General features: G+C 68.4%; 46 protein-coding genes and 2 pseudogenes (2 of these 48 only partly in view). 31 read left to right on the top strand and 17 right to left on the bottom strand.

All coding sequences use genetic code 11. The features are described 5' to 3' along the window. From DIZ26_RS31230 to DIZ26_RS31215, 4 genes are all read left to right on the top strand, one after another. Positions 1 to 471: the 3' portion of a nitroreductase family protein gene (locus tag DIZ26_RS31230; protein ID WP_112248057.1), read on the top strand. 174 nt of this gene lie to the left of the window's left edge; the window shows 471 of its 645 coding nt (coding positions 175-645); its start codon lies beyond the left edge, outside the window; its stop codon occupies positions 469 to 471. 61 nt (positions 472 to 532) lie between these two features. Then, positions 533 to 1,075 carry a CGNR zinc finger domain-containing protein gene (locus DIZ26_RS31225; RefSeq protein ID WP_112248055.1) on the top strand — a complete coding sequence of 181 codons (543 nt, stop codon included), beginning with the start codon at positions 533 to 535 and terminating at the stop codon, positions 1,073 to 1,075. Beyond that, entirely contained in the window at positions 1,072 to 1,761 is a 690-nt protein-coding gene (locus DIZ26_RS31220; RefSeq protein WP_157979865.1) for an AzlC family ABC transporter permease, read from the top strand. Before DIZ26_RS31225 ends, DIZ26_RS31220 begins: the two co-directional genes overlap by 4 nt. Further along, the gene (locus DIZ26_RS31215; protein ID WP_112248051.1) at positions 1,758 to 2,066 is read left to right on the top strand and encodes an AzlD domain-containing protein; all 309 of its coding nucleotides are present in this window, start codon (positions 1,758 to 1,760) and stop codon (positions 2,064 to 2,066) included. The genes DIZ26_RS31220 and DIZ26_RS31215 overlap by 4 nt, the downstream gene beginning before the upstream one ends. Here the strand turns inward: DIZ26_RS31215 and DIZ26_RS31210 are convergent. The 6 genes from DIZ26_RS31210 to DIZ26_RS31185 all read right to left on the bottom strand — a co-directional run bounded on the left by DIZ26_RS31210 (position 2,053) and on the right by DIZ26_RS31185 (position 6,022). Next, positions 2,053 to 2,550, bottom strand: a complete 498-nt coding sequence (locus tag DIZ26_RS31210; RefSeq protein ID WP_112248049.1) for a DNA polymerase ligase N-terminal domain-containing protein — start codon at positions 2,548 to 2,550, stop codon at positions 2,053 to 2,055. The genes DIZ26_RS31215 and DIZ26_RS31210 overlap by 14 nt on opposite strands. Before the next feature lie 89 nt (positions 2,551 to 2,639). Next, positions 2,640 to 3,467 carry a SigB/SigF/SigG family RNA polymerase sigma factor gene (locus tag DIZ26_RS31205; RefSeq protein ID WP_112248047.1) on the bottom strand — a complete coding sequence of 276 codons (828 nt, stop codon included), beginning with the start codon at positions 3,465 to 3,467 and terminating at the stop codon, positions 2,640 to 2,642. A gap of 194 nt (positions 3,468 to 3,661) precedes the next feature. Then, a complete protein-coding gene (locus DIZ26_RS31200; RefSeq protein WP_112248045.1) occupies positions 3,662 to 4,534 on the bottom strand; it encodes a LysR substrate-binding domain-containing protein in 873 nt (290 codons plus the stop codon). Between the two features lie 287 nt (positions 4,535 to 4,821). After that, entirely contained in the window at positions 4,822 to 5,094 is a 273-nt protein-coding gene (locus DIZ26_RS31195; protein WP_112248043.1) for a DUF4235 domain-containing protein, read from the bottom strand. Further along, positions 5,091 to 5,555: a DUF3618 domain-containing protein gene (locus DIZ26_RS31190; RefSeq protein ID WP_112248041.1), complete on the bottom strand. Its 465-nt coding sequence runs from the start codon at positions 5,553 to 5,555 to the stop codon at positions 5,091 to 5,093. The genes DIZ26_RS31195 and DIZ26_RS31190 overlap by 4 nt, the downstream gene beginning before the upstream one ends. After that, positions 5,552 to 6,022 (bottom strand): phage holin family protein, encoded by a 471-nt coding sequence (locus DIZ26_RS31185; RefSeq protein ID WP_112248039.1) that lies wholly within the window; start codon positions 6,020 to 6,022, stop codon positions 5,552 to 5,554. Before DIZ26_RS31185 ends, DIZ26_RS31190 begins: the two co-directional genes overlap by 4 nt. 123 nt (positions 6,023 to 6,145) lie before the next feature. On the opposite strand from DIZ26_RS31185, the gene DIZ26_RS31180 reads away from it, so the two are divergent. The 10 genes from DIZ26_RS31180 to DIZ26_RS31135 all read left to right on the top strand — a co-directional run bounded on the left by DIZ26_RS31180 (position 6,146) and on the right by DIZ26_RS31135 (position 18,325). Further along, the gene (locus tag DIZ26_RS31180; RefSeq protein WP_112248037.1) at positions 6,146 to 6,517 is read left to right on the top strand and encodes a glyoxalase superfamily protein; all 372 of its coding nucleotides are present in this window, start codon (positions 6,146 to 6,148) and stop codon (positions 6,515 to 6,517) included. 326 nt (positions 6,518 to 6,843) lie between these two features. Beyond that, positions 6,844 to 7,005, top strand: coding sequence for a hypothetical protein (locus tag DIZ26_RS31175; protein ID WP_232828728.1), 162 nt, complete (start codon positions 6,844 to 6,846; stop codon positions 7,003 to 7,005). A 719-nt stretch (positions 7,006 to 7,724) separates the two neighbouring features. After that, positions 7,725 to 10,088, top strand: coding sequence for an MDR family MFS transporter (locus DIZ26_RS31170; RefSeq protein WP_198676378.1), 2,364 nt, complete (start codon positions 7,725 to 7,727; stop codon positions 10,086 to 10,088). Between the two features lie 70 nt (positions 10,089 to 10,158). Beyond that, on the top strand, positions 10,159 to 11,469 hold the full coding sequence (locus DIZ26_RS31165; RefSeq protein WP_112248033.1) for an SWIM zinc finger family protein: 1,311 nt from the start codon (positions 10,159 to 10,161) through the stop codon (positions 11,467 to 11,469). Between the two features lie 46 nt (positions 11,470 to 11,515). Then, the gene (locus DIZ26_RS31160) at positions 11,516 to 12,895 is read left to right on the top strand and encodes a DUF5691 domain-containing protein (RefSeq protein ID WP_232828727.1); all 1,380 of its coding nucleotides are present in this window, start codon (positions 11,516 to 11,518) and stop codon (positions 12,893 to 12,895) included. After that, a complete protein-coding gene (locus DIZ26_RS31155; protein ID WP_112248029.1) occupies positions 12,892 to 13,971 on the top strand; it encodes an ATP-binding protein in 1,080 nt (359 codons plus the stop codon). The genes DIZ26_RS31160 and DIZ26_RS31155 overlap by 4 nt, the downstream gene beginning before the upstream one ends. Continuing rightward, on the top strand, positions 13,968 to 16,301 hold the full coding sequence (locus tag DIZ26_RS31150) for a DUF5682 family protein (RefSeq protein WP_232828726.1): 2,334 nt from the start codon (positions 13,968 to 13,970) through the stop codon (positions 16,299 to 16,301). Before DIZ26_RS31155 ends, DIZ26_RS31150 begins: the two co-directional genes overlap by 4 nt. Positions 16,302 to 16,306: 5 nt before the next feature. Beyond that, positions 16,307 to 17,464 (top strand): VWA domain-containing protein, encoded by a 1,158-nt coding sequence (locus DIZ26_RS31145; protein ID WP_456298639.1) that lies wholly within the window; start codon positions 16,307 to 16,309, stop codon positions 17,462 to 17,464. Positions 17,465 to 17,528: 64 nt separating this feature from the next. Beyond that, the gene (locus tag DIZ26_RS31140) at positions 17,529 to 17,963 is read left to right on the top strand and encodes a GNAT family N-acetyltransferase (protein WP_198676377.1); all 435 of its coding nucleotides are present in this window, start codon (positions 17,529 to 17,531) and stop codon (positions 17,961 to 17,963) included. 71 nt (positions 17,964 to 18,034) lie between these two features. Continuing rightward, the gene (locus DIZ26_RS31135; protein WP_112248027.1) at positions 18,035 to 18,325 is read left to right on the top strand and encodes a hypothetical protein; all 291 of its coding nucleotides are present in this window, start codon (positions 18,035 to 18,037) and stop codon (positions 18,323 to 18,325) included. A 185-nt stretch (positions 18,326 to 18,510) separates the two neighbouring features. Here DIZ26_RS31135 and DIZ26_RS31130 read toward each other — a convergent pair whose 3' ends face one another. Both DIZ26_RS31130 and DIZ26_RS31125 read right to left on the bottom strand, forming a co-directional pair. After that, complete coding sequence (locus tag DIZ26_RS31130) at positions 18,511 to 18,852, bottom strand: YciI family protein (RefSeq protein ID WP_112248024.1); 342 nt, start codon at positions 18,850 to 18,852, stop codon at positions 18,511 to 18,513. Positions 18,853 to 18,880: 28 nt separating this feature from the next. Beyond that, entirely contained in the window at positions 18,881 to 19,819 is a 939-nt protein-coding gene (locus DIZ26_RS31125; RefSeq protein ID WP_112248022.1) for an aldo/keto reductase, read from the bottom strand. Positions 19,820 to 19,924: 105 nt separating this feature from the next. Between DIZ26_RS31125 and DIZ26_RS31120 the strand changes: the two genes are divergently transcribed. Further along, positions 19,925 to 20,296 (top strand): cupin domain-containing protein, encoded by a 372-nt coding sequence (locus DIZ26_RS31120; RefSeq protein WP_112248020.1) that lies wholly within the window; start codon positions 19,925 to 19,927, stop codon positions 20,294 to 20,296. 51 nt (positions 20,297 to 20,347) lie between these two features. Here the strand turns inward: DIZ26_RS31120 and aceB are convergent, their stop codons facing one another. From aceB to DIZ26_RS31105, 3 genes are read right to left on the bottom strand one after another with little or no spacing between them, the layout of a single operon-like run. Continuing rightward, positions 20,348 to 21,949 carry a malate synthase A gene (aceB, locus tag DIZ26_RS31115; RefSeq protein WP_456298638.1) on the bottom strand — a complete coding sequence of 534 codons (1,602 nt, stop codon included), beginning with the start codon at positions 21,947 to 21,949 and terminating at the stop codon, positions 20,348 to 20,350. Positions 21,950 to 21,974: 25 nt separating this feature from the next. Next, positions 21,975 to 22,838: an LLM class F420-dependent oxidoreductase gene (locus tag DIZ26_RS31110; RefSeq protein ID WP_112248018.1), complete on the bottom strand. Its 864-nt coding sequence runs from the start codon at positions 22,836 to 22,838 to the stop codon at positions 21,975 to 21,977. Further along, a complete protein-coding gene (locus tag DIZ26_RS31105; RefSeq protein WP_232828725.1) occupies positions 22,835 to 23,392 on the bottom strand; it encodes a TetR/AcrR family transcriptional regulator in 558 nt (185 codons plus the stop codon). Before DIZ26_RS31105 ends, DIZ26_RS31110 begins: the two co-directional genes overlap by 4 nt. A gap of 226 nt (positions 23,393 to 23,618) precedes the next feature. Between DIZ26_RS31105 and DIZ26_RS31100 the strand changes: the two genes are divergently transcribed. The 3 genes from DIZ26_RS31100 (at position 23,619) to DIZ26_RS31090 (ending at position 28,107) form a co-directional block, all read left to right on the top strand. After that, positions 23,619 to 25,652 (top strand): TolB family protein, encoded by a 2,034-nt coding sequence (locus tag DIZ26_RS31100; RefSeq protein ID WP_157979864.1) that lies wholly within the window; start codon positions 23,619 to 23,621, stop codon positions 25,650 to 25,652. Positions 25,653 to 25,877: 225 nt separating this feature from the next. Further along, entirely contained in the window at positions 25,878 to 26,921 is a 1,044-nt protein-coding gene (locus DIZ26_RS31095) for a glycosyltransferase family 2 protein (protein WP_112248012.1), read from the top strand. Further along, positions 26,905 to 28,107, top strand: coding sequence for a hypothetical protein (locus DIZ26_RS31090; protein ID WP_232828732.1), 1,203 nt, complete (start codon positions 26,905 to 26,907; stop codon positions 28,105 to 28,107). Before DIZ26_RS31095 ends, DIZ26_RS31090 begins: the two co-directional genes overlap by 17 nt. Before the next feature lie 2 nt (positions 28,108 to 28,109). Here the strand turns inward: DIZ26_RS31090 and DIZ26_RS31085 are convergent, their stop codons facing one another. Continuing rightward, complete coding sequence (locus tag DIZ26_RS31085; protein WP_112248010.1) at positions 28,110 to 28,898, bottom strand: S1 family peptidase; 789 nt, start codon at positions 28,896 to 28,898, stop codon at positions 28,110 to 28,112. A 118-nt stretch (positions 28,899 to 29,016) separates the two neighbouring features. On the opposite strand from DIZ26_RS31085, the gene DIZ26_RS31080 reads away from it, so the two are divergent. Both DIZ26_RS31080 and DIZ26_RS31075 read left to right on the top strand, forming a co-directional pair. After that, positions 29,017 to 29,742 carry a GAF and ANTAR domain-containing protein gene (locus DIZ26_RS31080; protein ID WP_112248008.1) on the top strand — a complete coding sequence of 242 codons (726 nt, stop codon included), beginning with the start codon at positions 29,017 to 29,019 and terminating at the stop codon, positions 29,740 to 29,742. 94 nt (positions 29,743 to 29,836) lie between these two features. Then, the gene (locus DIZ26_RS31075; protein WP_112248006.1) at positions 29,837 to 31,849 is read left to right on the top strand and encodes a DUF1906 domain-containing protein; all 2,013 of its coding nucleotides are present in this window, start codon (positions 29,837 to 29,839) and stop codon (positions 31,847 to 31,849) included. A 21-nt stretch (positions 31,850 to 31,870) separates the two neighbouring features. Here DIZ26_RS31075 and DIZ26_RS31070 read toward each other — a convergent pair whose 3' ends face one another. Further along, positions 31,871 to 34,006 (bottom strand): bifunctional polysaccharide deacetylase/glycosyltransferase family 2 protein, encoded by a 2,136-nt coding sequence (locus DIZ26_RS31070; protein ID WP_232828724.1) that lies wholly within the window; start codon positions 34,004 to 34,006, stop codon positions 31,871 to 31,873. 81 nt (positions 34,007 to 34,087) lie between these two features. Between DIZ26_RS31070 and DIZ26_RS37620 the strand changes: the two genes are divergently transcribed. The 7 genes and pseudogenes from DIZ26_RS37620 (at position 34,088) to treZ (ending at position 51,556) form a co-directional block, all read left to right on the top strand. After that, the gene (locus DIZ26_RS37620) at positions 34,088 to 34,282 is read left to right on the top strand and encodes a hypothetical protein (protein WP_157979863.1); all 195 of its coding nucleotides are present in this window, start codon (positions 34,088 to 34,090) and stop codon (positions 34,280 to 34,282) included. A gap of 360 nt (positions 34,283 to 34,642) precedes the next feature. Continuing rightward, a pseudogene (locus DIZ26_RS31060) lies at positions 34,643 to 43,996 on the top strand (calcium-binding protein); the annotation flags it as partial. Between the two features lie 281 nt (positions 43,997 to 44,277). After that, positions 44,278 to 44,433, top strand: a pseudogene (locus DIZ26_RS38925) (hypothetical protein); the annotation flags it as partial. Between the two features lie 282 nt (positions 44,434 to 44,715). Continuing rightward, positions 44,716 to 45,156, top strand: a complete 441-nt coding sequence (locus tag DIZ26_RS38450) for a hypothetical protein (RefSeq protein ID WP_232828722.1) — start codon at positions 44,716 to 44,718, stop codon at positions 45,154 to 45,156. 112 nt (positions 45,157 to 45,268) lie between these two features. After that, positions 45,269 to 47,386, top strand: a complete 2,118-nt coding sequence (gene glgX, locus DIZ26_RS31055; RefSeq protein WP_112248002.1) for a glycogen debranching protein GlgX — start codon at positions 45,269 to 45,271, stop codon at positions 47,384 to 47,386. Continuing rightward, complete coding sequence (gene treY, locus DIZ26_RS31050) at positions 47,383 to 49,836, top strand: malto-oligosyltrehalose synthase (protein WP_112248000.1); 2,454 nt, start codon at positions 47,383 to 47,385, stop codon at positions 49,834 to 49,836. Before glgX ends, treY begins: the two co-directional genes overlap by 4 nt. A gap of 1 nt (position 49,837) precedes the next feature. After that, positions 49,838 to 51,556 (top strand): malto-oligosyltrehalose trehalohydrolase, encoded by a 1,719-nt coding sequence (gene treZ, locus DIZ26_RS31045; RefSeq protein WP_112247998.1) that lies wholly within the window; start codon positions 49,838 to 49,840, stop codon positions 51,554 to 51,556. Between the two features lie 447 nt (positions 51,557 to 52,003). On the opposite strand, the gene DIZ26_RS31035 is transcribed toward treZ, so the two are convergent. Further along, on the bottom strand, positions 52,004 to 54,058 hold the full coding sequence (locus DIZ26_RS31035) for a penicillin acylase family protein (protein ID WP_112247994.1): 2,055 nt from the start codon (positions 54,056 to 54,058) through the stop codon (positions 52,004 to 52,006). 87 nt (positions 54,059 to 54,145) lie between these two features. On the opposite strand from DIZ26_RS31035, the gene DIZ26_RS31030 reads away from it, so the two are divergent. Then, complete coding sequence (locus DIZ26_RS31030; RefSeq protein WP_232828721.1) at positions 54,146 to 54,607, top strand: GNAT family N-acetyltransferase; 462 nt, start codon at positions 54,146 to 54,148, stop codon at positions 54,605 to 54,607. Here DIZ26_RS31030 and DIZ26_RS31025 read toward each other — a convergent pair. The 3 genes from DIZ26_RS31025 to DIZ26_RS31015 form a co-directional block, all read right to left on the bottom strand. Continuing rightward, positions 54,582 to 55,223 carry a TMEM175 family protein gene (locus tag DIZ26_RS31025; protein WP_157979862.1) on the bottom strand — a complete coding sequence of 214 codons (642 nt, stop codon included), beginning with the start codon at positions 55,221 to 55,223 and terminating at the stop codon, positions 54,582 to 54,584. The genes DIZ26_RS31030 and DIZ26_RS31025 overlap by 26 nt on opposite strands. Before the next feature lie 81 nt (positions 55,224 to 55,304). After that, positions 55,305 to 55,607 (bottom strand): hypothetical protein, encoded by a 303-nt coding sequence (locus DIZ26_RS31020; RefSeq protein WP_157979861.1) that lies wholly within the window; start codon positions 55,605 to 55,607, stop codon positions 55,305 to 55,307. Between the two features lie 65 nt (positions 55,608 to 55,672). Beyond that, on the bottom strand, positions 55,673 to 56,077 hold the full coding sequence (locus DIZ26_RS31015; protein ID WP_112247988.1) for a VOC family protein: 405 nt from the start codon (positions 56,075 to 56,077) through the stop codon (positions 55,673 to 55,675). Positions 56,078 to 56,135: 58 nt separating this feature from the next. Between DIZ26_RS31015 and DIZ26_RS31010 the strand changes: the two genes are divergently transcribed. The 3 genes from DIZ26_RS31010 to DIZ26_RS31000 all read left to right on the top strand — a co-directional run. Then, on the top strand, positions 56,136 to 56,558 hold the full coding sequence (locus DIZ26_RS31010; protein WP_112247986.1) for a MarR family winged helix-turn-helix transcriptional regulator: 423 nt from the start codon (positions 56,136 to 56,138) through the stop codon (positions 56,556 to 56,558). Between the two features lie 86 nt (positions 56,559 to 56,644). Then, entirely contained in the window at positions 56,645 to 57,226 is a 582-nt protein-coding gene (locus DIZ26_RS31005) for a DUF6529 family protein (RefSeq protein WP_112247984.1), read from the top strand. Between the two features lie 26 nt (positions 57,227 to 57,252). Continuing rightward, positions 57,253 to 57,671, top strand: partial view of a Rieske (2Fe-2S) protein gene (locus DIZ26_RS31000; protein ID WP_112247982.1) — the 5' portion only. It continues 58 nt past the right edge of the window; 419 of the gene's 477 nt are visible here — the first part of the coding sequence; it begins with the start codon at positions 57,253 to 57,255; the stop codon falls past the right edge of the window.

Here is a 57,671-nt window from a genome sequence, read left to right as displayed (position 1 = left end):
GATGCCGAGAAGCGCGCCACGATCGGCGAGTACTACCGCCGGTCGGTCGCCTCGTACCTGGAGTCGGCGGGCGCGGCCGGACGCCTCTACGCCGACGACCCGGACCGCGCGACGGTACAGCAGCGAGTCGGATCGAGCGTGGCCTATCTGGGTGAGCGGATGGGCGAGGTACCTGTCCTCGTCATCCCGTGTCTGCAGGTCAAGTCTCTGGGCGCCGGCAACCAGGCGGGCATCTGGGGCTCGATCCTGCCTGCCGCTTGGAGCTACTGCCTCGCAGCGCGCGCCCGCGGCCTCGGTACGGCGTGGACCACGCTGCACCTGACGTACGAGCAGGAGATCTCCGAGTTGCTCGGACTGCCTGACGACATCCGCCAAGCGGTCCTCCTGCCTACCGCCTACTACACCGGCGACACCTTCAAGCCGGCCCCTCGCCAGCCGCTGGACGACATCCTGCACGTCGACGGCTGGTGACTCGCCGAGCGGTTGCACTAACAAGCTAAATGACTTTAGCTTGTTAGTGAGGTGATGTGTCATGGGCTACCAGCCCGAACTGATCGGCGGCCACCTGGTCGTCGACCTGGTGAACACAGTGGCTTGGCGTCTCGACGACTCGCGCCGGATCGACCGGTTGGTCACGTCGGCGGAGTTGTCGGACTGGTGCGCGGCGGTCGGCCTGAACCGGGGTACGGCGTCCCTCCAGCAGATTCGAGAAGTCCGGGAGACCGCTTATCGCGTACTGCGGTCGCTGGCGCGTGGGGAAGTTCCGACGGCCGGTGATCTGGAGGCGGTGCGCCGCCTGGTCGTCGAGGCCCTGACGGCCGCCGAGCCACCTCGTGTGGTTGGGGTGCGGTTGCTCGACTGGGAGGCGGGCGGCCTCGTGCCGACGCTCGGGTTGGCGGCCGGCAGATTGCTCGAACGGGAGGACCTCAGACGGCTGCGTGAATGCTCCGACGACGACTGCGGCTGGTTGTTCATGGACCGGAGCAAGAACGGTTCGCGGCGATGGTGCAGTTCGGCCGACTGCGGCAACCGCGCCCGCGCGAAGCGGCATTACCGGAAGGTGCGTGGCTCATGAGTCTGCGCACGGAGAAGAAGACGGCCTTCCTCGACGGGATGCGGCTCGGTATCGGCCCCGCGACGGCGGGTTTCGTGCTCGCGCTCAGCTTCGGCGCCGAAGCGCGCGCCCGGGGCTGGGGATTCGGGCTGCCGATCCTGTTCTCGATGTTCGCGTTCTCCGGATCGGCCCAGTTCACCCTGCTGTCGACGCTCGCCGGCGGCTCGGCTGTCGCGGCCGTCACCGCGGCGGTGCTCATCAACGCCCGGTACCTCGTGATGAGCCTGGCGCTGAACAACAGCCTGCAAGGCGGCCGGCTGTCTCGCGCTCTGAAAGCCCAGACGCTGGTCGACGCCTCCTTCGTCGTTGCCCACCGCAACAATGGCGAGTACGACGTGGGCCGGTTGATCGGGGCGAGCGCAACGCAATGGCTGACCTGGGTGAGCGGGACTGCCATCGGCGTACTGGTTGCACCCTCGCCGGACCTGATGCACCGGCTCGGGCTCGACGTCGCCTTCCCGGCGTTCTTCGTGATCCTGGCGCTGGACGAGTTGCGCCGATCGTCCCGGGCGCTGGTGGCCGCGGTACTGGGAGCGGCGATCGCCGCGGCGCTGCTCTTCGTCACCGCACCCGGTTATGCGCTGCTCGGCGCGACGACCGCGGCCCTCTTGGGTGTTCTGCCGGAGAAAGGTGGTGAGCAGGAATGAAGATGTGGCTTTCGGTTCTTGTGCTCACGGTGATCAGTTGGCTGATGAAGGCGAGCGCGCCGTTGGTGATCGGGAGCAAGAAGCTCCCACCGGCGGTGGTGAGGATGACCGCCTTGACGGCTCCGGTCCTGCTTGCAGGGTTGATCGTGACCGACCTCGGTGGTCCGGGCTGGCGCGAGGTGGACTGGACTGAGCTTGCCGGAGTGGGCGTGGCAGGCGGGCTCTGTCTGACCAAGGTGCCGATGCTGGTGGCGGTCGCGGGCGGCATCGCCGTCACTGCTCTGCTGCGACTCAGCTTCCAGTAGCAGCCATCTCCTCGATCGTCAGTCCGCTCAGGATCGAGCGTGGTTCGGCAACGGTGAGGTCGAGCAGAGGATCGGCATCCTCGTCACGAACCTTGACCAGCAGCCAGTCGCGCTCGGTCCGGGTGAAGGCGAAGACGCCGTTGAGTTTGACGCCCTGCAACCGGAACTTGAAGTGGCCTCGATCGATGGCCGTGGCCGGATCGACGAGGCGCTGCTTGTCCCTGGTGAGGTTCTGGTAGATGCCGGCGTCCCAGACGATCACGGCACCGCTGCCGTACTGGCTGTCGGCGATGACGCCTTCGTACTCGGCGTACTCGATCGAGTGGTCGGTGGTGAAGACGGCGAGCCGCTTGACCGACGGGTCCAGCGAAGGACCACGCGGTACGGCCCAGGACTTCAGCACACCGTCGACCTCGAGCCGGACGTCGTAATGCAGCCGCCGGGCGTCGTGCAACTGAACCACGAAGATCGGTGCCGTGGGCATCTGACTTCCCGTCCGCTGGTGGTCCGCCGTACAGACAAGTTTACGGCGGACCGCCAACGGGGGAGGCGTTCGCGGGTGATCGGAGCTGATCAGGCCGCGACAGCGGCAGGCGGCTCGATCTGGTTGCGCAGCCGGTCGAGAATGCCGCGCAGCAGCCGGGAGACCTGCATCTGGCTGACGCCGATCTCGGCGCCGATGTCGGCCTGGGTGTGTCCCTCGACGAAGCGCAGCTCGAGAATCTTGCGTTCGCGCGCGGACAGGCCGTTCAGTACCGGTTCGAGGACGGCGACCGCTTCGGTCTGCTCGAAGGCTGAATCTTCTTCGTCAGCGATCGTGTCGGCCAGGCTGGCGGTCGATTCGCCGTCCATCGGGCGGTCCAGGGAGAGGACGGAAAAGCAGCCGTCCGCGGCGATGGCGGCCTCGACGTCGCCGACCTCGACACCGATCGCCTCGGCGAGTTCCTCCAGCGTGGGATCACGCTGCAGGTCCTGAACCAGTTGCGGCCGGGCGGCCGCGATGGAGCCCTGCAGTTCCTGCAGGCGGCGCGGGATCCGGACGGTCCAGGAACAGTCCCGGAAGTACCGTTTCACCTCGCCACGGATGGTCGGTACGGCGTACGCCAGGAACGGCGTCTCCGTGTCCGGCCGGTAGCTACGGGCCGCCTTCAGCAGGCCGAGGTAGGCGACCTGGTCAAGGTCGTCGGACTCGACCCCGCGGCCGCGGAACCGGCTCGCGATGCTGTGGGCGATGCCCAGGTTGAGCTCGATCGCCTGCTCGAGCAGGGACTGACGCTCTTCTTCGTTCGTGGAGCCGGCCCGCTGGACCAACAGGGCCCGGGTGGCTCGGTCGCGGCGCTGCTTCGGATCGTTCGGTGCAGACTGCTCGTCGACGGTGGTGCTGGCAAGTGCGGTAACCATGATTCTTGACCTCGCGACAGTGAGTCACGGCGCGGCACATGTCTGGACCGCGGTCAATATCTGTGTGAGTCATTCCTACCCTATAAAACCCGAAGTTATGCATCCGACCTCCGACCTTCACCAACCCGCAGGTGTCGTGACCGGACGGAAACACTGTGTGGCAAGGGGAAACTCAGCGTGAACGGCCCGGAAAACTACTCCAGGTTACGAAGCGCGGCCAGGGCGGCCGCCGGTGTGCGCGCCGAATCGCGCCAGCGCAAGGACCATCCATAAGGTGGGACACCAGCGGCCAAGGGCCGGACAACGACGCCTGCGGGGTGCGGGGTGGAGAGCAGCCCGACCGCCACACACTCGCCGGCCCGAACCAGCTCCAGCGCAGAACTCGTCCCGTCCGTGCTGGCGGGATGCCGACGCGGCGTGAATCCGGCAGTACGGCAACAGGCCAACACGAACTCGTTCCACTCCGGCGCGAAGTCGTCCCGCGGCAGGTAGTGGGTCTCACCGGTCAGCTCCCGTACGGCGACTGCTTCGGCCGAGGCGAGCGGATGATCCGCGGGCAGGGCGACGCCGAGTGCCTCGCGCCGGATCAGTCGCTGGGCCACCCCTTCGGGACAATGCGCCGTCGAGCCGCAAAGGGCCAGATCCAGTTCACCGCTGAGCAGGCGGCGCTCCTGGTCTCGCGTACCGCGGCTGCTCACTTCGAGCCGGAGCGACGGAAGGCGATCCCGCAACCTGGCCAGCACGGCACGGGGAGTCGCCAGATCGGTCTGGAGCACATCGATACGCAGTACCTGATCCCGGCCGGCCGCTGCGGTCGCGTCGGCCACCCCGGACCGGATCGCGGCGAGTGCGCCGCGCGCGTGCGGCAGGAAGGCGTCACCTGCCGCGGTCAGGCTGACTCCCCGGGGCGACCGTTCGAACAGCTGGGCCCCGAGCTGGGCCTCCAAGCGGCGGATCTGGTTGCTCAAGGCCGGTTGTGACACATAGAGCCGGCGCGCGGCCGCAGTGAAATGCAGCTCCTCCGCCATCACCAAGAAATACCGGACCAGCCGTAAATCGACGTCCATGACGCTTGTGGAACCTTCCTACCTGCAGTGACGACCAGAGAATGCGACGTTAGTGCGACTGCGTGTTGACGTCGAGACCTCAGCACACTCAACGTGATTCCTTCAACGACACTGCGTGAGGGCCACGGGGCAACCCGGGAAGGCCCGAATCCGGCGGTGGACAGGGAACAGCCCCGGTGCTGTCTGCTCAACACCGGGGCCCGGTTACCATCACCTGCTCTGACCCTGTGCCCGAAAACCCTTGTTTTATTCGGGTTTTCCTGCATTACGTGACACAGGGCACGATTTCAGTTACCCGGCCATTCGCCGGTCCAGCGTTCGAACGCCTTGGCGCCGCCGCGGTCGATCGCCGCTTTGACCACGGCGTACACGGCACCCTGCAGTGCGGCCGCGAGCAGAACTTCGCGCCACGGATATTCCGATTGCAGCGCGTCCGGGGCGTCTTCCTCATCGCTGATCCGGCGCCAGACCTGCTTGAAGACGACACCGGCGACCAATCCGCCGGCGATACCGGACAACAGGCCGAACGGGCGGTAGGCGATTTTGGCGGCCTTGGTCACTTTCCACCGCCCGCGATCCAGACGGCCGCGGCTCCGGCCACGACGCCGCTGATCGCCGCGGTGATGCCCGGATGCTGCTTGGTGAGGCTCGGTACCTGCTTGGCCCGCTCCCCAGTGGTCCCAGCAACCGAAGCGGCCCGCTGACCCGCCGTACCGGTAACTTCCGCCGCGCGGTGGCCGGCTGTACCGGCGACTGCTGCGACTCGCTGGCGCGCAGTACCAGCGACTGCGGCGGCTCGCTGGCTGGCTGTGCTGGCTGCGTCGGCGGCTCGGTGACCGGCGGTGCCTGCTGCTTCGGCGGCGCGGTGGCGCGCTTGGGCAGCGGAGTCCTTGATGCGGCGCGGGACGTTGAGCTGACGGCTGAGCTCCTGCACAGTGTCGGCCAGGTGCTGCCTCGTCATTTCCAGATCCGCGCGGAGCGCCTCGGTCTCGCTCAGCTGGGTGTTCTTGGTGGTGGTCATCGAACTGCCCTACCTTCCGGCTCGTGCCCCTTCAGCGCTTCCAGGTCCTCGTGAACTCCCTCGACGGCCTGCTGCGGCACCGGCGGGGTGGCGTGGCTGACATGCCGCTTGCCAAGCAACGCGGCCACTCCGGCGATCGCGAACAGCACGAGCGCGATCAACAGCGCCGACAACCACGCCGGTACTGCGGCCGCGAGTCCGAGGATGGCGGCCGCCACCAGCGCGCCCACGCCGTACACGGCGACCGTGCCCGCGCCACCGAACAGCCCGAGGCCGATCCCGGCTTCCTTGCCCTTGTCCTTCAGTTCGGCCTTGGCGAGCTGGAACTCATCGCGAACCAGCCGGCTCACGTCGCTGCTCAACTGAGCCACCAAGGCGCCGATGTGCTCGTCCTGACCGGTCCGGTGACCGTCGTCCCGCGCGGTCCGGTGACCGTCCTCCCGGACGGCCGATGGGTGCGTCGTCATGGTCCGTCTCCCGTTGTTGGCGTAATGGCCCGGTACCCATCGGTGTTCACACCAAGCGACCGGGCCGGCCTGACCGGTCGCGATCGGTAGATTGCAGCCAGGCGATCTCCGGGAGGGAACAAGATGGACTGGAAGCTGGAACTGGTCTCGGTACCGGTGTCCGACGTGGACCGGGCGAAGGCGTTCTACACCGAGCAGGTCGGATTCCATGCCGACCACGACCACCAGGTCAACGACGAACTGCGCTTCGTCCAGCTCACCCCGCCGGGCTCGGCCTGCTCGATCGCCATCGGCACCGGGTTGCCACAGGCGGAACCAGGCTCGGTCCGCGGCCTCCAGATCGTCGTGGCCGACGTAGCCGCCGCCCGCGCCGAACTGATCGAGCGCGGCGTCGAGGTCTCCGAAGTACAGGAGTTCCCCTGGGGCCACTTCGTCTTCTTCGCCGACCCGGACGGCAACACCTGGTCCCTCCAACAACTCCCGTCCTGGCGCTGACCTGCCAATTCTCCAGCAACCCCCAGCTGTTGACCGGTCAGGAAGTTCGGGGGGACTTGAGGTCTACTTTCAGATGAACAGTTCGAAAGTCCTTACCTGGTTGAGGATTCCATCGGTGATTCCAACGATCGGACAGTTCGGGTTACCGCTGGGTCTGAGCGGTGACCCGCTGTAAGGTGGCCTTTGGTTGAGCAGCCAGCCGGCGTTGGATGCGTCGACGACTGCGGTCCCTGCCGAGGACGAAGATGACCGATCTGCATCACCACCCCCACCGTGCTCCACGACGCCGTCAACCCGCTGCCGCCCCTGTCAAGAAGTCGAGTGCCATGCCTGTCGCCACCTCTCCAGCCAGGCCCGTCGACGTCCAGGTCCGCATCGGCGGCCGCTGGATCGCCGGCCAGGCCCTGTCCCACCGCGACGACGAAATCCTGGTCAGCCACCACGGCCACCTGGTCTGGGTAAACCAGCAATCCGTCCGCACCCCCTGACCCCTTCCACACCACACCCGCCCCACTCGCGACCCGTACGCCGTCAAGTCGCGCGCAGGCAGGATGTCCGTACGCCGCCCGCCCGCGGACAGTTCGAGGCGACCCGTCCCAACCCGGCAAGAGAGCGTCCCCACACCTGCCGCTCACGCGCTCGCTGGTGTCGCGCTGCGGCTCCGGCTCCTGGTGGGAGGGGTTCACTTCTGCTGTGGGGGTTGCCCCGTTGGTATGGCGGTGGGGTAACCCTTCGGAGCGGAGTTGAGCCCACGTGGTGGGGGCGGATGGGGAGAGTGGGGATTTGCTGGGTGGCGAGTGGCGGGTGGGGTTAGCGGGAGGGTGGGCGTCCGTGATGCTGCGTCGTGCAGAGGTCGGTGTCGGGGATGCCTGTGCTGCGGTGGTCTGGGTGCCGCTTGGGGGAGGGGCCTCGGTGGGCCCTGACAGCTCCACCGAGGCTTTTGTTGATTACTCAACAGGCTGAGATGGTACGTGGAGAACGCGTTCCGTGGCAGTGGGTGTCTCAAAAGAAAACGTCGGGCCGTATTGTTGGGTCCTGCAACCAAATGTGGTTCGGGTGAGGGCTCGTCCAGGTAGGGCGAGGTGCCGGCCGCCGTCTTCCGCCCCGGTGTGGCTCGATCAGCTGCGCCGGCCGAACGATCGCGCAGGAGAACGGACACCCGATGTCTGGCACGCAAACCTTGGTCCCGCCCGCAGCAGGAGGCCCCATGGGAGGCCCCGCAGGAGCGCCGGCCGACTCCGAGACGCCGCCGACCGGAGTACGGAGTGATGCGGAGCTGTCGCATCGGGAGATTCTTGAGATTTTGGCTGGGTTGCTGGCGGCGTTGTTTACCGCGGTGCTCAGTTCGACGATCGTCAGCAACGCTCTGCCGACGATCATCGCTGACCTCGAAGGCACCCAGACGCAGTACACGTGGGTGATCACCGCCAGCCTGCTCGCGATGACCGTGTCCACGCCGGTCTGGGGCAAGTTGTCCGACCTGATGAGCAAGAAGCTGCTCGTGCAGCTCGCGATCATCCTGTTCGTGATCGGCTCGGCCCTTGCCGGGATGGCGCACAACGTCCCGTTCCTGATCGGCGCCCGAGTACTGCAAGGACTCGCAATGGGGGGCCTGATGGCGTTGGCCCAGGCGATCATCGGCGCGGCGATCCCACCGCGCGATCGCGGCAGGTACTCCGGCTACATGGGCGCCGTCGTCGCGGTCGCGACCGTCAGTGGACCGCTGCTCGGCGGCGTCATCGTCGACACCTCATGGCTCGGCTGGCGCTGGTGCTTCTACGTCTGCGTACCGCTCGCAGTCGTCAGCCTCATCGTTCTCCAGCGCTATCTCCATCTCCCGCTGATCAAGCGCAAGGTGAAGATGGACTACGCCGGCGCCCTGCTGATCAGCGCGGCCGCGAGCCTGCCGCTGATCTGGGTCACTTTCGCCGGCGACCACTTCCCTTGGTGGTCGCGCGAGACCGCGGAATTCCTGGGTGGCACGGCTCTGCTCGCGATCCTGGCGATCGTCGCCGAGAGCAAGGCCAGCGAGCCGCTCGTACCGTTGAAGGTCGTTCGTGAACGCACCACGGCGCTGGCGATCCTGGCGAGCCTCGCGGTCGGCATCGCGATGTTCGGCAGCGCGGTCTTCCTCGGCCAGTACTTTCAGATCGCCCGCGGTTACAGCGCCACCGAGGCCGGGCTGCTGACGATCCCGATGATGTTCGGGTCGTTCGTCGGTTCGGTCGGGGCCGGGCAGCTGATCACGCGGTTCGGCAATTGGAAGCGGTACCTCGTCCTCGGCGGCCTGTTCCTTGTCGCGGGACTCGCCGTACTGGGGACGATCGACCACACCAGCCCCTACTGGTACGTCGGACTCGGGATGCTCGGGATGGGCATCGGCATGGGCATGATGATGCAGAACCTGGTCCTCGCCGTACAGAACACCGTCGACGTCAGCGAGGTCGGTGCGGCCAGCGCATCGGTCACGTTCTTCCGCAGCCTCGGTGGTGCTGTGGGCGTCTCCGTGCTCGGCGCTGTCCTCGCGACCAGGGTGACGGACCTGATCACCTCGAATCTGCGCGCTCTCGGCCCTGCCGGAGCTCAAGCCGGTCAGGCCCTCCAGAACGGTTCGGGGAAGAGCGTGCTGGATGTCGGAGCGCTCCCGCCGCAACTGGCGACCATCGTGCGGCATGCGTACGGCGATGCGACCGGGCGCATCTTCGCCATTGCGGCCGGCGCTGCCCTGGTGAGCCTGTTGGCGGTGCTGTTCATCCGCGAGGTGCCGCTGCGCCGGACTGTCGCGATGACCGACCCCACCGCGACGCCGGCTGACGTACTGCCTGAAGCGGATCTGGCAGCGGCGGCCGCGCCTGGTGCGGGAAGTCCGGGTGTCGTGCCGGTGCCCGACGACGATGCGTCGCGGGCAGCGGCGGTCGCGCTGGACGTGATCGCCTCGGCCGAGCGGACCGCATTGGAGCGCGAGCGGGAGGCGACCGAACGGGTTCATGCGGCGGCGACGGTGATCCGGCGGATGCGGACCGATGTGGCCGATCTGTTCACCCGCGTCGACCAGCAGATCGCGGAACTGGAGCAGACGCTGCCTGGAGTGGAGAGCGATCATCCGATGGCGCCGGTGCTGGACGCGCAACGCGAGCAGGGTGCGCTGGTCGGGGAGCTGCGGCGGTACGAGCTGAGCGTGCTGAGCGCGAGCCAGCGGACGGCCGATCATCTGCGCGAGACCGCTAGGGCCGAGGCCGATGAGCTGCTGGCGTCGGCTCGTCTCGAGGAGGAGGCGATCAGGCAGCGGATCGCGGAGCTACAAGCAGTCGAGGAGCGCCTACTCGGCGCGGTACGCGACGGCCTGTCCGGTACGCCGACGCCGCCCGCCGCCCCGGCAGCCCCCGCTGCACAACCCGCTGCTGCACAACCCGCTGCTGCACAACCCGCCGTGCCGCCCGCTGCTGCACAACCCGCCGCGCCGCCCGCTGCCGCACCTGCGCAGATGATCAACTCGCATCGCCCGGACGCCAATGTCGACCACGGCAACGGCTACCCCGCCCACGAGAAGGAACGCCAGGCCTTCGGGTAGTGGAGCGGCTGTCGGCGGGGGATGGCATGCTCTCGACTCACGGGTTGCTTTAGAGGCGGTTGGGGGTGTCGTGGGGCCTTGGGATGTGGAGCGGGTGCTGGCGCTTGCGCCTGATGCCGCCTCGGCCAAGGCGGGGCAGAGTCAGGCGAATCCGGCCAAGTGGTCGGAGCAGGGCAGTTCGGAGCGGGCTGTCTGGGGTTTTTGCCAGGGCAGTGGCAAGAAGCCGTACCAGACGGTCGTCGACCTGAGCGGTCCCGCTTATCGCTGCAGCTGCCCGAGCCGGAAGTTCCCCTGCAAGCACGCGCTCGGGCTGCTCCTGCAATGGTCCACGGACCTGATCGCCGCTCGAAGCGAGCCGCCATGGGTCACCGAGTGGATCGAAGAGCGCGCGAATCGGGCAGATCGTGCGGCCGAGCGCGCGGAGAAGAAGCCGGGCGAGGTGGTCGATCCACTCGCGGCGCAGCAGCGGGTGACCCGCCGGATGGAGCGCGTCGCCGGTGGGATGGCCGAGTTGCGCGGCTGGCTGGACGATCAGGTGCGGCAGGGGCTGAGCGGCTTCGAGCAGCGCGGGTACGCCGAGCTGAGCCGCCTCGCCGCGCGGATGGTGGACGCGCAGGCGCCGGGCGTTGCAGGTGCCGTACGCCGGGCAGCGGGCGTCGTCGGCCGGGGCCACGGTTGGCCGGGCGAGCTGCTGGAGGAGCTCTCGCTGATCCACCTCACGGTGTCGGCCCATGCACAACTCCCCGAACTGCCGCCGTCCCTCGCGGACACCGTGCAGTCGCGGATCGGCTGGACCGTCGAGACCGCGCGAGTGCTGGCCGAAGGCGAGAAGGTCGAGGACGACTGGCTCGTGCTCGGCCGCGTGATCGAACCCGACGACCACCTGACCGTACGGCGGGTGTGGTTGCGCGGCGCCTCGACCGGCAGACTCGCCCTGATCCTGAACTTCGCCGCAGGTGGTCGCCAACTCGACCCGCTGCCCGGTCGCCCCGGCGAACTCGTCCCCGGCGTACTGTCCTTCTACCCAGGCGTCCTGCCGATGCGCGCGCTGCTCACCCAGTCGGCTCCACGCCTGCCCGGACCGCGCCCGAACGGCTTCACCGCGAAACAAGCCTTGGCCTCGTACGTCGAATCGCTCGCGGCCGACCCGTGGAACGAACGTTGGCCGTTGGTGCTGGCCGATGTGCGCCCAGCGCGCAACGGCGACGGCTGGGCCCTGGTCGACGAGACCGGTGGGCTGGAACTCCTGCCTGGCGTGGATCCCTGGAAGCTGCTCGCGGTCTCAGCGGGCGACCCGATCACCGTTGCCGGCGAGTGGAATCGCGCAGGATTCAAACCGATGACCTGCTGGCACGCCGACCGCCCGGTGGTGGTCTCGTGACACGGGCGTCAAGGTTGGTGCAATTGTGAGGGGCTGGGACGGGTTGGTGAGTTCGGCGTTGCTCGGGACGGAGCGGCGGCCGGCGCATTTCGACGAGTTGCCGGGGCCGATCCGGGAGCAGCTCGGAGACGGTGGACTGCTGGATGCCGCGGCGCTCGCGACCGTCTACAAACGCGCAGGACGGAAGCCGCTCGAAGGCTTGGAGTCGTTGCCCAAAGCAACCGGTGAGGACAAGCCCTTGCCGCGCCGGGCCGCCATCCGACGGCTGGCCGCGATGCTCGGTGGGTTCCAGACGGCAGCGCTCGGAGAATGGTTGCGCGCCGCCGACACCCGCGGCTGGGGTGTGCCGCCCGAGCACCTGCCCGCCTTGGCCGACTACGCCCGCGGGCGCTCGGAGTACAGGCCGTTGGTGGTCAAGGCGGCCGGACGGCGGGCGAGTTGGTTGGCCGACCTCAATCCTGAATGGCGGTTCCTCCACGAAGCGGTTGCTGATAGCAACAATGTGGAGATCTGGACGCATGGCAACGCGATCCAGCGCCGGAGCTGGTTCCGCGAGTTGCGCCGACGGGATCCGGTGGCCGCAGTGCACGCCCTTCGCGAGGTCTGGCCCACCGAAGTCGCGCCGACCAGAGTCGAGTTCCTCACTCTCCTGGGCAACGAGTTGTCCCTTGCAGACGAGGAGTTTCTCGAGGCGGCCCTTGACGACCGGTCGAAGGAGGTACGCCGAGCCGCGGCCACTTTGCTCGCGCGGCTGCCTGGTTCGCAGTACGGCGTACGCATGGCGGCGCGGGTGAGGTCGCACCTCATGGTCAGCCAAGGCGTTCTCGCGGTGACCTTGCCGTCGCGGGTCGATGCGGCGATGCAGCGGGATGGGATCGATCCGCAGCCGCAGGAGGGGATCGGCAAGCGGGCTTGGTGGTTGCGGCAGATCCTTGCCGCGGCGCCCCTGGCGGCCTCCGAGCCGGGATATCTGCAGTTGACGGTCGAGGGATGCGCTCCCGAAGTACTGCAGGTGGGATGGTCCGAAGCGGCTGTGCGCGAGCGGAACGTCGAGTGGGCTCGTGCGTTGCTGCAAACCAAGGTTGCGACGGGCAACAGGATTGCCGAGTTGCTGCGGGTGCTCCCTGACGACGAATGGGTGCCCGCCCTCGAAGTACTGCGTGCCCAGGTCGACCTTGCCGAGCTGGTCGGCGGGTTGCCGGTGCCGTGGCCTCCGGCGCTCGGTCAAATGGTGCTCGACCTGCTTGCGAAGGTGGGAACAGGTCGCAAGTGGGCGCGCCTGGCGAGTATCGCGGCCCGCGCCGTACCGCCCGAAGTACTGAACCATCCGATCACTCGCGAGCCGACCGGTGAGGAAGACACCTGGCGGCTGCGTCTCGTCGAGACCCTGATCTTCCGCCGGGAAATGTACGAGGAGCTGTCATGACTGAAGTACTGCGGCCGCATGCCGAGGACGAGTACGCCGACGAGCTGGCCGCGCTGATCGCCTCGGACGACCGGCCCCGGCCGCCGGCCTGGCGGATGTCCCCGGCCGCCGTGGTGACCTATCTGCTCGGCGGGAAGGCCGGCGAGGTCGAGATCACGCCGAAGTACGTCGGTCCGCGGCGGCTGGTCGAGGTCGCGGTGGCGACGCTGGCGACGGATCGCGCGCTGCTGCTGCTCGGCGTACCGGGAACGGCGAAGACCTGGGTGAGCGAGCATCTGGCTGCGGCGATCAGTGGCGACTCCACCCTGCTGGTGCAGGGAACGGCGGGCACGGCCGAGGAGGCGATCCGGTACGGCTGGAACTACGCGCAACTGATTGCCCAGGGCCCCAGTGAGGCCGCACTCGTGCCGAGTCCCGTGCACCGGGCGATGGCGGACGCGAAGATCGCCCGGATCGAAGAGCTGACCCGGATGCCGTCGGACGTTCAGGATGCACTGATCACGATTCTGTCGGAGAAGACGCTGCCGATCGCGGAACTGGGGACGGAAGTCCAAGCCCGTAAGGGTTTCAACGTCATCGCGACGGCGAACGACCGGGACAAGGGCATCAACGAGTTGTCGAGTGCGTTGCGGCGGCGGTTCAACACGGTGGTGCTGCCGTTGCCCGACTCGGCTGAGGACGAGGTGGAGATCGTCTCCCGGCGTGTCTCGCAGCTGGGTTCGTCGCTCGAGCTGCCGCAGCCTGACGACGCCCTCGCCGAGATCCGCCGGGTGGTGACGGTGTTCCGGGAGCTGCGCGCCGGGCGGACGGAGGACGGTCGTACTGCGGTGAAGTCGCCCTCCGGAACGCTTTCGACCGCCGAGGCGATCAGCGTGGTGACAGGTGGACTTGCGCTTGCTGCGCACTTCGGTGACGGGGTGCTGCGCTCGTACGACGTGGCCGGCGGCATCCTCGGCGCGGTCGTGAAGGATCCGTCAGCGGACCGGGTGGTCTGGTCGGAGTACCTGGAGACGGTGGTGCGTGAGCGGGAAGGCTGGTCCGACTTCTACCGGGCCTGCCGGGACATCAGCGGATGACCACGACCGACCCCGACACCGACCCCCGCACCGAACCCACCGGCGAGGGTGCCGGCGGGTGCGGCGCCGGGGCCGCGCTCGAGTCCGGCGCGGGGGCCGCGCTCGAGTCCGGCGCCGAGGTTGCGCTCGAGTCCGGCGCCGGGGCTCGGGGGCCGGTTCGGTTGTTCGGGATCAGGCATCATGGGCCGGGGTCGGCGCGGGCGTTGGCGACCGCGCTCGCGGAGTTGCGGCCCGACATCGTGCTGATCGAGGGGCCGCCCGAGGCCGACAAGATCGTCGAGTTGGCGGGCGACGAGGAGATGGTGCCGCCGGTCGCGCTGCTGGCGTATGCGGTGGACGATTCGACGCGGGCCGCGTTCTGGCCGTTCGCGGTGTTCAGCCCGGAATGGCAGGCGATCCGGTACGCGCTGGCGGCCGGCGTACCGGTTCGGTTCTGCGATCTTCCGGCTGCGCATCAGTTCGCGTCGTCCGGGTCGGAGGGCCGCCGCGGGTTGTCGATCGATCCGCTCGCGACGCTGGCCGAGGCGGGTGGGTACGACGATCCCGAGCGCTGGTGGGACGACGTCATCGAGCACCGGCGCGACGGCGCCGAGCCGTTCACCGTGATCGCCGAGGCGATGGGCGAGTTGCGCATCGGCGAGGAGGCGACCGGCCGCGAGGCGCAACGCGAGGCCTACATGCGTACGGTGATCCGGAAGGCCTTGAAGGAAGGCTTCGAACGGATCGCCGTGGTCTGCGGCGCGTGGCACGTGCCTGCTCTGCAAATGCCGTTGCCGCCGGCAACTCATGATGCGCGAATCCTGAAAGGCCTACCGAAACGCAAGGTCGCGTGTACGTGGGTGCCGTGGACCCACGGCCGGCTCGCGACGGCCAGCGGGTACGGCGCGGGAGTCACCTCGCCGGGCTGGTATCACCATCTGTTCACCGCGCCCGACCAGATCACCACCCGCTGGCTCTCGAAGGTCGCCCAGGTACTGCGTGCCGAGGACCTGCCGGTGTCCAGCGCGCACGTGATCGAGGCCGTCCGGCTGGCCGAGACGCTGGCAGCTCTGCGTGAGCGACCGCTGGCGGGATTGAGCGAAGTCACAGAGGCGACGCGCGCGGTGATGTGCGGCGGAAACGACGTACTGCTTGACCTCGTGACCCGTGAAGCCGTGGTCGGCGAGCTGCTGGGCGTCGTACCGGCTGCTACTCCGCAAGCGCCGGTCGCGGCGGATCTGGCCGCGCAGGCGCGACGGTTGCGGCTGAAGCGGGATGCCGTGGAGCGGGTGGTCGAGCTCGATCTGCGGAAGCCGAACGATCTGGAGAAGTCGCGGTTGCTGCATCGGCTGCGGATCCTGGGCATCGACTGGGGTGTGCCCACGGCGGACGAGCGACGCAACCAGGGCACGTTCCGCGAGACGTGGACGTTGAGTTGGGATCCCGGGCTGGAGGTGGATCTCGTGGCCGCGGGCGCGCACGGTACGACGGTGCTCGGCGCGGCGACCACGACGATGCTGCGGGTTGCCGACGAATCGTCAACGCTCGCCGCGGTGACGGCGGCCTTGGAGCGGTCGTTGCTCGCGGATCTCGCTGATGCTCTGCCAGCGTTGCTGGCCGGGGTGGATACGAGGGCGGCCAAGGACGCCGACGTGGGGCACCTGATGGCGGCGCTGCCCGCGTTGGTCCGCTCCGCGCGGTACGGCGATGTGCGGGGGAGCGACACCGGCGGGCTCGGATCGGTCGCGAGCCGGATGGTTTCGCGAGTGTGCGCGGGGCTGGCGCGAACCGTGCACGGCCTTGATCCCGAGGCTGCGGCGAAGGTGCTGGAGTTGATCGACGGCGTGCAGGACGCGACGGCGTTGCTGCCGGCGGAGGTCCGCGGCGAGTGGCTGGCGACGCTGGAAGGGCTGAGCGATCGGCCGTCGGTGCCGCCGCTGATCGCCGGGCGGCTGACCCGGTTGATGCTCGACACGTCCCGGCTGGAATCGCAGGAGGTCGGGCTCCGGCTCGGCCGCGTGCTGACGTCCGGTACGCCGACCGGGGATGCGGCCGGCTATATCGAAGGGTTTCTCGCCGGCGGTGGGTTGCTGTTGATCCACGACGAACACCTGCTGGCGTTGGTGGATTCGTGGCTGGCGGAGATCCGCGACGACGACTTCGTCGAGGTGCTGCCGTTGTTGCGCCGGACGTTCGGCACCTTCGCGCCACCGGAGCGGCGCTCGATCGGCGCCCGCGCCGCGCGGATCGGGCCTGCTGGTCGCGTCCGTGTAGTTGCTGAGGACAACGACCTGGACGAGGAGCTGGCCGCCTCCGTGCTGCCGGCCGTCGCCCGCTTGCTGGGGGTGTGATCGCCGTGGAGATCGAAGACGAACGGATGCGGCGCTGGCGGCTCGTGCTCGGCAGCGAAGCCGAACCAGAGACTGGTACGACGTTGTCGGCCGCCGACAAGTCGGTGGACGCCGCCCTCGCCGCCTTGTACGACGCGGAGCCGGGTGAGACCGGATCTCGCCGGTCGGCCGGCCTCGGTTCGTCGGCACCTCGGGTCGCGCGGTGGCTGGGCGACATCCGCGGGTACTTCCCGAGCACCGTCGTCCAGGTGATGCAGCGCGACGCGGTCGAGCGGCTCGGGATCACCCGGCTGCTGATGGAACCCGAACTCCTCGGTGCCGTGGAGCCCGACGTCCACCTGGTCACCACCTTGCTGGCACTGAACGAAGTGATGCCCGAGGAGACCAAGCAGACCGCGCGCGAGGTGGTGGGCCGGGTCGTCGCCGAACTCGAGCAACGCCTCGCCGAGCGAACGCGGGCGGCCGTCACCGGTGCCCTCGACCGCGCCGGCCGGACCGGACGGCCGCGGCACTCCGACATCGACTGGGACCGGACGATCCGAGCCAATCTCAAGCACTTCTCGCCGTCGCTCGGGACGATCGTTCCGGACCGGCTGGTCGGCTATGCGCGGCGCAACCACAGCGTCCAGCGCGACATCGTGCTGGCGATCGACCAGTCCGGGTCGATGGCCGAATCGGTCGTCTACGCGAGCCTGTTCGGCGCCGTACTGGGCTCGATGCGCGCGTTGCGGACCAGCCTCGTCGTCTTCGACACGGCCGTGGTCGATCTGACCGACCAGCTGGACGACCCGGTCGACGTGCTCTTCGGGACCCAACTCGGCGGCGGGACCGACATCAACCGCGCCTTGGCGTACTGCGAGGGCTTGATCGCGCGGCCGGCCGAGACGGTCCTGGTGCTGATCAGCGACCTGTACGAAGGCGGCGTACGGGAGGAACTGTTGCGCCGGGCCCGCTCGCTGGTGGAGTCCGGCGTACAGGTGATCGCGCTGCTCGCACTCGCCGACTCGGGCGCTCCGTCGTACGACGGGGACAACGCGGCGGCACTCACCGACCTGGGCATCCCCACCTTCGCGTGCACCCCGGACCTCTTCCCCGACCTGATGGCCGCGGCGATCCGCCACGAAGACATCACCTCTTGGGCTGCCGTGAACCTCGCGGAGTAGGGGTCGCAAAATCGATGGCGACGCCGGTTCGGGTGTGGTGCTCTGTTGGTGAGAAGGGGGCATCGTGAAGGTTTCGGAGATCGCGGCCGCGGAGTTCGGGCGGGCGCTGGAGGTGTGGGAGGCCTCCGTGCGGGCGACCCACGACTTCGTCAGTGCGGCGGACATCGAGTTCTTCCGGCCGATGGTGCTGGCCGAGTTCGGACAGATCCAGCACCTGGCCGGATTACGGGACGACGACGATCGGCTGGTCGGCTTCGTCGGGGTCGCCGATGCCAAGGTCGAGATGCTGTTCCTCGATCCGGAGGTTCGCGGCCAGGGTGGCGGCAAGCTGTTGCTCGACCATGCCGTCCGGGTCTTCGGCGGGACCTCGCTGGACGTCAACGAGCAGAACCAGCAGGCGGTCGGCTTCTACCTGCACCAGGGTTTCCGGATCACCGGCCGCTCACCACTCGACGGCTTGGGCAAGCCCTACCCGCTGCTTCATCTGGCGCTGCCCTGACTAGCTGGTTGCGCTCACCCGTTATAGTCATTTCTGGTGACTATCACATTGACTGACTATGTGAGGTTGAGATGAGCACGATCGAGCTGACCAGGTTCAAGGTGGCGGAGGAGAAGACCGCTGAGCTGCTCGCGGCGCGGCCGGAGATGCTGGCCGATTTCGCGGCGGACCGGAAAGGGTTCCTCGGCGCGCGGCTGATCCAGCTGCCCGGTGGCGAATGGCTCGACGTCGTCGACTGGGCGACGCCGGAGGACTACGCCGCCAGTCGCGGCAAAGGTGCGAACCTGCCCGGCATCGCCCGCTTCTTCGCCGCCATCGACGAACTGATCACCGCCGAAGAAGGCACCACCGAAGACAGTTGATCGCTCACGAGACGGGCGCGTGTGCACCGCGGAGGCGGCCACTCGGCGAGCGTGATCGGCGAGCGCGGGTGGGTTGAGGGTGATCAGCAGGCCCGGGCGGGTCGAGGGTGATCAGCAAGCGCGGGCGGGTCGAGGGTGATCAGCAGGCGCGGGCGGTTCGTGGGTGATCGGCGAGTGCGGGCGGGTCAGCCGGCTAGTTCGAGGATGTCTATTTCGGTGCCGGGGTCGGCTTCGGCGAAGCGGAGGGCCCAGCGGACGGCTTCGTCCAACGAGTCGACCCGGATGATCGAGACGCCGGCGACCAGTTCCTTGGTCTCCGTGAACGGTCCGTCGACGACGCGCGGACTACCGCCCGGGAACGCGATCCGGGCACCGCGCGAGCTCGGCATCAGCCCTTCCGCGACCAGCAGTACGCCGGCTTGCCGCATCTCCTCCAGCACCGCGTCGGCCCGCGCCAGCACATCGGCCTCGGGCGGCAGACCCGCCTCGAGCTTGTCGTTCGTCTTGTGCAGGAGCATGTACCGCATGGATCGACCGTAGCCACTCCGGCACCGACTAACCAGTCGCGGCACGCACGGCAATCAGCTGTTCCCGCTCCAGCGCCTCCCAGAACCCCGACGGAATCTTGAACTCGAGCAACTGGGCCACCTCGGTGATCTCCCGCGGACTCCGCGCCCCGACGACAACGGCCGGCACGGCCGGATGAGCCAACGGAAACTGAACGGCCGCGGCGAGCAACGGTACGCCGTACCGTCGGCAAAGCGCGCGCAGTCGCTCGACGCGGGGCGCCAGGGCGGGCGGAGGATTCACGAGCGCGCCGCCTTGGAAGACGCCGGCGGCGAGGACCGGGATGCCGAGGTCGCGGCACAGCGGCAGGAGGTCGTCGGCGCCGGACTGGTCGAGCAGTGTGTAGCGGCCGGCGAGCAGGATGCAGTCGGGTCCGCGGCCGGTCTCTCGTACGAAGCGGGCCGCGACATCCGCGTGGTTCACGCCGAGTGAGAGCGCCTTGATCGTGCCGCGGTCGCGGAGCTCGGTGAGTGCTCGGTAGGCCTCCGTGGACGCGGTGGCGAAGTCGAGCTCGGGGTCATGGATGTGCAGGACGTCGATCCGGTCGATGCCCATCCGGCTCAGGCTCTCCTCGAACGACCGCAGCACCGCGGCGTACGAGTAGTCCAGGCGCGGACCGAGACCGGGTGGTGGTTCGGCCCAGATCGGCTGGATGTCGGGGCCGCCCGGCTCGATCAGGCGGCCGACCTTGCTGCAGAGGACGAACTCGGACCGCGGGCGGCCGCGGAGAGCGAGGCCGGCCCGCTGCTCGGCGAGCCCGTACCCGTAGACCGGGGCGGTGTCGAAGAGCCGGATGCCGAGTTCCCAGGCGCAATCGATGGTCGCGATCGCCTGCCGCTCCGGCACCGCCGCGAACATCCCACCGAGCGAAGCCAGCCCCAACCCCAACCGGCTGACCCGCAATCCCGTCCGCCCAACCTCCACCATCTCCACGCCAGCACGCTAGATCTGTCCACCGACACTTTTCGGCTGCCTGCCCCGCCGGTGCGCGCCTGAGTGCAGTCGGTGAGGAGAAGGGCGCACACTGGGGGAATGAGTGAGCCTGTTCGTGTGATTCGCGAGGTGGAGCTGGTCGCATCGGATCCGACCAGCGGGATGCTGCGGAAGAAGGCGTTCGAGCTGCCGATCCTGTGGGCGGGGAGGGTCGAGACCCAGCCGGGCGCGATCTCGGGGTGGCACCATCACGACCGCAACGAGACGAGCCTGTACGTCGTGTCGGGCATTCTCCGGCTGGAGTTCGACGGCGGCGAGGAGTACTTGGACGCCGTCGCCGGCGACTTCATCCACGTACCGGCCTTCACCATCCATCGCGAGAGCAACCCCGGCGACGAGCCCTCCGTCGCCGTGATCGCCCGGGCCGGCGGCGGCATCCCCACCGTCAACGTCGAGAACTTCCCCCGCTGACCCAGCCGGCGTTGCTCTGGCCGGACCGGGCGCCACTGGCCGGGCCGGCGGTTAGGGGAAACGTTCGTAGGCGGGGAGGGTGAGGAAGTCGGGATAGTCGTCCGCAAGCGCCACTTCTAGGAAGGTTTCGCGGGCGGCGGTGAAGCGGGCGGGGTCGTCGCCGAGCTTGGCGATCTCCTCGTCGGCGATCTGGGTGACCAGGTCGGCGGTGACGACGGAGCCGGTGTCGAGCGTGACCTTGTTGTGCCGCCACTGCCAGATCTGCGAGCGGGAGATCTCCGCGGTGGCGGCGTCCTCCATCAGGTTGAAGATACCGACCGCGCCGGTGCCGTCGAGCCACGCCGCGAGGTACTGGATCGCCACGCTGACATTGCTTCGCAGCCCGGCCTCGGTGACCTCGCCAGGAGTCGAACCGACGTCCAGCAGTTGCTCGGCGGTGACGTGGACGTCCTCGCGAAGCTTGCCGAGCTGGTTCGGTTCGGAGCCGAGCACCTCGTCGAAGACGGCGCGACAAGTCTCGACCATGCCCGGGTGCGCCACCCACGAACCGTCGAATCCGTCGCCTGCCTCACGGCGCTTGTCGGCCTCCACCTTGGCGAAGGCCTGCTCGTTCACAGCCGGGTCCTTGCTCGGGATGAATGCCGCCATCCCGCCGATCGCGTGCGCCCCGCGCTTGTGGCAAGTTCGGACCAGCAGCTCGGTGTAGGCGCGCATGAACGGCACAGTCATGGTCACCGAGTTCCGATCGGGCAACTGGTACTGCGTGCCGCGGGTCCGGTATGTCTTGATCACGCTGAACATGAAGTCCCAGCGACCCGCGTTGAGCCCGGCGGAGTGCTCGCGAAGCTCGTACAGGATCTCTTCCATCTCGAACGCAGCCGGGTACGTCTCGATCAGGACGGTCGCCCGGATCGTGCCGCGCGGCATCCCGAGGAACTCCTGCGCCGCGACGAACACGTCGTTCCAGAGTCGCGCTTCGAGATGCGACTCCATCTTCGGCAGGTAGAAGTACGGGCCGAGGCCCCGGTCGAGCTGGAGCTGCCCGCAGGCGACGAGGTACAGCGCGAAGTCGACCAGGGAGCCTGACGTCCGCTGGCCGTCGACCAGCAGGTGCTTCTCCGGCAGGTGCCAGCCGCGCGGTCGGACGACGATCGTGGCGAGCTCGTCGTCGGGCCGCAGTTCGTACGACTTGCCCGCATCGGTGCTGAAGTCGATCTTGCGGGTCACCGCGTCGAGCAGGTTGAGCTGGCCGCCGATGACGTTCTCCCACAGCGGCGTGTTCGCGTCCTCCTGGTCGGCGAGCCAGACCTTCGCGCCGGCGTTGAGCGCGTTGATCGTCATCTTCCGGTCGGTCGGCCCGGTGATCTCGACCCGCCGGTCCACCAGCCCCGGCGCCGGCGGCGCGACCCGCCAATCGGGGTCGTCGCGCACTGCCGCGGTCTCGGGGAGGAAACCGAGCGTTTCCCCGGCGGCGATCGCGGCGACGCGCTCCCGGCGCTTCTCGAGCAGTTCCAGCCGCCGGCCGTCGAACTCCCGGTGCAGCCGCTCGATCAGCTCCAGCGCCTGCTCGGTCAAGATCTCGTCGTACCGCTCCAGCATCGGCCCGGCAATCTCGATCGCCACCTGGTCCTCCATCCGCGCGTAGTCGTCCACGCCACGCTACCCGCCACCCTGGTGCTCAGTCGGCCTGGAGGAGTGGGAGGACGTCGCGGAGTACGGCGGCGTGGTCTCCGGGGCTTTTCAGGCCCATGCCCATCGTGTTGATGCCGAGGTGGGTGGCGCCGAGCGAGCGCCAGCCTTCGGCGTACGACGCCCAGTCCTGCTCCGGGACGCGGCCGAGCGACAGGCGGGCCTCGAAGCCGATCTCGGCCGGATCGCGGCCCGCGGCGGCGGCGTACGCGCGGACGCATTCCAGTTGTTCGCGGGCCTCGTCGTCGGGTGCGTTCTGCGGCAGCCAGCCGTCGCCGATCTCGCCCGTCCGACGCAGGACGGCCTCGGCGGAGCCGCCGAACCAGATCGGGATCCGTCGCCCCGGCAGCGGATTGAGGCCCGTCTCCTCGATCTGGTGGAACGCGCCGTCGTACGAGATCACCGGCTCGGCCCAGAGCTTCCGAAGTACGTCGACCTGCTCGGTCAGCCGCTCGCCGCGCTGCGCGAACCGGACCCCCAGCGCCTGGTACTCGACCTGGTTCCAGCCGATCCCGACGCCGAGCCGAAGGCGGCCGCCGCTGAGTACGTCCACCTCGGCGGCCTGCTTCGCGACCAGCGCCGTCTGGCGTTGCGGGAGCACGAGTACGCCGGTCACCAGTTCGACCGTCGACGTGATCGCGGCCAGGTAGCCGAAGAGGACGAAAACCTCATGAAACAAGGACTTGTCGGTGTATCCGGTCCAGCCCGGCCGATGCTCGGGACTCGCGCCGAGCACGTGGTCGTAGGCGAGGATGTGGTTGTAGCCGGCGCTCTCGACGGTCTCGGCCCAGTGCCGGACGACCGCCGGATCCGCGCCGATCTCGAGCTGGGGGAGAATCGCGCCGATCTTCATTTCGCTCCCAGGAGGTCGATGAGTCCTTCGATCGCTTGGTCGAACGGTTCCTGCGAGTTCGCCGCGCGGGCGAGTACATAACCACCCTGCAGTACTGCGGCGATCGTGGCCGCCGTCTTCGCCGGGTCGAGGGTGGCCGGATACTCGTCGTTCTGCTTGCCCTCGGCAATGATCTCGGTCAGCCGCGAACGGACCCACTCGAACGTCTCGCCGACCGGCGCCCGGAGTACAGGATCCGCCATCACGTCGGGGTCGGAGGTGAGCCGGCCCATCCGGCAGCCTTTGAGTACGTCGCGATCGCGGCGGAGATACCGGGTGATCCGCTCGGTCGCGCTACCGCCACCGGCGAACTGCTCCTCGGCGGCGCCCCGAAGCTCAGCCCCCGACCGCTCGATCGCCGCCTTCGCGAGCTCCGCCTTCCCGCTGAAGTGGTGATACATACTCCCCTGCCCGGCATCAGCAGCCACCTGAATCGCCTTCGGACTGGTCCCGACGTACCCACGCTCCCAGAGCAATTCCTGCGCACTACGAATCAACCGCTCAACGGTCTCCACCCGCCCACTGTACCCACCTGTAGGTACAACGAGGTGCGTCCAGCCCGCTTCGCGACTCTCCAGCCGGGCGAGCATTCGTGAGCCCGGCATAGTCGTTGTTCCGGGATTGCTGCACGGGTGTAACGAAAGGGCCTGGGGCAACGATAGGTCGGTGAGGCGCGCGAGGGCGGGTCCGGAACCTGCTGGGGGAACTGTGCGGTCGTTGGCGCGTTCGATGGTGCCGGTGGTGCTGGGAGCGATTGTCCTAGGAGCAGGACTGCCCGCGCAGGCGGTGACGGACGCAGTGCCGTCTGTGCCGCTGGCGGTTAAGGTGATCGGGACGTTCACCGGCGTCGAGCTGCGGTGGCAGCCGCCGGCCGACGCTGACGGTCTCACCGGGTACCTGGTCCACCGGACGGTGAACGGGACCGAAACGACCTATCCGACCTGGGGCAGCTGGACCGGTGACGAGATCGGCTGGACGCAGAGCGAGCGGATCGCGGGCGCGGCGTACTCGGTCTCCGCGACCAGTGCCGACGGCGAGGGTCCGGTCAGTTCGCCGATCACGCCCGTGCCGACCACCGAAGCGATCGGCCTGACCAACACGGTCCCGGTCGAGGGCGGCAACTACCGCACGTACGCCGGGCAGGTGGCGGTCCAGGGCGGCACCCAGGTGGTCCCGCTAGCCGCCGACGGTCCGACGCACGTGATCGGTTCCGAGATCGCGACCTCGCCCGACGGCAAAGAGATCGTCTTCGCCAAGGGCCAGGAGAGCCTATGGCGCGTCCGGACCGACGTACCGGGTGCGACGCCGGTCCAGCTGGTCAGTGGATCCACGGGCATCTACCGGATGGCCTGGTCGCCGGACGGCACCCGGATCGTCTACGAGCGGCTGCAACCGGACAGCAGCTCGTGCCTCGACATGGTCGCTGCCACCGGTGGAACCCCGGTCCGCATCGGGTGCCACCTGCTGATGCCGACCTGGCTGCCGGACAGCCAGACCATCATCGCGAAGGACCAGTTCCAGGGTCTGCTGCAACGCGTCCAGGCGCGGGCCAACGGTGCCGTCCTGAGCAGCATCGCCGGGACCGAGCAGAGCGCCTTCCCGACCGTCTCGCCAGACGGGCGCTGGATCGGCTACGCCAGTGGCAACGCTGCGGCGGTCATACCCGTCGGCGGCGGTACGCCGAAGCTCGGCGCGAGCGAGGGGCAGGCCCTGGCCTCGATCGCCTGGTCGCCGGACGGCACGAAGCTGCTGGTGAATCGCAGCTTCGCGTTCGCCGGCAACGTGCTCCAGGTCCTCCCGGTCGACGCGGCCGGTCAGCCGGGCGCCGCGGCCAATGTGTTCCAGCGCCCGTCGGACGAGCATCTCGGCACTGCCGTCTGGCAGGGACCGCGGGTTGCGATCAAGCCGACCGCGACCGTGAACGGCCCGAACCTGAGCATCCCGTTCGACACCGCCGGGATGGCGACGCCGCTGGCCGTGACCTGCCAGCTCGACAGCGCACCGGCCATGGCCTGCATCTCACCGTACACGAAGACGGGCGTGCCGAGCGGGACGCACGTCTTCCAGGTCAAGGCGGTTGAGCCGGGCGGCCGAACGACAGTCGCCGTCCGGTCTCTCAACGTCGACGCGGTCGCACCGACGGTCGCGTTCACCTCGGGCGCTTTCGAGCTCACCAAGGCCGCCTCGGTCACCCTCTCGTACGGCGCGACGGACTCCAGCGGCATCGGCTCGTACGACGTGCGCTACCGGTCCGCGACGTACCTCACGAACTTCGGCGGCTACGTCACCGCGGCGTCCGCCACCAAGGCCACGTCGATCACCCTGAACGTTGCTGCAGGTAATGAGTACTGCGTGTCGGTCCGGGCCCGCGACGTCTTCGGCACGGTGTCGGGGTGGACCGCCGAGCGGTGCTTCTCGCGGCCGATGGACGACCGGGCGCTGATCGCCTCGGCGGGCTGGAGTCGTGGCGCGAACGCCGTCTACTACCTCGGCACCGTGACCAGCAGCAGGGTCAGCGGTGCCTCGCTGACCCGGACCGTGCAGGCGAAGCGGCTGTTCCTGGTCGCGACCCGCTGCCAGACCTGCGGGAGCCTGCAGGTGTACTACGGCGGCAAGTCGGTCGGCACGGTCAATCTCAACAACGCGACCACGCAGTACCAGGCCGTCATCGCGCTGCCGACGCCGGCCACCTTCCTGTCGGGCACGGTCCAGCTCACTGTCCGCAGCCCTTACATGTCACACCAGATCGACGGGTTGGCGGTCCGCCGCACCTGATCAGGTCCGCCACGACGTTTGCGCAGGAGGTGTGAGCCTCTTGGACACTGCGATCGACTGCGCCACGAGCGGGAAGGTGGAGACGCCTGCAGGTTGATCTACCCGTAGGCAGGGGAGGGCGTGGACCTGTACCGGTCGACGCCTACCCGGGTCGCCGACCTGAGGAGAGCCGCAATCGGGTGGCGAATGGATGTGGGTGGGGGTGCGGGGCTAGGGTCGGGCGGCATGAGTATCAGTGTCGCGGTTGCCGTGATTACGTTCAGGCGGCCTGAGTTGCTGAAGGGGCTGTTGGAGAGTCTGCAGGCGCAGGAGCTTCCGGCGGACAGCGACTACGCGGTACGGATCGTCGTAGTGGACAACGACGCCGAGGGGTCTGCTCGTGAGGTGATCGAGGCGGCCCGGGGGAAGTACCCGATCGAGACGGCGATCGAGCCGGAGCCGGGGATTCCGTTTGCTCGGGAGAAGTCGGTTCAGCTGGCCTGGGACGACGACGCGCTGATCTTCGTGGACGACGACGAGGTCGCGCCGCCCGGGTGGCTCGCGACCCTGCTCGCAGCGTGGGAGAAGACGCGGGCGGATGTGGTGACCGGTCCGGTTCAGGGCATCCTGCCGCCCGACGCACCCGCCTGGAACCGCTACAGCGACGTTCACTCGTCGATGGGCAAGCACGCGACCGGCGACCTTCTGAACAAGGCCTACACGAACAACACTCTCGTCGCCCAGCACGTCTACCACTCGATCACGCCGGCCTTCCATCCGGCTTTTCGCTACACCGGTTCGAGCGACCTGCACTTCTTCCTCCGCGTCCACCAGGCCGGCTACCGGATCGTGTGGTGCGAAGAGGCGCGGATCCAGGAAGATGTGCCGGCCTCGCGGACGACGTTGCGCTGGTTGTTCCGGCGCGCGTTCCGTTCCGGCAGCGGCGACACGATCAGCCGGCTGCTCATCCGGCCCGGCGCCGCCAGTTACGCGAAGGTGCTGGCCTATGCTCTGGCGCGGATCGCCTCGGCCTTCGGCTACGGCCTCGGCGGTCTGGTCACCTTCCGGAAGACCTATCTGCTGAAGGCCGTCCGCCGGTTCTTCTCGGGCATCGGCAGCCTCGCGGGCATAGTTGGGATCAACCATGACGAGTACCGGGAACGGCACCGACCAGACGGTGGCGACGCTGTGCCAGGCGATCTGGCAGGTGGAGCGGGAACTGGACCTGCTGACCTGGCGGATCCAGAAGGCGCACCCGTGGCCGATCATCCGGATGCGCGTCTTCCATGAGCTGACCAAGCGCACCGGCATCCACGGCGAACCGCACCCGGTACGCCGTACGCGCGCCGACGAGCTCCGGCTGATCGGCAAGCACGTCACCGGCCTGGCGATGCGCAACCCCTTCCTGGCGGGCGGATCCGCCGACTCGCTGGTGGTTCCGCATCCGCGCAAACCCGGCGGCGTCGAGATCTACACCGACCGGCTGCGGACCCTGCTCGGCTCGTCGGCGCTCGTGCTGGATTCGGGGGTCAACGGGATGCCGCTGCCACGCAGTACGAATCTCGACTTCTTCACGTCGGCGGCCGGGGCGGTGCGCAGCCGGATCGTGGACGAGCGGAGCCAGAAGGTCGCGGACGCCCTGGAAGCGCTGACCGGCGTCAAGGTGCCGATCGCCGCCCTGGTCGCCCGCGAGGTGCCGAAACATCTGCGCCTGCGTGCGCTCTATCGCTCGTTGCTGAAACGTCGCGGGATCAAGACCGTGTACGTCGTGGTCGCCTACTTCCACCAGCACATCGTCGGCGCGGCCCGGGATCTCGGCATCCGGGTGGTCGAGTTGCAGCACGGGGCGATCTCGCCGTTCCATCTCGGGTACAGCTATCCCGGGCGACCGGTGGTCGCGGACCAGCCGGACGAACTGTGGTGCTTCGGTTCGTACTGGACGGACGTGGCGGAGTTGCCTGCTGGGATGACGACGGCGGTTGCGGGTGCGCCTTTCATCGAGCCGTTGCCGGATGCCGGGCGCGCGGCCAAGGAGCCGCAGCGCGTGGTTTTCCTGTCCCAGGGGACGATCGGACCGAAGCTGTTCGAGTTCGCCGGGTCATTGGCGGACGCGCGGCCGGAGTACGAGATCGTGTTCCGGCTGCATCCGAGTGAGCACGCGTCCGACTACTCGGCGCGCAGCGGAGTACGCATTTCATCGGGGCGGGACGAATCGACGTTGGCCTTGCTCGCGTCCGCGGGCTACCAGGTCGGCGTGGCGACGACGGCGTTGTTCGAGGGCATGGTGCTCGGCTGTCGCACTGTGGTCGCGCAACTGCCGGGTCACGAGTACCTGCTCCGGGTCGTCGAGCGCGGTGACGCAGTACTGGCCGACTCGCCGGCTGCGCTCGCCGATCTGTTGCCCTCAGCCCCTATCTGCGAGGACAGCAGCAGTTACTACGCCCCCGACAACCTCGCTGCTCTGGTCAAGGGCTGACGCTACTTGTCGAGCTGGGCCTGCAAGGTCTTGGCATTCGGGGCGATTTCGGCGTAGACGCCCGGATAGCCCGGTTCGGCGCACCCCTTGCCCCACGAGACGGTGGCGAGGAGGCGGCCCTTGAGGACGAGCGGACCGCCCGAGTCGCCCTGACAGGAGTCGCCGGTGCCGTCGAGATAGCCGGCGCAGACGTTGGCGCTCGCGGCGTACCCGTACCCGACGTACTCCTTGTTCGCCAGACACGTCGCGTCGCCGAGATCGGGGACCGCGAGCTTCTGGAGTGTGTCGTCGGGCCCGGTGTCGTTGGTGTCGCCCCAGCCGTAGACGGTCGGGACGACGCCCTTGCGGTCGGCCTTCGGGTTCGTCTCCAACCGGATCACCGGTACGCCGGTCAGCGGGCGGGCCAGGGTGAGGATCGCGAAGTCGTTGCGGTTGTTCGCCCGGGTGTAGCCGGGATGGATCCAGATGCGGGTGATCCTGGCAGTCTTGCCGGTGCTGTCGTCGCGCAGGTCGGCACGGCCCTGTACTGCGGTGTAGGTGGCGGCGGGCCTCGTCATGCAGTGCGCCGCCGTGATGAGTTTGTTCGCTCGGACCAGGACAGCCCCGCACCACCGGCCGGTCGGCGCCGGTCCGGCGGAGTTCGTCAGGGCGACCGCCCACGGCGCCTCGCTGGTGCTTGCCAGGGTGCCGCCGATGATCAGCGGTTGATCCTCGGTCGCCGGTGTTGCCGAGGCAGTTGCCGCCGTGGCGAGGACCAGTACGCCCGCGATCGCCGCGGCCCGAATCAGCATGGTTCGAACCTACTCCACGTGGTCGCGCGATCGCGGTAGGTCGTAGATCAAAGGAACGTCGCCAGGTGATTCATACTGGGTGTCACCTGGGGGCGGGCAGATGTGTGGAGGGGACAAGATGATCGAATCCGAGGCAGTCCGGTCGGTGAAGCCGCTGCACCTGGAGGTCGCCGAGGCGATGTCCGAGGTGGCGGCCTCGTTACAGGCCCCGATGGACCTGGACGAAACACTGGCACTGATCACCCGGAGCGCCGCCGACACGATTCCCGGCATCGTCGAGGCGAGCATCTCGATCACCACCCGCAGCGGCGAGATCAAGACCCTGGCGCCGACCGGCCCGCTGGTGCAGCGCGCCGACTTCCTGCAGTACGAACTGGGCGAGGGTCCCTGCCTGGACGCCGCGCTGGAGCAGCCGGTGGTCGTGGTCGACGACCTCGCCAACGACGAGCGCTGGCCGGATTTCGGCCCGAAGGCGGCCGCGCTCGGCTTCGGTTCGCAGGTCGCGTTCCAGTTCGAGGCCACCGCCCCGAACACGCGCGGCGCACTCAATCTGTACGCCGGTGAGCCGCACGCGATCGGCCACGACTCGATCCAGCTGGGCAGCATGTTCGCCGGCCAGATCGCCGTGGCGCTCGGCTGGGCCCGGCAGGACCAGACGATGAACGAGGCGCTGGCCACCCGGAACGTGATCGGGCAGGCCGTCGGCATCGTGATGGAGCGCTACCGGATGGATTCGGACCGCGCCTTCGCCTTCCTGGTCCGGCTGTCCCAGAGCAGCAACACCAAGCTCCGCCAGATCGCCGACGCCCTTGTTGCCCAGGTCAACGAGAACGCGGAGCGGTAGCCCCGCTGTCATAAGTAGCAATACTCAGGCGCCTCTCGGAGCTTCTCTGTAATACTCGCGGTCGGCCCGCTTAGCCGCTGTGAGGAGCTTCGTTGTGAGGTTGTGGAAATTCGCTTTGCCTGTTGTGGTTCTGGCGGCTGGGGTGACCCCTGCTCAGGGGGTCAGCGACCAGACCGTCTCGTACCACGGATACCAGGTCACCGTGCCGGCCAGTTGGCCGGTGGTCGACCTGACGAAGGACCCGACCGCCTGCGTGCGGTACGACCGCCCGGCGGTCTATCTGGGCAGCAGTACCGCGCAAGCCAGTTGCCCGGCGCACCTGGTCGGCCGCAGTGAAGGAATCGTGCTCGCACCTCTCAATAAGGCCGCGCGCTCCACCGACGGCGAGCTGCAGGTAGCAGCGCCGGACGCCGGCGTACTGGTCACCGCGTACTACGCGCCTGGCGGCGAGCAGGCCGCCCGCAACGTCCTCAGCACCGGCCGAGTGACGTCGAAGTCCGCAGGGATCGCGCAGCCGAAAGCTCAGGCGGCAACGCCTTCGGTCGTCGCCACCGGCACCCTGAACGGCCAGGCCTTCGACGCGTGCTCGGCGCCGAGCCAGACCGCGATGAACGCCTGGGACAGCTCGCCGTACAAGGCCATTGGCATCTACATCAGTGGTGACCTGCGTGCCTGCGGTCAGGCGAACCTCACTCCGGCCTGGGTGACTGCCAACCAGGCCAGGTGGCAGTTCCTGCTGGTCGACCTCGGTAAGCAGGCGCCCTGCAGCAACTACCGGAGCAAGATGTCCGCTGATCCGGCCACTGCGCGTGCCGAGGGACGCACCGCCGCCACCAACGCCATCACCAGCGCGGCGGCACTCGGCTTTGCGCAGCGCAGCGCGATCTACTCCGACATCGAGGGCTACACGTCGACTGCGGCGTGCAAGGCTGCCGTGCTGTCGTACCTGAGTGGCTGGACCACCGAACTCAACAGTCGCGGTTACGTCGCCGGTGCCTACGTCAGCGCTGCGTCAGGTGCAGTTGACCTGGCAAGCGCCTACAACAGCACGGCTTACACGCGCCCGGACAACCTCTGGTTCGCTCGCTACAGCACCCCGCCCGTCAATGACACGTCCGACAAGTCCATCCCGGCGACGTACTGGGCCAACCATCAGCGGGTTCACCAATACGTGGGCGGGCATGACGAGACCTACGGCGGTGTGAAGATCAACGTCGACACCAACGTTGTCGATCTCACTGCGCCGCCGCTGGCTCTCTCCAGCTTTACCGGTACTGGTGCTGCGGGGTCTGCGACTCTTCGGTGGACTGTGCCGGCTGGTACGACGCTCGGGCAGGTCGTCGTACGCCGCAATGTCGGTACGACGCCGCCTCCGCTGCCGAACGTCGGTACCGCGGTCTACGCAGGCACTGCTGCTTCTGCGACGGCCACCGGTCTGGGCAATGCCACCAGCCAGGCTTTTCGGGCCTGGGTGAAGGACAGCACCGGGAAGTTCGGGCCCGGGATCGATCTGCGGCTGACCGGAACCAGCTCGACCGTTGCCTCCAGTTCCTCGTCGATCCCGTACACCTCGTCGGCGACCCTCTACAGCCGCGTGACCAGGGTGGACACGAAGGCGGGCGTAGCCGGCGTACCGATGACCCTGTACGCCCGGCCGAAGAACGGCACCACCTTCGCCGCAGTCGTCACGACCACGTCCAGCTCCACCGGTTCGGTCAGTGCGGTGGTGAAGCCGACCGTGTCGACGGTCTACGTGTGGGGTTACAACGGCTCCTCGACGCTCTTGGGCTCTAGGAGTGCCTACTACACCGTGGAGGTCCGTCCGACGATCACTGCCTACGTCACTTCAGCAGCGATCAAGCTCGGCGCAACTACGTCGTTCTATGGGTACCTGCGCCCGCAGCACCCCGGCACGACCGTGTACCTGCAGCGGCAGAGCGGCACGACCTGGCCGACGGTCGGGACGACCAAGCTGAACACGACCGGCAACTACGCGTTCAGCATCAAGCCGGGCGCGCGCGGCAGCTTCAACTACCGGGCAGTCTGGACGGCCGACGCCGACCACGCCACGACAGTCAGCGCGACGAAGACCGTCACCGTCAGCTGAGCAGGATCAAGCTGAGCAGGATCAAGGAGTAGCGCCGGCAGACCTCGGTGGAACGCCGAGGCTGCCGTAGCGCTCCATCCGCTGCCAGCGAAGCCGCGAGCCTGCCAACGCGGTGAAGACCGACTGGATGACGACGAGGTACATGAGTTGCCGGTAGACGAACTGCTGGAGCGGCAGGCTCCACAGCGGTCCGTACCTCTCGCCGTCCAGCCGGAACGCGTAGACCCCCATGGCGAACTGCAGCGCCAGGAAGCCCGCCCAGATCAGGCCGACGCGGACCGGATCGAGGAAGACGAGTCCGTAGACGGCGAACACGTCGACCACCGGGGCCAGCAGCGGCAGCAGGACCTGGAAGAGCAGTAGGTAGGTCAGCCCGCGGCGACCGAGCTTGCCGGCCTGGCCGCTCTGCACCCACGCGCCGCGGTGCTTCCACATCGCCTGCAGAGTGCCGTAGCACCAGCGGTACCGCTGTCGCCACAGAGCACCCAGCGAGGCCGGTGCTTCCGTCCAGGCCCGTGCGCGCTCCTCGTAGACCACTCGCCAGCCGTCTCGGCACAGCGCCATCGTGAGGTCGGTGTCCTCGGCGAGAGTGACGTCGCTCAGGCCGCCGATCCGCTCGAGCGCGCTGCGCCGGAACCCACCGACAGCACCCGGCACGGTCGGCATGCACTCGGCCAGGTCGAACAGCCGCCGGTCGAGGTTGAAGCCGACGACGTACTCGATGTGCTGCCATCGGCCCAGCAGACCGCTGCGGTTGGCCACCTTCGCGTTGCCGGACACCGCGCCCACCGACGGATCGGCGAACGGTTGCACCAGCATCCGGACCGCGTCGGGCTCGAAGACCGTGTCGCCGTCCACCATCACCACGAGCTCGTACGACGCGGCCTGCAAGCCGGTGTTCAGCGCAGCCGGCTTCCCCGCGTTCGCCTGCCGGATGACCCGTACGCCTGGGAGGCCGAGCGACTCGACCAGGTCCGCCGTACCGTCCGACGAACCGTCGTCGACCACGATCACTTCGACCGGATGGTCGGAGGCGACCAGCGACCGGACGGCGGCCTCGATCCCCGCGCTCTCGTTGTAGGCGGGCACGATGACGGTGACCGGTTCCGTCACGGGATCGCCCCAGGACCAGTACCGCTCGCGCGCGTGGCGCCGGGCGGCGACCACGGTGGTGAGCGCCCGCAGCACGCTCAACCCGCCTGCGGCGTACAGCAGCCAGGTGATCACGGTGAGCGCGTCGTCGCTCAACCGCATCGCCTCGATCACGGCCAGTCCGCGGCCGCGCTCGATCCGGCTCGCGGAGTGGACCGGCTGCGGCAGGCCGACGGCGTCGCTGACGGTGGCGAACTTGAAACCGCGAGCCTTCAGGGTCGGGATCAGCTTCTGCAACGCGGCCAGGGTCTGGCTGCGGTCGCCGCCCGCGTCGTGCATCAGCAGGACCTGACCGGCGGTGCCGCGTGGGGTCGCGTTCGCGATCACCTTGGCTGTGCCGGGCCGGCGCCAGTCCTCGCTGTCCTGCGTGGTCAGCACGGTCAGGTACCCCGAGTCGCGGGCCTGCTTGATCGACGCCCAGTCCGCGTTGGTCAGCGCATCGGGCTCGGACGAGTACGGCGGCCGGAACAACGGCGTACTGACTCCCGTCGCGCCGGCCAGGATCAGCTGGCTCTGCCGCATCTCCAGCGACCGACGCCAGCCCGGTACCGTGCTGAGATTCGCGTGCGTGAAGGTGTGCACGCCGATTTGGTGGCCCTCGGCAACGATTCTCCGGGCGAGCTCCGGATGGGCCGCGACCTCGGCGCCGACGACGAAGAACGTCGCCCGCACGTGCTGGGCCCGGAGCAGGTCGAGCACCTTCGGGGTCCAGACCGGATCCGGCCCGTCGTCGAAGGTGATCGCGATCGTCCGGTCCTTCGGCCGCACGGACCGGACGGCCTTGCTGCCGGCGTCGATCACCGGCCCACCGTCAGAAATGGCGGCCGGTACTGCGTTGTGCGGGCCCTCGGCGACTGTTGCGCCGTCGGGAGTCGTGCCGTACAGGTGATGGGTGTAGCCGTTCAGGAGCAGCGCGCCGGACAGGCAGACGAGCAGGACGGTGAGGATCAGCCAATGGGTCCGGAGCGGGACCTGGCGGGCTCGGCGCGCGACCCGGCGGCTCACGGCTTGGACGGCGACTTGGTGCGTCCGGGCGGCGCTGTCGGCTTACCGTGCCTGGGCGTCGTCGTGGGTGGCCCGGGAGTGATGGTGGGAGTGCTGCTGGTCGGCGTCGGTTCGGTGACCGACGGTGTCGCGGTCGGCTGCGTGGTGGTGGCCGCGGAGGTCGGACGGTCAGCGGACCTCGGCGTGGTGGTCGGTTCTGTCGTCCGGGTCGTCTCGCCAGGCTTCGGCGTGGTCGTCGTCTTGGGAGCCGAGGGCGTCACCCGGGTCTCCGGCTGATGTTTCCCGGCTTCGGGCAACGGGATCAAAGGTGTGTCGACCCGCGGGCCGCCCAGCAGACTGCTGACCAGCAGGACGACGTACCCGGCGGCCGGGACCGCCAGCCACGCTCCGGTACGGCGAATCCTGCGCTGACGACGCCCGGTCGAGTCGACGAATACCGGACTACCGGCGGAGGGCAACTTCACAAACGCGGGATCCTACCGGCTTACTGCTGGGTCAGGCAGTGCGTGAAGTGAAGCGCACCTGAGGTATTGCCATGACTACACACTGTCGCCTATCTTTCCAGCAGCGGCGGGGGGTCGCCCATCGCGCGACCGTGGGGGACGCGCGGGCCTGGTGCCGCGGGGGTGGGCTCTGATGGGTCTGTTGCGCTTGGCATCGTCGCGTCTTGTTTCAGTTGCTGTCGCCATCAGTCTGCTGGTCGGCATGCTCGTCCACACGACCCAGCCGGCCCGCGCGGCCGACGACGGGGTGGACGATCTGCTCGGCTTGCTGGGCGTCGGCGGCGCACCGGACAGCCTGGCGGCCTGGACCTCGGGGCTGCCCGCGGTCGACAAGCTGAAGGAACCGTTGCCGCTGGTCGGCGCGAGTCCCGGCGGCCTGCTCGGGCTGAACGACCTGTTCAAGAAGGCCGTCACGGACGAGTTGCAGTCCGCCACCGACTTCGGTGACCTCGCGGTCGACAAGGCCATCACGATCGACGGCGGCCGCAGCGGCCATCTCAAGACCACGGTGAGTGATCTCGGCGCGGGTAAGAAGCTCGACATCGTCGTCACCGTCGACAAGTCCGTCACCGGTCAGGACCTGCGCCTGACCAGCGCGTCGCCGAAGGTCGAGCTGGCCGTCTCGGACGGTGTCACTGTCAGCCTGAAATCGCGGTTCGCGCTCAGCGTGGTCTGGACCGGCACCGGCGACGACAAGGTCTACCTGGTGCACTCCGCCACGACGCCGCGGCTCGACGTCGACACGCACGCCGGGATCGACAACGCGACCGCGAAGGCCGCCATCGGCATCCTCGGGGTCTCCCTGACCGGCTCCTCGCTCGACCTCGACGCGCACTTCGTCGGCACGGTGAGCGACCCGGACAACGACGGCAAGCTCTTCTTCAGCGGCAACGGCGAGCTGGCCCAGCCGGGTTCGCTCGACGGCCTGGTCACCGTCGGTCTCGACCCTGAGGGCTCGCAGCCGATCGACGCCACCGACGCCGGTTCGCGCGGTTCGGTGCACGCGACCTTCCAGCTCGGCGCGGCCGCGGCCGGCATCCCGGCCGCGCTGCCAAGCGACATCAGCGCCACCGTGCAGGTCGACTGGAACGACATCGGCACCGGTACGCCGGTGGTCTCCGCACCTGATCTGGCCGCGACCGTCGGCCGCTTCCAGAACATGAGCCTGCAGGATCTCGCCGAAGGGCTCGCCCAGGTCGTGGCGACGCTGACCGCGATCCAGAAGGCGAAGTACGACCCGGATCAGGGTGGCCCGTTGCCGACGATCGGCGACCTGAACCTGCCGTTCATGAAGGGCAGTCTGGCCGACGCGATCCAGGTCAACGAAGTACTCAAGTCGTTCCTGGCCGCGAACACGGTGCCCGGTCCCGGGCAACCCGGGTTCCAGCCCGGCATCACCGATCCTGCCCAGGCAGGGAAGCCGACCTTCACCTCGCTGCAGGACCTGCTGAAGAAGCTCGACGACGCTTCGGACATCTCACTCGGCAACCTGGTCTGGGACGTGGCGACGAGCAAGCTCGCGCTGACGCTGAGCATGACTAAGGCCGCTCCGAACGCGCCGGTGGACCTCGATCCGGTCAGTGTCGAGGCATCCGGGCCGACGGCGTCCTACGGCGCGAAGACGTTGACTGTCGCGGGTGCCGGCTGGGCGCCGAACCAGTGGATCGGCCGGCGGGTCGTCGCCGGTACGTCGGCCGGTGAGGTGGCGAGTAACGACGCCAGCACGATCACGCTGAAGGCCGACTGGGCTGGTGGCCAGCCGGCCGCCAACTCGCCGTACGTGATTGCGGGTGCGGAGCCGCACGTCGGTGCGGTCACCTTCGCCGACCGGATCGACTCCGGCGGGCACGGCATCCTCAACGCCAACGCCGACCAGACGTTCGCGAAGGTGAAGCCGTCGTTCACGGCGTCGGTGACGCTCGTGCTCGACCTGCAGGACCCGAAGACCGGGGCAGCCTGCAACGGGTTCCTCGGTAGCACCCAGGCCTGCCCGTTCACCCAGCACAACGGCCCGCTCGACATCGTCGTACCGGCGCTGCCGCTGAATACCGACCGGGTGATGATCCGCACAGGTGGCTCGTTGTTCGCGGCCGACTTCCCGATCGACACTGCGGTCGACCTGACCGCGAACGCCGGTTTCTTCAAGGTGCACCTGACCGGCCAGTTGAAGGTCTGCAACTCAGAACTCGGCGACACCTGCGCGGCCGGTACGCCGTCGAGCCACATGCTCTCCGTCGGACTGAAGCAGCAGGGCGACGCGCAGCACGACCTGCGGCTGTCCGAGCTGTTCAAGCAACTGGTGGACGCTCCGCAGAACCTGCTCGACATCGACGCGAACGTGCGCGCGTACGGCGACCTGACGGTGGCCGTTCCCGACGCGGCGCAGTTCCTTCCGGCGGGCGCGTCGACGAAGTTCACGGCCAAGTGGGGTGACCTCACCGACCCGGGGACGGTCTCGCTGGACACGAGCGACCTCTCCGAGATCTTCCAGCTCGACTTCGATGCGAACGATCCGAAGGCCCTGTTCACAGCGCTGATCAAAACCCTGCAGACCCTGTCGAAGCAGCTCGCGGAATCCAACCCGAGCGCCGGTGGCGGCGTCTTCGACAAGGACATCCCCGGCCTCGGCAAGTCGTTGCGTGACCTCCTGGTCAGTGATGAGTCGAACGCCGGCACCGGGGTCAGCTACGGCGCGAACACCGTCGTCGACACGACCCGTGCCGACGGCAACCTGTTCACCCAGGCGCTGGTCGGCCGGTCGATCGTGGTGGGCACGCAGGTCGGCATCATCCAGGCGGTCTCGCCGGACGGCAAGACCCTGACACTGACCAAGGCGTGGGAATCCGCGCCCGCCCCCGGTACGGCGTACATGATGCGCTCGGCGCTGGACGACGTCGTCGACCAGTTGCTCGCGAACACCCCGGACAACATCCAGGACGCGGTCAAGCTGCTGAACGGCGCGCTCGGCACCGACAGCGTGAAGTTCCGCTACCTGGAGAAGGACGGCAAGCCGAACCTGGTCCTCGATGTGGACTGGAAGCGCGACTACCGGGCGGCCGCGCCGATCAAGCTGTCGCTGGGCAACCTCAACGGCAGCGACCAGACCTTCGCCGGCGCGCAGGCGACCGGTCTCGCGCAGGTGGACGTGAACGGCCGGATCAAGGTCGGCCTGGTCATCCCGCTGGCGCCCGGAGCCGGTCCCGCCGACGGCGCGGCGCTGAAGGTGCTGGAGGACTCCTCGATCAGCGTCGGAGCCAAGGCGACGCTCGAGAACGGCGTAGTACAAGGCGTTGTCGGGCCGCTGTCGATTGCCCTGGGCAACCCGACCGCGGGGGCGCCGGCTGCCGAGAAGGCGCAGGCGAAGGCCGATCTGAGTATCGCGCTGGCCAAGTCCGGCGCGGCCGCGGACACCCCCGTCTCCTTCAGCGACTTCATCGGCGCCGTCGGAGTGAACTTCAACGCCACCAACGGCACGGTCAGCTGCGGTGAGACCCTCGATACGCCGTTGATGGTCTGCGGCAGCCTGCCGATCTACCTCAACAACTCCGGCGCCGACAACGGCTGGGTGCCGATCGGGCAGATCGCCCTGCGGGTGCCGGACTCGACGAGCCCGGCCGACCTGGCCGATCTCGACGACAACCTGCCCGCGCCCGACGCGGCCAAGAAGGAGCTCGAACTCCCGGCCGATCTCGGTCAGCGGCTGACCGACGCGCTGCTCGACTTCAAGAACTTCGGCGACGGGCTGGAGGGCTACCTGACGGCCGTCGAGCAGGCGTTCCGGACCGCGAGCTTCCAGGGCAAGCTGCCGTTGGTCGGCGACGACCTGCAGCAGGGCGCCGACTTCATCGGTGACCTGCGGACGAAGCTGCGCAGCTCGATCTGGAACGAGCTGCCCGGTGGCGGCCGGCCGGCGAACTCGAAGGAGTTCAAGGACTTCATCAACACGAAGCTGGCGGCCGCGCTGGCCGAGGTGAAGATCGCCGCGACCGAGGTGAAGGTGGACTTCGACTGCACCGCGACTCTGGCGAAGGCTGCCGCGCCGACGGTCAAGGAGAATCCGGCCGACGTCGGCACCGCGACGTACGAGTACAAGATCGTCGCCTATCAAGGCACCGGCGACGGCACAACGGATGACACGGTGCCCAGCGATCCAGGTCAGACCGCCAAGGGTGCCACCACGTTGGACGGCACGAACTTCAACCACGTGACCTGGGCCTCGGTGCCGAACGCGACCGGCTACAAGGTACTGCGTAAGGCTCCTGGCGACTCCGCTTTCAAGCTGGTCAAGAAGGTCGGCAACGCCCTGGTCTACGACGACAAGGGTGCCGACACGGCCGCCGACTACACGGCGGCGACCGTCGAGCCGGATCTCGAGGTCTGCGGTATCAACGACATCGCCGGCGTCTTCCTCGAGTTCACCGCCCAGCGCGGCAAGGTGAGTTCGGCCAACGGCTGCGAGAACACCGGTGCCGCCAAGCCCTGCTTCCACACCAACCTGCCGCTCGACATCGGCATTCCGGGTCTGGCTCTGCGGCAGGGCAAGGACGGGACGGACGGCATCACCGCCGACGCCGGTTTCGCGCTGCACTTCAAGCTCGGGCTGACCAAGGCCGACGGCTTCTTCGTCAACACCCATGACGGCTGGGGGCCGGACCACAAGGCGATGGCCGAACTGCAGGTCGGGCTGGCGTTCGACCTGCCGGACACCATGGTCGCCGAGCTCGCGTTCATCAAGATCAACGTGGACAAGGCAACCGGCGCCGGCCACGACGCTTCCAAGCCCTTGTTCGCGGGCGCTTTCCAGCTCGATCTGAAGGCTCCCGGCGACGCGAGCTGCTTCAAGGGCGACGAAGCGGCCTGTACGCCGAACGAGAACGCGAAGCTCAAGTTCGCCGATCTCGGCAACGCCGGCGACCTGTTCGGGATCTCGCTGACCGGTGCCTTCACCCTCGACTGGATCGTCGAGGCGCAGGTGGACTCCGCCTTCCCAGGTGTCCGGGCCAACTTCCAGCTCAAGTGGGCCTTCGACAACCAGGCGCCACAGGCCGCGGGAGCGCCGTACATCGCCTTCAAGGATGTGGGAATCAGCGCGGGCAGCTTCTTCGAGGGCCTGCTCGGGGACGTGGTCAAGGAGATGAAGCGGGTCACCGGGCCGCTGCAGCCGGTGATGGACACCCTCTACGCGCCGATCCCGGTGCTGTCCGACCTGAGCCGGATGGCCGGCGGGGACGACGTCACCTTGATGACGCTGGCCAAGTCGTTCAACACGCTGGCCGGCGGACCGAAGCTCGACTTCGTCGACACGATCAAGTCGGTGATCGAGTTCATCAACCGGCTGCCAACCTGCAGTCCGGATGCGGACAACGACTGTTACGTACCACTCGGCGACTTCGAGATCGCCGGTGACAAGGCGCTCGACACCAGCAACTCGCCGACCACCGCGGACAAGATGTACAAGACGGTGAACGCGAAGTCCGGCACCGAGGTGAAGAGCAACCTCAACAGCAAGAACGAGAACCCGGCGGCGGGTGACAACCCGATCTTCGGTGGTACCGGGCTGGCGCCGGCCGAGGGTGACGCCGAGAAGTCCGGCTTCACGTTCCCGATCCTCGAGCAGCCGGCGAAGGCGTTCAACCTGCTGATGGGTGGCGACGTCACGCTGGTCGAGTTCGACTCCGGTCCGCTCACGCTCGGGTTCAGCTGGCGGCAGGCCTTCGGCCCGGTGTACGCGCCGCCGCCGGTGTTCGTCACGCTGGCCGGCTCGGCGTCGGTCAGCCTGCGGATCGCCGCCGGCCTGGACACGTACGGCATCCGCAAGGCGGTCGAGGCAGCCCAGAACGGCGCCCCGGTCGACGCCGTCGACGTACTGGACGGTCTGTTCTTCAAGACCGTCGACGACGCCGGTACGCCGATCCCGGTGGTCCAGTTGACCGGTGAGATCGCGGCCGGAGCGGCGGTCAGCGCGGTGATCATCACGGTCGGCATCGAAGGCGGGTTGCGGCTCACCATCGGGTTCTACTGGAACGACCCGAACGACGACGGCAAGTTCCGGGTCAGCGAGTTCCTGCACGCCGCGCTGAACAACCCACTGTGCCTGTTCACGGTCAGCGGTCGGCTGTCGCTGTTCCTGCGGGTCTACATCACCATCGGAGTCAGCATCTTCTCGGTGTCGTTCAGCTTCACGCTGGCCGACGTGACCCTGCTCGACTTCTCGGTGAAACCGGACTGTGAACCGCCACCACCGAAACTCGGCGGCACCGTCGGTGACACCGTGGTCGTGTACGCCGGCAAGTACGGCAAGGACGCCCAGCGCGGCGCGCCCTGGGGCAACGACGCCGCCTCGGTGGAGAAGGACACCGTCAAGGTCGTCTCGCTGCACTACGCACAGAAGCCCGGTGACGCGGCCGGAACCAACGGCGACTTCGACGGCTTCGCGGTGGAGATGCTCGGCGAGCGCCGCGAGTACCTCGATCCGAACCTCAAGCGGGTGGTGGTCGACGGCGAGGGCTACGCCAAGCCGATGAACATCACCTTCATCGGTGACGGCAAGAAGACCACCGACGACAACGCCGGCAAGACCCCGGCTGTCTACGACAAGGACGCCGTGGTGATCGGCGGCACCCAGGCCGACGTGATCACCACCGGTCGTGGACTCTCGTACGTCGACGGTCGCGGCGGTGACGACATCATCGTCACCGGCGACACCGGTGGGGCCGCGTCGAAGGCAACCGTCGCCGGCGGACCGGGCAAGGACACCATCACCGTCGGCAACGGCGACGACCTGGTGGCCGGTGACGCCTCGCTCGGCTCGGCCCGCAAGAACCGTCAGGTCAAGCACAACGCCCAGGACGGGAACGGCACCGCGGATCTGACCTCGGTGTTCGACTGGGAGTCGATCGCGGATCCGACCACGCAGGCCGAAGGACCCACCCCGGGCGACGACACGATCGGGCTCGGGCTCGGCGCCAACAAGGCCCGGGGCAACGCAGGTGACGACAAGATCGGGGTCGCCGCGGACCAGCCGGACGGGACGCTGAAGGCCGGCGTCGACACGATCGTCGGTGACAACGGGAACGACCGGATCACCGGCGGTTCCAACGCCGACCGGATCTTCACCGCCGCCGAGAATGAGTTCGGCGTCGACGAAGCGGGTCCGGACGATGTCGCTGCCGACGCGAGTGTCGCGACCAACACCGTGGACACGGGCACCGGCAACGACCAGGTCTGGGGCAGCAACGGGATCGAGACCGTCACCAGTCACTCACTGGGCGACCAGGGCGCGACGATCCGCGGTGGCGGCCGCAACGACGTCCTGACCGGCGGATACGGCACGGACGCGGTGTACGGCGGACCAGGTGACGACTACGTGATCGCCGAACCGGCCGCGGTCGGTCCGGTGGCAGGGTCCGACGTGGTCGGCGGAGTCAACTTCGGTCCGTTGCGCTCGGTCGACAAGCAGCCGCTGCCGGCCGGCGTACCGTCGAACGCGAAGACGCTGGTCGGTGGACTGGGCAACGACCACCTCGTGGGTGGCGACGGTCCGGCGACGATGTTCGGTGACCAGCGGATCGACGGCGAGAAGTGCGCGGCGGGTACGCCGGTCACCTCCGATCCGGTGGCGGGGAGCACCTCTGCCGGAACCGGGGACGGCAACGACCGCATCCTCGGTGGCGCCGGCGTCGACACCGTCTCGGCGGGTGGCGCGGACGACCTCGCTGAGCTTGCCGGAGGCAACGACCTTGCCTGCGGCCAGCAGGGCAAGGACACCCTGCGGGGCGGCGGTGACGCCGATCGGCTCTGGGGTGGCAGCGAGACCGACGTCCTGTACGGCGATGCCGGGCTCGACCAGGTGTTCGGCAACTCCGGCGACGACGTGGCCTACGGCGGCACCGAGGCGGATGTTGTCGAGGGCAACAACGGCAAGGACTGGATCACCGGCGGGGCAGGGAACGACCTGGTCTACGGCGGTACCCGGGCCGCAGGCCGGACCGATAACGGCGAGGACGACCTGTACGGCGACACCGGCAACGACCGGTTGATCGGTGACAACGGCACGGTGGACGACCCGGCGAGCACGGCCGACGCGGACGCGATCCCGTTCGACCTCGACGGTGCGACCGCGGCAGCCGGCGCGGGTGACCGCATCCACGGTGGCGACGGCGACGACACGGCGTACGGCGGGCTGGGGTCCGATCAGGTGAACGGGGATGGTGACAACGACCATCTGGAAGGCAACAACGCCGCGGACGTTGTCCATGGCAACGATGGTGAGGACGCGATCGCGGGTGGCTCGTTCCAGCAGGCGACCGTGGGAGTAGGCAGGCCAGACACCGGTGACGTGTTGTTCGGTGACGCAGGTCCTGACCTGATCGCCGGCGACAACGCGGTGCTCGGGCTGACCACCGATCCGGCGGCGACCACGCCGGTGACGAGGCAGCGCGGGTTCGCGGCCGGTCATACGGTGACGCTGCTCGACCTCGGTCCGACCCCGGCGGCGAACACTTCCGGCAACGACCAGATGTCAGGTGGCGACGGCAAGGACGTGCTCTACGGCCAAGGCGGCGAGGACCGTGCCAAGGGCGACGGAGACGACGACTACGTCGAGGGCGGTCAGGCAAGCGACTGGGTCGAGGGCGACCTGGCCGACGACGACCTGGTCGGCGGTAGCTCAACTGTGTTGTCCGGGACCGGCGACGCCACAGCCGGTCAGCCCGACACCGCCGACGCGATCTTCGGTGGCCCGGGCGACGACGTGGTGGCCGGCGACAACGGTCAGGTACGGCGACCGTCCGCGGGCCAGACACCGACCAGGGCGACTGTCCGGCTCGGCAGCCAGGCCGGAACGTCGATGGCGACCCGGATCGTCGACCGGTACGACCTGGGCGCGAACAAGCTCGTGGCCGGGCCGGCCGACAGGTTCGGCGCTGACCGGCTGTCCGGCGGCGAGGGAGTGGACACGATCTGGGGTCAGGACGGTGCCGACTTCGTCTCCGGCGGAGCAGGCGCCGACTACCTCGAGGGCAACGGCGGAGCGGACGTACTGCGAGGCGACCTCTCGCTGACGGCCGACTCGCCCCTGACCACGATCACCCCGCTGGCCGACCCGGGCTGGCCCGGGTCGCCGAGCGCGGCCGCGCTGCTCGAAGGCGCGACCGGCCCGGACGGCCAGGACGACCTGATCGGCGGCAGCTCGGCCAAGGGCTTCCGGGACACCGGTGACACGATCGAGGCCAACGGCGCCGACGACGTCGTACTGGGTGACAACGGCTCGTTGATCCGGACGGTGACCGGTGCGGCTGGTGCGCAGTCCGAGCGGGTCTACGCGGATCGGTACCCGAACGGCACTCCGCCGGCCGGGGCGACCGTCGCCCGCACCCACGACCCGGATCTCGGCGATCCGAGTACCCGGTTCTGCACCGAGGCGCAGGCGACCTGTGAGGTGGCCGGTGCGTTCGGCAACGACACCCTCTACGGGCAGGCCGGCGACGACGGCATCTGGGGCCAGGACGGCAACGACACCATCCTCGGCGGCCAGGACGACGACGACCTGTACGGCGAGCTCGGTGACGACAGCGTGTCCGGCGAGGGCGGCGAGGACGCGATCCTCGGCGACCGCGGCGGCGTGGTGAACCAGTACCTCGACACCGGCGACAGCCCGGCGCAGTTCTCGATCTCGACGAACTCGCCACCGGCCGAGACCTTCACCGGGTTCCGGCGCGGGCTCTACGACCGGCGGGCCGACCTCGAGCACGATGTCGACGGTGACCAGTGGATCGGCGCCTCGACCGCCGCGGAGATGCCGCACGACGGGATCACCGAGGGTGGCCGGGACACACTCCGGGGCGGCCCGGGGGCCGACAACATCCACGCCGGGTACGCGACGACCTCGCCAACGGCGAGAGCGGCGGCGACCAGGTCTACGGCGACGACGGCGAGGACGTGCTCTGGGGCGGCAAGGGCTGCGACCCGGTCCTGGACGCGGCAACTCCGGACTGTCTGGTCGGTGGCGTCTTCAAGCCGGAGTCGCGGGGGACGAACGACCGGTTCGTCGACCACACCTTCGGCGGCGTGGGCGAGTCCGATCCGGCCAAGCAGGACGTGCTCGGTTCGGACATCCTCGACTTCAATCCGCGTGGTGCCTACCCGGGCAACTGTGCGCCGGGTAACTGGCCGGTCACCACGGCCGGCGTCACGATCGATCCGTGTGTGTGGTTCCAGCTGACCGGTAAGGCCGACGACACGGCCGACCCGGCGACCCTGGCGAACAACCAGCATCACCAGGGCACGGACTGGATCTACGGCGGCTGGGACCGCGACGTCATGCAGGCCGACGTCGCCGAGAACGGCCCGAACCCGGGTGACCGGCTGCTCGACTGGAACGGCGCCTACAACCTGTACACGCACTGCAACCCGGCGTACGGAGGGTTCAACGATGTCCGGCAGCACTCGCCGGCCATGCAGAACTTCCTGCAGTCGCTGGCCTGGGGCACGGGCGCCGGCCGCGCGGCCACCGACGTGACCACCTCCGGTACGTCGGCGTACCGGGAGCTGGCCCTGACCTACAACACCGACCACGGGCACGGCACGGGAAGCGCGTACCCGGGCACACCGGGGCACTTCGACGACCCGGTCGCCTGTAACGACTGAGTCGCCCGCCGGGCTGTCCACTCCGTGGACGGCCCGGCCGCCGAAGTGAACAATCGGAACGAATTCGCACCACGATTCTTCGGCTGGGGATAGGGATGGGTACCTTCGTCGGGTGCAGAAATGGCCTGGTCGTCCCTATCCCCTCGGAGCCACGTACGACGGCTCCGGTACGAACTTCGCGCTGTTCTCGGAGGTTGCCGAACAAGTTGACCTGGCGCTGATCGCCGATGACGGCTCGGAGCAACTGGTTCAGCTGACCGAGGTGGACGGCTTCGTCTGGCATGCCTACCTGCCCTCGGTCCAGCCGGGCCAGCGCTACGGCTACCGGGTGCACGGGCCGTACAACCCGGCCGAAGGGCACCGCTGCAACCCGTCGAAGCTGCTGCTCGACCCGTATGCGAAGGCCATCGACGGTCAGGTCGACGCCGACGAGTCGCTGTTCAGCTACCGGTTCGCCAAGCCGGACGAGCTGAACACGATGGACAACCGCGGGCACACCATGTTGTCCGTGGTCACCAACCCGTTCTTCGACTGGGGCAACGACCGGCCGCCGGGCCACGACTACCACCAGACCGTGATCTACGAGGCCCATGTGAAGGGCCTGACCAAGACCCACCCCGGTCTCCCGGAGGAGATCCGCGGCACGTACGCCGGGATGGCGCATCCCGCGATCATCGACCACCTCAAGGACCTCGGGGTGACGGCGATCGAGTTGATGCCGGTGCACCAGTTCGCCCAGGACGGCCACCTGCAGGAGCAGGGTCTGTCCAACTACTGGGGCTACAACACGATCGGCTTCTTCGCCCCGCACAACGCCTACTCCTCCAACGGCACGCGCGGCCAGCAGGTCACTGAGTTCAAGACGATGGTCCAGGCGCTGCACGAGGCGGACATCGAGGTGATCCTCGACGTGGTCTACAACCACACCGCCGAGGGCAACGAGATGGGCCCGACGCTGTCGTTCAAGGGCATCGACAACGCGGCGTACTACCGGCTGGTGGACTCCGACAAGTCGCACTACTACGACACCACCGGCACCGGGAACAGCCTGCTGATGCGGCACCCGCACGTGCTGCAGCTGATCATGGACTCGCTGCGCTACTGGGTCACCGAGATGCACGTCGACGGGTTCCGGTTCGATCTGGCGGCCACGCTGGCCCGGCAGTTCCACGAAGTGGACCGGCTCTCGGCGTTCTTCGATCTGGTCCAGCAGGACCCGGTGGTGAGTCAGGTGAAGCTGATCGCCGAGCCGTGGGACGTCGGTGACGGCGGCTACCAGGTGGGCAACTTCCCGCCGCTGTGGACGGAATGGAACGGCAAGTACCGCGATACCGTGCGCGACTTCTGGCGCGGCGAGCGGTACACGCTGGCCGAATTCGCCTCCCGGCTCACCGGCTCGTCCGATCTCTACCAGGACGACAGCCGCCGCCCGCTGGCGAGCATCAACTTCGTCACCGCGCACGACGGCTTCACGCTGCGCGACCTGGTCTCGTACAACGAGAAGCACAACGAGGCGAACGGCGAGGGCGGCAACGACGGCGAGAGCCACAACCGCTCCTGGAACTGCGGCGTCGAGGGCGAGACCGACGACGATACGGTGCGGAAGCTGCGCGCCAAGCAGCAGCGCAACTTCCTCACCACGTTGCTGATCTCGCAAGGCGTCCCGATGATCGCCCACGGCGACGAGCTCGGCCGGACCCAGCAGGGCAACAACAACGTCTACTGCCAGGACAACGAGCTCGCCTGGGTGAACTGGGATCTCGACGAAGAGCAGAAGGACCTGCTGGAGTTCACCGGCAATCTGGTCCGGCTGCGCAACGAGCACCCGGTCCTGCGGCGCCGGCGCTTCTTCCACGGCGACACGGGTGTCGACGGGCTGGGCGACCTGGTCTGGTTCACCCCGGCCGGTCAGGAGATGCAGGACGGCGACTGGAGCCGGGACGACGCCCGCGCCATCGCCGTGTTCCTCAACGGTGACGCCATCTCCGAGCCGGACCCGCGCGGCGAGCCGGTGGTGGACGACTCGTTCCTGATCCTGCTGAACAGCAACCACGAAGCACAGGAGTTCCTGCTGCCCGCCAAGGAGTACGGCGAGGCATGGACGGTGGTCGTCGACACGATCCGGCCGACGGGTCGTGCCAACGAGGAGGAGCACGCCGCCGGCACCACGATCCGGATCGAGGCCCACGGCACGCTCGTTTTGACCCGCCCGCGGCAGGGCACTGCATGACGGTGCCCCCGCCTTCCTCGCCCCCTGACGGTCCGCCCATCTCTCACCGCGGTCATCCGCAGGCCACCTACCGGCTGCAGGTGCACGGCGACTTCGGGTTCGACGACGCGGCAGAGGTGGTCAGCTACCTGCACAGCCTCGGGATCTCGCACGCGTACCTGTCCCCGATCCTGCAGGCCGCACCCGGCTCCACCCACGGGTACGACGTGGTGGACCACTCCCGGTTGTCGGAGCCGGCCGGTGGCAGAGAGGCCTTTGACCGGCTGTCCGCTGCGCTGGCCGACCATCGGATGGGCGCGATCGCGGACGTAGTACCGAATCATGTCGCGGTGCCGACACCTGCTCGGCTGAACACCGCGCTGTGGTCCGTACTCCGTGACGGCCCGACCTCGCCGTACGCGGAGTGGTTCGACGTCGACTGGGGTGCTGGGAACCAGCCGCTGTTGATGGCCGTGCTGGGGCAGCGCATCGGCAAGGTGCTCGCGGACGGTGAGCTGTCCGTCGACGGCGACGTACTGCGGTACTACGACCACGAGTACCCGCTGCGACCCGGCACCGAGACTCTCCCGATCGCCGAGCTCGTCACCGAGCAGTGGTACCGCCTGGCGCATTGGCGGGTCGCCGACGAGGAGCTGAACTACCGACGCTTCTTCGACGTCGACACCCTCGCCGCTGTCCGGGTGGAGAACCGCGAGGTCTTCGAAGCCACGCACGAGCTGCTGTTCGAGTTGCTGCACGAGGGGAAGCTGCACGGCTTCCGCATCGACCATCCGGACGGCCTGGCCGATCCCCGCGGCTACCTGCGCCGGCTGGCCGAGCGTACGGGCGGCGCGTGGGTCGTGGTGGAAAAGATCCTCGAAGGCGACGAGGACCTGCCCGGTGACTGGCCCTGCGCCGGCACGACCGGGTACGACGCGCTGCTGCGAGTCGGCGGGCTGTTCGTGGACCCTGCGGGCGCGGCGCCGCTGGCCGCGTTCCACTCGGAGCTGACCGGCGAGCCGGCCGATTTCGCGCCTGTCGTCGAGCAGGCCAAGCGCGAAGTGGTCCAGCACGGCCAGTACGCCGAAGTGCATCGCCTGGTGGAGCTGCTGGCCAAGATCTGCCAGGACGACGTCCGCCTGCGCGACCACACCCGGCGGGCCTTCCACGAAGTGGTCGTCGAGCTGCTGGTGAACTTCGACCGGTACCGGGCGTACGTCGTACCGGGGGAGCAACCCCCGCACACCGCAGTACAGGCGATGGAGCACGCGGTCGAGCTTGCCCGGCGCAACCTGGACGACGAGCAGCAGGACACGCTCGAACTGGTCCGCGACCTGCTGCTCGGCCGGGAAGCCGGTACGGCGAGCAGGATCGACGAGGACGCCAGGCACGAGCTGATCGTCCGGTTCCAGCAGACCTGCGGGCCGGTGATGGCCAAGGGCGTCGAAGACACGGCGTTCTACCGCTGGTTCCGGCTCTCGTCGCTGAACGAGGTCGGCGGGGACCCGGCGCACTTCGGGGTCTCCCCGGAGGAGTTCCACGCCTTCGCGGGCCGGTTGAACCAGCATTGGCCGCGGACGATGACGACGCTGTCCACGCACGACACCAAGCGGTCCGAGGACGTGCGGGCCCGGCTGGCCGTCCTCTCGGAGCAGCCGGCGGCCTGGATCGAGGCGGTGCGCTCGTGGCGGTCGATGTCGGCCGACTACCGCGACCCCGGGCTCGACGGCAGCACGGAGTACCTGCTCTGGCAGACGTTGTTCGGCACCTGGGACAACGGTCCGCTGGCCGAGGACCGCTTGCAGGCCTATCTGCAGAAGGCGATCCGGGAGGCGAAGCGCCGGACCAGCTGGACGTCGCCGGACACGGAGTACGAGGAGTCCGTCGCCGCCTTCGCGACCGGCGTCCTGAACGACCAGGCCGTGCTCGATTCCGTACGCCGGTTCGCTGACGGGCAGGCCGAGTACGTCCGGGCGGCCACCCTCGGGCAGAAGCTGGTGCAGCTCACGATGCCGGGCGTCCCGGACGTCTACCAGGGCACCGAGCTGGTCGACCTGTCACTGGTCGACCCGGACAACCGCAGGCCGGTGGACTACGGACAGCGGGTTGCGCGACTGGCCCGGCTCGACAACGGCGCTCGCCCGGACGGGCTGGCGGACGAGAAGCTGCTGGTGACGTCGCGAGCCCTGCGTCTTCGCAGGCAGGAAGCAGAAGCCTTCGCGGGGAGCTACAAGCCGCTGCCGACCTCCAGTGGGCACGCTGTCGCGTTTGCTCGCGGAGACGCCGCTGTGACGATCGCGACCCGGCTGCCGGTGGCCCTCCATCGCCTGGGCGGGTGGGGCGACAGCACCGTCGTACTGCCTGATGGGGAGTGGCAGGACGTGTTGACCGGCCGCCCGGTGGGTAGTGGAGCGGCTCGGATCCACGAGCTGCTGGCCGAGCTTCCGGTGGCGTTGCTGGCAAGGAGCTGACTTGTACACCTTCACCGTCTGGGCACCGGTCGCTACAAGGGTCGACTTGGTGCTCTCGAGCGGCCCGGTGCCGATGTCGCCAACTGAAGGCGGCTGGTGGTCCGTCCAGGCCGAGGGTGGGCACGGGACCGACTACGCGTTCTCCGTCGACGGCAGTAACCCGATGCCCGACCCCCGGAGTCCCTGGCAACCGGACGGCGTACACGGCTTCAGCAGGGTGTTCGACTCGGGTCGCTTCGCCTGGAGTGACGCTGACTGGGCCGGCCGGGATGTGCGCGGCGCTGTCTTCTACGAGCTGCACCTGGGCACCTTCACTCCGGAGGGGACGCTGGATGCCGCTGCCGGCCACCTGGACTACCTGGTCGCGCTCGGCGTCGACGTGGTCTCCCTGATGCCGGTCGCCGCCTTCCCGGGCAAGCACGGCTGGGGGTACGACGGCGTGGACCTCTACGCCGTCCACGAGCCGTACGGCGGCCCCGAGGCGTTGCAGCGCTTCGTCGACCAGTGCCATGCGGTCGGGCTGGCCGTCTGCCTTGACGTGGTCTACAACCACCTCGGGCCGAGCGGCAACTACCTTGACTCGTTCGGCCCCTACTTCACCAGTCGGCACAGCACCCCGTGGGGTCCGGCGGTCAACCTCGACGACGACGGCAGTCACGAAGTACGCCGGTGGATCTGCGACAACGCGCTGCGCTGGTTCCGGGAGTTCCACATCGACGCGCTGCGACTGGACGCAGTACATGCGCTGGCCGACGACAGCCCGACCCATCTCCTCGCACAGCTGTCGACGGAGACGGCCGCGCTGGCCGAGGAGCTGGGCCGCCCGCTCGGGCTGGTGGCGGAGTCCGACCTCAACGACCCGCGCATGGTCGAGCCCGTCGCCGAGGGCGGCCTCGGGATGACCGCCCAGTGGAGTGACGACTTCCACCATGCCTTGCACACTCTGCTGACCGGCGAGCGAGCCGGGTACTACGTGGACTTCGGCGAGCCGGAGGTGCTGGCGAAGACGCTCACCCAGGTGTTCCTGCACGACGGCTCGTACTCCACCTTCCGCGGCAAGGACTGGGGCCGGCCGGTGGATCCGGCCCGCCATCGCGGCTCGGCGTTCCTCGCCTACACCTCCAACCACGACCAGGTCGGCAACCGCGCGCTCGGCGACCGGCCCGCGCTCACCCCGGGGCAGTTGGCGATCGGTGCCGCGCTGGTGCTCACTTCGCCGTACACGCCGATGTTGTTCATGGGCGAGGAGTGGGGGGCCTCTACGCCGTGGCGGTACTTCACCGACCATGAGGAGCCCGAGCTGGCCGAGGCTGTGCGGAACGGGCGTCGGCAGGAGTTCGCGGCGCACGGGTGGGACGCGGAGGAGATCCCCGATCCGCAGGATCCGGAGACCTGGCGGAGTTCGGTGCTGGACTGGACCGAGGTCGACGAGCCACCCCATCGCGAACTGCTGCGCTGGTACCGCGACCTGCTCGCTTTGCGGGCCCGGAGCGAGGACCTGCGCAACGACCGGCTCGACTCGGTGGGCGTGGACGCCACCGAGTCATGGCTGGTGGTCCGCCGCGGAGCTTTGCGGGTGGTGGCCAACCTGACGGCTCAAACGGCGGAGATTCCGCTGGACGGCGTACCGGCGTACGAGGTCATGTCGTTCGGTTCTGTGGAATTGGTAGCGGAGAGTGTTCGTCTCTCGGGTCACGGCGTCGCCGTCTTCGCGGTGTGAAGTAAAGCGTTTGAGATCTCACCGATTGCCCTTTGTGGGTTCAAAAGTCTGGACAAAACGGGGGAAATCGGGGCGATGGAGTCCGGTTGTCGGTGGTAGTTCAAGAATCGCTTGTCTTCCGGGCTCCGGTGACGGACTGTAGATCAGGCATTGCACGTCGCGGGGGTTGACGGGAGGACATCAATGACAGTCGGAGGCGTCGACACTTACTACGACTACGAAGAGAAGCAGTGGAAGAGCAGGCGACTAGGAGGCGGCCCGATCCGCCGCGGCCCGGTCTGCCCCGCCCCCCGCACAACCGACCACCAACCCACCGACCGCCGCCCCGCCGGCCGAGACCACAAACCCAAAACCCCCGAGCCAACCCCATCCTGACCCCGCCCGGCGCGCACCGGCCAGTTCCGCCGGCCCTGACCACCCGCCCCGCCGAGCCAACCCCGTCCTGACTCACACTTCGGGAGTCAGCTCGTCCCAATCTGTGGTGATGGGGATGAGGGTGCCCTGCAGCCAAAAGGGGAGTTGGTCGTGGTGGTGGGGGTCGCCCAGGACGCCCGAGGCGCCCAGCGGGACCGACCAGGCGCTGTTGGAGCGGTCGGCGAGGTCCCAGGCGTAGCGGGCTGCTGAGGCGCGGATGCAGACGTCGGTCAGGCCCGGGAGGCTCGACGTCGACAGCACGCAGTGGTGGTCGCCGGACAGCGCAAGGTCGATCGGCTCCTCGGCCGCGGTGAAGAGTGGCCCGCGGAGCGCGTGCAGCGGCGAGAGTTGGTGCGTCTCACCCCACGGCTTGCGGGGTTTGCTGTGGGCGACCTCTTCGAGCGCCTCCCGCGCGAGCCAGCGGACGTTGACGTCCGGCAGCAGGTCGGTGGTGATCAGGTTCTCCAGCGCGAAACCGACATGGGCGAGCAGGTCCATCCACGGTACGAAGAGCTCGGGACAGTCGAGATCGTCCTCGAGCACGGCCAGCGTCGGATGGTCGGCGAGGCGATGGACGAGCGCCTTGCGAAAGGCGGCGTACGTCGACGCCGTGGTACTGCTCGCGTCCATCCGCTGGTCCCACGCTGTCAGTTCCGCGCGCACGGAGGTCGCCTCGGCGGACAGATCTTCCAACCCCACCAGGAGACCCAGCATCAGGGCAGCAGAGCCGAGCAGGGTGTCCCGGTGGATGTCAGGCATCTCGGCCGCGGTCCAGTCGTCGCGCGAACTGACCAGCTCCCGGATCCGGTTCGACCGATGCGGGGCCGCGAACTCCGTCCCCAGCGGCTCGGCCAGCTCCCGCCCGTTCGCCATCACGGCGTACTCGTCGATGGTTGCCGCAGGCATCGGGTCGTACCAGCCCTGCCAGGCGTACTCGGCCTCCCAGCCCGGTACGACGCGGCGGGAGTTGGCCGGATGCCGCGTCGGCACCAGTCCGGCGGTCCGATGCAGCAGGCCACCCTCGGTATCCGCCGCGAGGATCACGTTGACCGGCTCCACCCAGTCGGCGTCCGCCGCGTCGATGCCGGCGACAGTGGTTGCCGCCAGCAACTTCGGCAGTACTTCGAAACCGAGTCGGCCGGTGACTCGCGGCGGATACCGCAGGCTGATCGCGCGCTCGTCCGGGCCGCCGATGATCACCGGGCCGCGGTCGGTCTCGATCACCTCGACCTCGACCGGTGCGGCCCCCGCGACCTCGAACACCTCGGTATGGACGGCGGCCGAGCGCCAACCGTCCGGGCCGAGCGCCTCCACGCCGTCGGTCGTCCGCCTCAGTTGTTCCGCGAAGAGATCCTGGTAGTCGGCCATCGCGTTCGTGATCGCCCAGGCGACCTTGCCGGTGTGGCCGAAGTGCGCGATCCCGGGAATCCCCGGCACGGCGAGCCCGATCACGTCGTACTGCGGGCAGGCGAGCCGCACCTGCTGATAGACGCCCGGGCTCTCGATGTAGCGATGCGGATCGCCTGCGATCAGAGGCGCACCGGTCGCGGTGCGGTCGCCGGCGATCAGCCAGCCGTTGCTGCCCGCAGTACTCGGGCCTTCGGAGTCGAAGAGGTCGATCGCTGCCTCACCGAGATGGTGGACGACGTGTTCGCGCCAGAGCTTGTTCGGGAAGCCGGCGAACATGACGTGGATCGCGAGCCAGACGCCGAGCGGCGCCCAGGGCTCCCACTCCTGCAGCGTCAGCCCGGTCTCGGCGAATTCGGGAGCGCGCGCCGCACCCGTCGGCAGCCCTTCGTTGACTCCTGTCACGTACGCCGTGAGCCAGCCGCGCGTCTCGTCGTCGAGATTCCGGTAGCAGCGTTCAGCGGTGTCGGCGAGGCGGGCCTGGCGGGCGAAGGTGTCCCAGCCAACCGCTTCGGCGCCGAGAAAGGCGGCGCTGGTACCGAGGAACCGTCGTCGCTGCAACTCGATCTGCCAGGCCCGGTCCGTCGCCGCGTTGCGGCCCTGCAGCTGAGCCAGTTCGACCGGATCGCCCGCTCGCAGATGCGGCACACCCCAGGCATCGCGGAACGTCTCGGCACTCACTCGGTATCCTCCGCTGCTCGGGGCCACCAACCTACCGTCGCCCTCGCGGGCCGCGCTCGGCCATTACGCGCCGTGTGAGGATGAGCCGTGAGCTTCCAGATCCTTGCCATCGATGTCACCGACGCCGAGACCGCGAAGCAAGTGTTGCCGGTGCAGCACCGGGCCTACGCGGTCGAGGCCGAACTGATCGGGTTTGACGGCATCCCGCCGTTGCACGAAGACCTCGCCGGACTGATGTCGTCCACCGAAAACTGGCTGGCCCGGTACGACGGAGACTCGCTGGTCGGCGCGGTCGCCTACGAACTCCCCGACGCCGAGACCGTCGAGATCAGCCGCCTGGTCGTCGACCCGGCTCATGCTCGCCAGGGACATGGACGAGCCCTCCTCGACCACCTCGACGCACTCGAGCCGCGCCCGATCGGCCTGGTCTCGACCGGCACCGCGAACACCCCGGCCACCCGCCTCTACCTGTCCCGCGGCTACCAGGAGACCGAGCGGATCACAGTCGCTCCCGGCGTACAGGTCACGCGCTTCCGGCGGGAGCGCTGAGGTCGCTGCGGGTGCGGAGTTGTTCGAAGCCGTAGTACAGGGCCAGGAGGAACTGGATCAGTAGGGTGAGCGGGGCCGAGATGAAGGACAGGCCGATGGTCGCCGCGTAGATGACGGTGCCGACCGAGTACCGCAGTACGGACTTGCGCTGCTCCGACCGGCTCATGTCGTGGTCGACCAGGTGGGTGCGCAGCACGTGCCACCAGATCGCGCTGAAGGCGATCGCGGCCAGCGTGAGATTGGTGCTGTAGACGGCCGCGGCGACGTGGGCGTCGATCGTGTGATCCTTCAGCTTCTCCGCGAACAGGTTGGTCGGGAACGGCAACAGCGCGGTCCACAGCAACAGGAACAGGTTGAGGAACATCACCCCGCGGTCGGCCCGCCGGATCTGCCGGAACATCGAGTGGTGGTTGATCCACATGATGCCGAGGATGACGAAACTGGTCAGGTACGCGCCGAACTGCGGCCACTCCTGCCGCAACGCGTGCCAGAGCTCGCCCTCGGGCGCGTCCGGGACGTGCAGTTCCAGCACCAGCAGGGTGATCGCGATCGCGAACACGCCGTCGCTGAACGCCTCGATCCGGTTGGTCTCGGCAAGCTCCGACTCAGTGGCCACGCGCAGAGTGTGACACCGCGCTGCCGCGTCCCGCGACCGTTTTCGCCGCCGGCCGAACGGCGACCGGACCGCCGCGCTCGCTCAGTCCGTCCGGTCGTGCGCCGGGTCGTCATGGGCCGGATCGTCATGGGCCGGATCGTCGACCGGCTCCCCGTCCACCTGCCCGTACGCCGGTACGCCGTCCGCCGACCCGCCTTCGGCTGCCGGGTGGGCCCGGTGGCGCGGTTCGTTCGGCACCGGCCCCTCGGAGCGAGCCCCTGGGTGCTCGAGCCCGTCGAGCTCGCCGTCGGTCAACTCGACACCGTCCTCGGTCAAGGTCTCGTCGATCTCGGCCTCGTTCGCCGGCTTGCCGGGATGCGGAAGTCCAGGTCTGTCGAAGCTCATCGTCATCCTCCTCCGCCGACCCGGGAAAGTCCCAGACCGCTCACCTCAAGCTAACACCGAGTCGGCTAGTAGGACTGGAGTTCGAGCAGGGTGCCGTCGGGTGCACGGAAGTGGGCGGTGCGGAGGGTAGGGCCCCACTGCGGGCGGTCCTGTGCAGGAGCGAGGACCGTTGCGCCGTACTTCTCCAGAACGGTGACCGCCTCGTCCACCGAGTCGACCTTGAAGACGAGCATGGCGGAGTCCTGCGACTCGGCCGTTGCCGGCAACTCGGTGGTGCCGATGGTGTCCGCGATCATCGAGCGACCGTAGAGAACCAGGCCGGCCTGTCCCTCGATGTCCCAGTTCGCGTAGGCGGCCTCGGGGATCACCTTGACCGGCTGGACGTCGAACAGCTCGGCCAGGACACCGCGGTAGAACTCCACGGCGGCAGGGAAATCACGCACCAGCAGGCGCGGGTACAGCACGTCCATCGTCAGCTCCAGATTAGTGGGTATCAACCAACCATTGGTCCTAGCCTACAATAGCTCGATGGAGACGCTGCTGGGGATGACCACGTTCGTGCTGCACAAGGTCGGCGTGGCCGGCCGACGGGCGATCGCCGAGCGACTGGCGGTCAAGCCCGGCATCACCCTGTGGCAACTGGCCGCGCTGGCCGAGCTCGGTGACCAGGGCCCCGCCGCCCAGAACGAGCTCGCCGCCGGCCTCGGCGTCGACCCGAGCGACATGGTCCGCTTGATGGACGGTCTGCTCGCCGATGGTCTGGTCTCCCGCAACCGCGATCCGGCCGATCGCCGCCGCTACCGGATCTCCCTGACCCCGCAGGGGAAGAAGGCGCTCAGTGCCGCGCGAACCGTAGTACGGGAAGTAGAAAAGACAACGCTGCAGCCGTTGACGGCGACCGAGCGGGCGACTCTGCACCGCCTGGTGACGAAGATCCACCAGCGCCATTGAACTTCGGCTGAACCGGTCGGGCCGGTTGGACGTACTGCCCTGTACGACCTCGCGGAGGGGTGAGGTCATCGAGGGACGGAACGGCCATGGAGACGAAGACCGGTACTACGGACGCTGGATCGCCTGTGCAGGGAGCGATTCCGCTGTTGGGGTTTGCGGTGGCAGGAGCGCTGGTCGCTTTGTCACTGGGGATCTACGGGAAGGTGCACGAGCCGACCGGGCGCCCGTTGGCGCTGCTGGTCGGGTTCACCTCGCTGCCGGCCATGAAGGCCTGGCTGGCGACAGCGGCCGTAGTACTGGTGGTCTTCCAGGTGGTGTCGGCCCTGTGGATGTACGGCCGGTTGCCGGTCAAGCGGAAGGCGCCTGGTTACCTGTCGCAGCTGCACCGATGGAGTGGATCCATCGCCTTCGTGGCGACGCTGCCGGTGGCCTACCACTGCTTGTGGAGCCTCGGTTACAGCACCTTTGACACTCGCACTGCCCTGCATTCGCTGTTCGGCTGTGCGTTCTACGGCGCGTTCACGACCAAGATGCTCGCACTGCGCGCCAAGAAGATGCCCAGCTGGGCACTGCCGATCTCTGGCGGCCTCTTGTTCTCCCTGCTGGTCGGAGCGTGGGCCACGGCGGCGCTCTGGTACTTCACCCAATCCGGCGTCCCGTTGCGCTGACAACGCCCACGAACAGGAGTTGTGAAATGACCAAGTCAGACCAGGTGGTCGAGCGGCGGACGATACTTCTCGCCGGCGGCGCGGCGGCGACCGTAGTACTGAGCGGCTGTGTCGTGCAGCGCGCGGAGCCGCTGGTGGCAACTCAGCCGGCGCAGGTGCCGAGTGCTCCGCAACCGAGTGCCCCGCAGCAGTCGGAACAACCACAGCAACCGGCGCAGAACGCGTTGGCGCAGGTGGCGGACATCCCGGCTGGTGGCGGCGTGATCCTCAAGGACCAGAACGTCGTGCTCACCAAGGACCAGAGCGGCAAGGTCTGTATGTTCTCGGCGATCTGTACGCATCAGGGTTGCGCGGTGACTGCTGTCGAGGAAGGCACGATCAACTGCCCGTGTCACGGCAGCAAGTTCGACGCGACCAGTGGTGAGCCGGTCGCCGGGCCCGCCCG

The organism is Kribbella monticola (genome assembly GCF_003261635.1).
GTDB classification, from domain to species: domain Bacteria; phylum Actinomycetota; class Actinomycetes; order Propionibacteriales; family Kribbellaceae; genus Kribbella; species Kribbella monticola.
Note: the sequence above shows the minus strand (reverse complement) of the source record. Positions and strands in the feature narration are given on the sequence as shown.

What these genes read in the sequence shown, in the direction of transcription:
- DIZ26_RS31180 (WP_112248037.1), top strand. Translation starts at nt 6,146, where the DNA reads ATGGACTGGAAGCTGGAACTGGTCTCGGTACCGGTGTCCGACGTGGAC.
- DIZ26_RS31135 (WP_112248027.1), top strand. Translation starts at nt 18,035, where the DNA reads ATGAGCACGATCGAGCTGACCAGGTTCAAGGTGGCGGAGGAGAAGACC.
- DIZ26_RS31200 (WP_112248045.1), bottom strand. Translation starts at nt 4,534, where the DNA reads ATGGACGTCGATTTACGGCTGGTCCGGTATTTCTTGGTGATGGCGGAG.
- DIZ26_RS31095 (WP_112248012.1), top strand. Translation starts at nt 25,878, where the DNA reads ATGAGTATCAGTGTCGCGGTTGCCGTGATTACGTTCAGGCGGCCTGAG.
- DIZ26_RS31125 (WP_112248022.1), bottom strand. Translation starts at nt 19,819, where the DNA reads ATGGTGGAGGTTGGGCGGACGGGATTGCGGGTCAGCCGGTTGGGGTTG.
- DIZ26_RS31190 (WP_112248041.1), bottom strand. Translation starts at nt 5,555, where the DNA reads ATGACCACCACCAAGAACACCCAGCTGAGCGAGACCGAGGCGCTCCGC.
- treY (WP_112248000.1), top strand. Translation starts at nt 47,383, where the DNA reads ATGACGGTGCCCCCGCCTTCCTCGCCCCCTGACGGTCCGCCCATCTCT.
- DIZ26_RS37620 (WP_157979863.1), top strand. Translation starts at nt 34,088, where the DNA reads ATGGTGGGAGTGCTGCTGGTCGGCGTCGGTTCGGTGACCGACGGTGTC.
- DIZ26_RS31175 (WP_232828728.1), top strand. Translation starts at nt 6,844, where the DNA reads ATGCCTGTCGCCACCTCTCCAGCCAGGCCCGTCGACGTCCAGGTCCGC.
- DIZ26_RS31085 (WP_112248010.1), bottom strand. Translation starts at nt 28,898, where the DNA reads ATGCTGATTCGGGCCGCGGCGATCGCGGGCGTACTGGTCCTCGCCACG.
- DIZ26_RS31210 (WP_112248049.1), bottom strand. Translation starts at nt 2,550, where the DNA reads ATGCCCACGGCACCGATCTTCGTGGTTCAGTTGCACGACGCCCGGCGG.
- DIZ26_RS31090 (WP_232828732.1), top strand. Translation starts at nt 26,905, where the DNA reads ATGCGCGTCTTCCATGAGCTGACCAAGCGCACCGGCATCCACGGCGAA.
- DIZ26_RS31220 (WP_157979865.1), top strand. Translation starts at nt 1,072, where the DNA reads ATGAGTCTGCGCACGGAGAAGAAGACGGCCTTCCTCGACGGGATGCGG.
- DIZ26_RS31215 (WP_112248051.1), top strand. Translation starts at nt 1,758, where the DNA reads ATGAAGATGTGGCTTTCGGTTCTTGTGCTCACGGTGATCAGTTGGCTG.
- DIZ26_RS31120 (WP_112248020.1), top strand. Translation starts at nt 19,925, where the DNA reads ATGAGTGAGCCTGTTCGTGTGATTCGCGAGGTGGAGCTGGTCGCATCG.
- DIZ26_RS31205 (WP_112248047.1), bottom strand. Translation starts at nt 3,467, where the DNA reads ATGGTTACCGCACTTGCCAGCACCACCGTCGACGAGCAGTCTGCACCG.
- DIZ26_RS31150 (WP_232828726.1), top strand. Translation starts at nt 13,968, where the DNA reads ATGACCACGACCGACCCCGACACCGACCCCCGCACCGAACCCACCGGC.
- DIZ26_RS31005 (WP_112247984.1), top strand. Translation starts at nt 56,645, where the DNA reads ATGGAGACGAAGACCGGTACTACGGACGCTGGATCGCCTGTGCAGGGA.
- DIZ26_RS31130 (WP_112248024.1), bottom strand. Translation starts at nt 18,852, where the DNA reads ATGCGGTACATGCTCCTGCACAAGACGAACGACAAGCTCGAGGCGGGT.
- DIZ26_RS31155 (WP_112248029.1), top strand. Translation starts at nt 12,892, where the DNA reads ATGACTGAAGTACTGCGGCCGCATGCCGAGGACGAGTACGCCGACGAG.
- DIZ26_RS31010 (WP_112247986.1), top strand. Translation starts at nt 56,136, where the DNA reads ATGGAGACGCTGCTGGGGATGACCACGTTCGTGCTGCACAAGGTCGGC.
- DIZ26_RS31185 (WP_112248039.1), bottom strand. Translation starts at nt 6,022, where the DNA reads ATGACGACGCACCCATCGGCCGTCCGGGAGGACGGTCACCGGACCGCG.
- DIZ26_RS31170 (WP_198676378.1), top strand. Translation starts at nt 7,725, where the DNA reads ATGGGAGGCCCCGCAGGAGCGCCGGCCGACTCCGAGACGCCGCCGACC.
- DIZ26_RS31225 (WP_112248055.1), top strand. Translation starts at nt 533, where the DNA reads ATGGGCTACCAGCCCGAACTGATCGGCGGCCACCTGGTCGTCGACCTG.
- DIZ26_RS31020 (WP_157979861.1), bottom strand. Translation starts at nt 55,607, where the DNA reads ATGAGCTTCGACAGACCTGGACTTCCGCATCCCGGCAAGCCGGCGAAC.
- DIZ26_RS31080 (WP_112248008.1), top strand. Translation starts at nt 29,017, where the DNA reads ATGATCGAATCCGAGGCAGTCCGGTCGGTGAAGCCGCTGCACCTGGAG.
- DIZ26_RS31110 (WP_112248018.1), bottom strand. Translation starts at nt 22,838, where the DNA reads ATGAAGATCGGCGCGATTCTCCCCCAGCTCGAGATCGGCGCGGATCCG.
- DIZ26_RS31015 (WP_112247988.1), bottom strand. Translation starts at nt 56,077, where the DNA reads ATGGACGTGCTGTACCCGCGCCTGCTGGTGCGTGATTTCCCTGCCGCC.